At 73.4% G+C, this 54,789-nt stretch carries 58 protein-coding genes, 4 tRNA genes and 1 pseudogene (2 of these 63 cut by a window edge); 36 read left to right on the forward strand and 27 right to left on the reverse strand.

The features are described 5' to 3' along the window. Nucleotides 1-438 carry the start of a Geosmin synthase gene (locus STBA_RS16825; RefSeq protein ID WP_077060040.1) on the reverse strand. The gene continues 1,821 nt to the left of window position 1, outside the view, so the window shows 438 of its 2,259 coding nt (coding positions 1-438); the start codon lies at nt 436-438; the stop codon falls past the left edge of the window. A gap of 295 nt (nt 439-733) precedes the next feature. Here STBA_RS16825 and STBA_RS16830 point away from each other — a divergent pair, with 295 nt between their 5' ends. Beyond that, nucleotides 734-3,301 carry a rhamnogalacturonan lyase gene (locus STBA_RS16830; RefSeq protein WP_253194775.1) on the forward strand — a complete coding sequence of 856 codons (2,568 nt, stop codon included), beginning with the start codon at nt 734-736 and terminating at the stop codon, nt 3,299-3,301. 553 nt (nt 3,302-3,854) lie between these two features. Continuing rightward, entirely contained in the window at nt 3,855-4,355 is a 501-nt protein-coding gene (locus tag STBA_RS16835; RefSeq protein ID WP_077060041.1) for a hypothetical protein, read from the forward strand. On the opposite strand, the gene STBA_RS16840 is transcribed toward STBA_RS16835, so the two are convergent. From STBA_RS16840 to STBA_RS16865, 6 genes are all read right to left on the reverse strand, one after another. Beyond that, complete coding sequence (locus STBA_RS16840; protein ID WP_077060042.1) at nt 4,342-5,028, reverse strand: isochorismatase family cysteine hydrolase; 687 nt, start codon at nt 5,026-5,028, stop codon at nt 4,342-4,344. The genes STBA_RS16835 and STBA_RS16840 overlap by 14 nt on opposite strands. A gap of 9 nt (nt 5,029-5,037) precedes the next feature. After that, nucleotides 5,038-5,958: a hypothetical protein gene (locus STBA_RS16845; protein WP_077060043.1), complete on the reverse strand. Its 921-nt coding sequence runs from the start codon at nt 5,956-5,958 to the stop codon at nt 5,038-5,040. Between the two features lie 26 nt (nt 5,959-5,984). Continuing rightward, nucleotides 5,985-6,218 (reverse strand): hypothetical protein, encoded by a 234-nt coding sequence (locus tag STBA_RS16850; RefSeq protein ID WP_077060044.1) that lies wholly within the window; start codon nt 6,216-6,218, stop codon nt 5,985-5,987. Nucleotides 6,219-6,345: 127 nt separating this feature from the next. Beyond that, nucleotides 6,346-6,837: an FAD-binding domain-containing protein gene (locus STBA_RS16855; RefSeq protein ID WP_077060045.1), complete on the reverse strand. Its 492-nt coding sequence runs from the start codon at nt 6,835-6,837 to the stop codon at nt 6,346-6,348. 5 nt (nt 6,838-6,842) lie between these two features. Continuing rightward, nucleotides 6,843-8,297, reverse strand: a complete 1,455-nt coding sequence (locus STBA_RS16860) for an SDR family oxidoreductase (protein ID WP_077060046.1) — start codon at nt 8,295-8,297, stop codon at nt 6,843-6,845. A gap of 77 nt (nt 8,298-8,374) precedes the next feature. Continuing rightward, entirely contained in the window at nt 8,375-8,959 is a 585-nt protein-coding gene (locus tag STBA_RS16865; RefSeq protein WP_077060047.1) for a maleylpyruvate isomerase family mycothiol-dependent enzyme, read from the reverse strand. Nucleotides 8,960-9,089: 130 nt separating this feature from the next. On the opposite strand from STBA_RS16865, the gene STBA_RS16870 reads away from it, so the two are divergent. After that, a complete protein-coding gene (locus STBA_RS16870) occupies nt 9,090-10,340 on the forward strand; it encodes an aminotransferase class I/II-fold pyridoxal phosphate-dependent enzyme (protein ID WP_077060048.1) in 1,251 nt (416 codons plus the stop codon). Here STBA_RS16870 and STBA_RS16875 read toward each other — a convergent pair. Next, nucleotides 10,303-11,208, reverse strand: a complete 906-nt coding sequence (locus tag STBA_RS16875; RefSeq protein ID WP_077060049.1) for a MurR/RpiR family transcriptional regulator — start codon at nt 11,206-11,208, stop codon at nt 10,303-10,305. The genes STBA_RS16870 and STBA_RS16875 overlap by 38 nt on opposite strands. 108 nt (nt 11,209-11,316) lie before the next feature. Here STBA_RS16875 and STBA_RS16880 point away from each other — a divergent pair, with 108 nt between their 5' ends. The 3 genes from STBA_RS16880 to STBA_RS16890 all read left to right on the forward strand — a co-directional run bounded on the left by STBA_RS16880 (nt 11,317) and on the right by STBA_RS16890 (nt 14,103). Beyond that, nucleotides 11,317-11,949, forward strand: a complete 633-nt coding sequence (locus STBA_RS16880; RefSeq protein WP_077060050.1) for a hypothetical protein — start codon at nt 11,317-11,319, stop codon at nt 11,947-11,949. 11 nt (nt 11,950-11,960) lie between these two features. After that, nucleotides 11,961-13,169: a 4-hydroxybenzoate 3-monooxygenase gene (locus tag STBA_RS16885; protein ID WP_077060051.1), complete on the forward strand. Its 1,209-nt coding sequence runs from the start codon at nt 11,961-11,963 to the stop codon at nt 13,167-13,169. A gap of 73 nt (nt 13,170-13,242) precedes the next feature. Continuing rightward, nucleotides 13,243-14,103: a UbiA family prenyltransferase gene (locus STBA_RS16890; RefSeq protein WP_253194777.1), complete on the forward strand. Its 861-nt coding sequence runs from the start codon at nt 13,243-13,245 to the stop codon at nt 14,101-14,103. Nucleotides 14,104-14,120: 17 nt separating this feature from the next. Here STBA_RS16890 and STBA_RS16895 read toward each other — a convergent pair whose 3' ends face one another. After that, nucleotides 14,121-15,044 carry an AEC family transporter gene (locus STBA_RS16895; protein WP_077060052.1) on the reverse strand — a complete coding sequence of 308 codons (924 nt, stop codon included), beginning with the start codon at nt 15,042-15,044 and terminating at the stop codon, nt 14,121-14,123. A 126-nt stretch (nt 15,045-15,170) separates the two neighbouring features. Here STBA_RS16895 and STBA_RS16900 point away from each other — a divergent pair, with 126 nt between their 5' ends. The 3 genes from STBA_RS16900 to STBA_RS16910 all read left to right on the forward strand — a co-directional run bounded on the left by STBA_RS16900 (nt 15,171) and on the right by STBA_RS16910 (nt 17,732). Beyond that, nucleotides 15,171-16,565, forward strand: coding sequence for a M20/M25/M40 family metallo-hydrolase (locus STBA_RS16900; RefSeq protein ID WP_253194779.1), 1,395 nt, complete (start codon nt 15,171-15,173; stop codon nt 16,563-16,565). 111 nt (nt 16,566-16,676) lie between these two features. Next, on the forward strand, nt 16,677-16,973 hold the full coding sequence (locus STBA_RS16905; RefSeq protein ID WP_077060054.1) for a type II toxin-antitoxin system VapB family antitoxin: 297 nt from the start codon (nt 16,677-16,679) through the stop codon (nt 16,971-16,973). 87 nt (nt 16,974-17,060) lie between these two features. Then, complete coding sequence (locus STBA_RS16910) at nt 17,061-17,732, forward strand: LytR C-terminal domain-containing protein (protein WP_077060055.1); 672 nt, start codon at nt 17,061-17,063, stop codon at nt 17,730-17,732. 30 nt (nt 17,733-17,762) lie between these two features. On the opposite strand, the gene upp is transcribed toward STBA_RS16910, so the two are convergent. Then, nucleotides 17,763-18,398, reverse strand: a complete 636-nt coding sequence (gene upp / locus STBA_RS16915; RefSeq protein WP_077063380.1) for a uracil phosphoribosyltransferase — start codon at nt 18,396-18,398, stop codon at nt 17,763-17,765. 290 nt (nt 18,399-18,688) lie between these two features. On the opposite strand from upp, the gene STBA_RS16920 reads away from it, so the two are divergent. The 6 genes from STBA_RS16920 to STBA_RS16940 all read left to right on the forward strand — a co-directional run bounded on the left by STBA_RS16920 (nt 18,689) and on the right by STBA_RS16940 (nt 22,233). After that, entirely contained in the window at nt 18,689-19,228 is a 540-nt protein-coding gene (locus tag STBA_RS16920) for a hypothetical protein (RefSeq protein WP_077060056.1), read from the forward strand. A 73-nt stretch (nt 19,229-19,301) separates the two neighbouring features. Next, complete coding sequence (gene tadA / locus STBA_RS16925; RefSeq protein ID WP_077060057.1) at nt 19,302-19,802, forward strand: tRNA adenosine(34) deaminase TadA; 501 nt, start codon at nt 19,302-19,304, stop codon at nt 19,800-19,802. 47 nt (nt 19,803-19,849) lie between these two features. Then, a tRNA-Ser gene (locus tag STBA_RS16930) sits at nt 19,850-19,936 on the forward strand. A 164-nt stretch (nt 19,937-20,100) separates the two neighbouring features. Next, nucleotides 20,101-20,265, forward strand: a complete 165-nt coding sequence (locus tag STBA_RS37820; RefSeq protein ID WP_171987605.1) for a hypothetical protein — start codon at nt 20,101-20,103, stop codon at nt 20,263-20,265. A 100-nt stretch (nt 20,266-20,365) separates the two neighbouring features. Continuing rightward, on the forward strand, nt 20,366-21,148 hold the full coding sequence (locus tag STBA_RS16935) for an RNA polymerase sigma factor SigF (RefSeq protein WP_077060058.1): 783 nt from the start codon (nt 20,366-20,368) through the stop codon (nt 21,146-21,148). Between the two features lie 212 nt (nt 21,149-21,360). After that, nucleotides 21,361-22,233: an RNA polymerase sigma factor SigF gene (locus STBA_RS16940; protein WP_077060059.1), complete on the forward strand. Its 873-nt coding sequence runs from the start codon at nt 21,361-21,363 to the stop codon at nt 22,231-22,233. A gap of 85 nt (nt 22,234-22,318) precedes the next feature. Here STBA_RS16940 and STBA_RS16945 read toward each other — a convergent pair whose 3' ends face one another. Beyond that, nucleotides 22,319-22,552 (reverse strand): hypothetical protein, encoded by a 234-nt coding sequence (locus tag STBA_RS16945; RefSeq protein WP_077060060.1) that lies wholly within the window; start codon nt 22,550-22,552, stop codon nt 22,319-22,321. 181 nt (nt 22,553-22,733) lie between these two features. Between STBA_RS16945 and STBA_RS16950 the strand changes: the two genes are divergently transcribed. Next, nucleotides 22,734-23,996, forward strand: a complete 1,263-nt coding sequence (locus STBA_RS16950) for a family 16 glycosylhydrolase (protein WP_079251977.1) — start codon at nt 22,734-22,736, stop codon at nt 23,994-23,996. 65 nt (nt 23,997-24,061) lie between these two features. Here STBA_RS16950 and STBA_RS16955 read toward each other — a convergent pair whose 3' ends face one another. Genes STBA_RS16955 through STBA_RS16965 form a run of 3 tightly spaced genes read right to left on the reverse strand, consistent with a single transcriptional unit; the run spans nt 24,062 to nt 25,625 of the window. Beyond that, nucleotides 24,062-24,700 (reverse strand): zf-HC2 domain-containing protein, encoded by a 639-nt coding sequence (locus STBA_RS16955; protein ID WP_077060061.1) that lies wholly within the window; start codon nt 24,698-24,700, stop codon nt 24,062-24,064. Continuing rightward, nucleotides 24,697-25,209: a sigma-70 family RNA polymerase sigma factor gene (locus STBA_RS16960; RefSeq protein ID WP_077060062.1), complete on the reverse strand. Its 513-nt coding sequence runs from the start codon at nt 25,207-25,209 to the stop codon at nt 24,697-24,699. Before STBA_RS16960 ends, STBA_RS16955 begins: the two co-directional genes overlap by 4 nt. Further along, nucleotides 25,206-25,625 (reverse strand): hypothetical protein, encoded by a 420-nt coding sequence (locus STBA_RS16965; protein WP_077060063.1) that lies wholly within the window; start codon nt 25,623-25,625, stop codon nt 25,206-25,208. Before STBA_RS16965 ends, STBA_RS16960 begins: the two co-directional genes overlap by 4 nt. 115 nt (nt 25,626-25,740) lie before the next feature. Here STBA_RS16965 and STBA_RS16970 point away from each other — a divergent pair, with 115 nt between their 5' ends. The 7 genes from STBA_RS16970 to STBA_RS17000 all read left to right on the forward strand — a co-directional run bounded on the left by STBA_RS16970 (nt 25,741) and on the right by STBA_RS17000 (nt 29,424). After that, nucleotides 25,741-26,232, forward strand: a complete 492-nt coding sequence (locus tag STBA_RS16970; RefSeq protein ID WP_077060064.1) for a Rieske (2Fe-2S) protein — start codon at nt 25,741-25,743, stop codon at nt 26,230-26,232. Nucleotides 26,233-26,263: 31 nt separating this feature from the next. After that, nucleotides 26,264-27,181: a TIGR03620 family F420-dependent LLM class oxidoreductase gene (locus tag STBA_RS16975; protein WP_077063382.1), complete on the forward strand. Its 918-nt coding sequence runs from the start codon at nt 26,264-26,266 to the stop codon at nt 27,179-27,181. Beyond that, entirely contained in the window at nt 27,182-27,766 is a 585-nt protein-coding gene (locus tag STBA_RS16980) for an HhH-GPD-type base excision DNA repair protein (RefSeq protein ID WP_077060065.1), read from the forward strand. A 28-nt stretch (nt 27,767-27,794) separates the two neighbouring features. Next, nucleotides 27,795-28,460 (forward strand): phosphotransferase, encoded by a 666-nt coding sequence (locus STBA_RS16985; protein WP_077060066.1) that lies wholly within the window; start codon nt 27,795-27,797, stop codon nt 28,458-28,460. 84 nt (nt 28,461-28,544) lie between these two features. Then, nucleotides 28,545-28,778: a hypothetical protein gene (locus tag STBA_RS16990; RefSeq protein ID WP_077060067.1), complete on the forward strand. Its 234-nt coding sequence runs from the start codon at nt 28,545-28,547 to the stop codon at nt 28,776-28,778. A 77-nt stretch (nt 28,779-28,855) separates the two neighbouring features. Further along, nucleotides 28,856-29,086, forward strand: a complete 231-nt coding sequence (locus tag STBA_RS16995) for a DUF2945 domain-containing protein (protein WP_077063383.1) — start codon at nt 28,856-28,858, stop codon at nt 29,084-29,086. Next, nucleotides 29,083-29,424 carry a DUF3140 domain-containing protein gene (locus STBA_RS17000; RefSeq protein WP_077060068.1) on the forward strand — a complete coding sequence of 114 codons (342 nt, stop codon included), beginning with the start codon at nt 29,083-29,085 and terminating at the stop codon, nt 29,422-29,424. The genes STBA_RS16995 and STBA_RS17000 overlap by 4 nt, the downstream gene beginning before the upstream one ends. A 27-nt stretch (nt 29,425-29,451) precedes the next feature. On the opposite strand, the gene STBA_RS17005 is transcribed toward STBA_RS17000, so the two are convergent. From STBA_RS17005 to STBA_RS37185, 3 genes are read right to left on the reverse strand one after another with little or no spacing between them, the layout of a single operon-like run. Then, nucleotides 29,452-29,994, reverse strand: a complete 543-nt coding sequence (locus STBA_RS17005; RefSeq protein WP_216355935.1) for a hypothetical protein — start codon at nt 29,992-29,994, stop codon at nt 29,452-29,454. 23 nt (nt 29,995-30,017) lie between these two features. Next, the gene (locus STBA_RS17010; protein ID WP_077060070.1) at nt 30,018-32,267 is read right to left on the reverse strand and encodes a hypothetical protein; all 2,250 of its coding nucleotides are present in this window, start codon (nt 32,265-32,267) and stop codon (nt 30,018-30,020) included. Nucleotides 32,268-32,270: 3 nt separating this feature from the next. Further along, the gene (locus tag STBA_RS37185) at nt 32,271-32,690 is read right to left on the reverse strand and encodes a hypothetical protein (RefSeq protein ID WP_171987606.1); all 420 of its coding nucleotides are present in this window, start codon (nt 32,688-32,690) and stop codon (nt 32,271-32,273) included. Nucleotides 32,691-32,840: 150 nt separating this feature from the next. Between STBA_RS37185 and STBA_RS38340 the strand changes: the two genes are divergently transcribed. From STBA_RS38340 to trxA, 3 genes are all read left to right on the forward strand, one after another. Next, nucleotides 32,841-33,212 carry a hypothetical protein gene (locus STBA_RS38340; RefSeq protein WP_216355936.1) on the forward strand — a complete coding sequence of 124 codons (372 nt, stop codon included), beginning with the start codon at nt 32,841-32,843 and terminating at the stop codon, nt 33,210-33,212. 175 nt (nt 33,213-33,387) lie between these two features. Then, entirely contained in the window at nt 33,388-33,792 is a 405-nt protein-coding gene (locus STBA_RS17025; protein ID WP_077060072.1) for a MerR family transcriptional regulator, read from the forward strand. After that, the gene (trxA, locus tag STBA_RS17030; protein ID WP_077060073.1) at nt 33,789-34,121 is read left to right on the forward strand and encodes a thioredoxin; all 333 of its coding nucleotides are present in this window, start codon (nt 33,789-33,791) and stop codon (nt 34,119-34,121) included. Before STBA_RS17025 ends, trxA begins: the two co-directional genes overlap by 4 nt. Before the next feature lie 350 nt (nt 34,122-34,471). On the opposite strand, the gene STBA_RS17035 is transcribed toward trxA, so the two are convergent. Then, nucleotides 34,472-34,544 (reverse strand) — tRNA-Arg (locus tag STBA_RS17035). Between the two features lie 133 nt (nt 34,545-34,677). Continuing rightward, nucleotides 34,678-34,770: transfer RNA gene (locus STBA_RS17040), tRNA-Ser, on the reverse strand. A 199-nt stretch (nt 34,771-34,969) separates the two neighbouring features. Between STBA_RS17040 and STBA_RS17045 the strand changes: the two genes are divergently transcribed. Together STBA_RS17045 and STBA_RS17050 are read left to right on the forward strand one after the other, a co-directional pair. Further along, a complete protein-coding gene (locus STBA_RS17045) occupies nt 34,970-35,377 on the forward strand; it encodes an SSI family serine proteinase inhibitor (protein WP_077060074.1) in 408 nt (135 codons plus the stop codon). Between the two features lie 114 nt (nt 35,378-35,491). Beyond that, the gene (locus tag STBA_RS17050) at nt 35,492-38,743 is read left to right on the forward strand and encodes a PAS domain-containing protein (protein ID WP_077063384.1); all 3,252 of its coding nucleotides are present in this window, start codon (nt 35,492-35,494) and stop codon (nt 38,741-38,743) included. Between the two features lie 51 nt (nt 38,744-38,794). On the opposite strand, the gene STBA_RS17055 is transcribed toward STBA_RS17050, so the two are convergent. The 5 genes from STBA_RS17055 to STBA_RS17075 all read right to left on the reverse strand — a co-directional run bounded on the left by STBA_RS17055 (nt 38,795) and on the right by STBA_RS17075 (nt 43,798). Beyond that, the gene (locus tag STBA_RS17055) at nt 38,795-40,462 is read right to left on the reverse strand and encodes a long-chain fatty acid--CoA ligase (RefSeq protein WP_107485066.1); all 1,668 of its coding nucleotides are present in this window, start codon (nt 40,460-40,462) and stop codon (nt 38,795-38,797) included. Nucleotides 40,463-40,551: 89 nt separating this feature from the next. After that, complete coding sequence (locus STBA_RS17060; RefSeq protein WP_079251979.1) at nt 40,552-41,160, reverse strand: SigE family RNA polymerase sigma factor; 609 nt, start codon at nt 41,158-41,160, stop codon at nt 40,552-40,554. A gap of 145 nt (nt 41,161-41,305) precedes the next feature. Continuing rightward, entirely contained in the window at nt 41,306-42,358 is a 1,053-nt protein-coding gene (locus STBA_RS17065; RefSeq protein WP_079251980.1) for a DUF1906 domain-containing protein, read from the reverse strand. 143 nt (nt 42,359-42,501) lie between these two features. Beyond that, nucleotides 42,502-43,179 carry a hypothetical protein gene (locus tag STBA_RS17070; protein WP_077060075.1) on the reverse strand — a complete coding sequence of 226 codons (678 nt, stop codon included), beginning with the start codon at nt 43,177-43,179 and terminating at the stop codon, nt 42,502-42,504. After that, complete coding sequence (locus STBA_RS17075; protein WP_253194783.1) at nt 43,163-43,798, reverse strand: sigma-70 family RNA polymerase sigma factor; 636 nt, start codon at nt 43,796-43,798, stop codon at nt 43,163-43,165. Before STBA_RS17075 ends, STBA_RS17070 begins: the two co-directional genes overlap by 17 nt. Before the next feature lie 411 nt (nt 43,799-44,209). Between STBA_RS17075 and STBA_RS17080 the strand changes: the two genes are divergently transcribed. Together STBA_RS17080 and STBA_RS17085 are read left to right on the forward strand one after the other, a co-directional pair. Beyond that, complete coding sequence (locus STBA_RS17080) at nt 44,210-44,641, forward strand: TIGR03668 family PPOX class F420-dependent oxidoreductase (protein ID WP_077060076.1); 432 nt, start codon at nt 44,210-44,212, stop codon at nt 44,639-44,641. Between the two features lie 25 nt (nt 44,642-44,666). Further along, nucleotides 44,667-45,290: a GntR family transcriptional regulator gene (locus STBA_RS17085; RefSeq protein ID WP_077060077.1), complete on the forward strand. Its 624-nt coding sequence runs from the start codon at nt 44,667-44,669 to the stop codon at nt 45,288-45,290. A 203-nt stretch (nt 45,291-45,493) separates the two neighbouring features. On the opposite strand, the gene STBA_RS17090 is transcribed toward STBA_RS17085, so the two are convergent. Together STBA_RS17090 and STBA_RS17095 are read right to left on the reverse strand one after the other, a co-directional pair. Next, a tRNA-Ser gene (locus tag STBA_RS17090) sits at nt 45,494-45,580 on the reverse strand. A 49-nt stretch (nt 45,581-45,629) separates the two neighbouring features. Beyond that, on the reverse strand, nt 45,630-47,189 hold the full coding sequence (locus STBA_RS17095; protein WP_077060078.1) for a trypsin-like peptidase domain-containing protein: 1,560 nt from the start codon (nt 47,187-47,189) through the stop codon (nt 45,630-45,632). 118 nt (nt 47,190-47,307) lie between these two features. On the opposite strand from STBA_RS17095, the gene STBA_RS17100 reads away from it, so the two are divergent. The 3 genes and pseudogenes from STBA_RS17100 to STBA_RS17110 all read left to right on the forward strand — a co-directional run bounded on the left by STBA_RS17100 (nt 47,308) and on the right by STBA_RS17110 (nt 49,853). Then, nucleotides 47,308-48,099: a glycerophosphodiester phosphodiesterase gene (locus tag STBA_RS17100; RefSeq protein ID WP_077060079.1), complete on the forward strand. Its 792-nt coding sequence runs from the start codon at nt 47,308-47,310 to the stop codon at nt 48,097-48,099. 65 nt (nt 48,100-48,164) lie between these two features. Continuing rightward, a pseudogene (locus tag STBA_RS17105) lies at nt 48,165-48,668 on the forward strand (ATP-binding protein); the annotation flags it as partial. 207 nt (nt 48,669-48,875) lie between these two features. After that, entirely contained in the window at nt 48,876-49,853 is a 978-nt protein-coding gene (locus tag STBA_RS17110) for a DUF5926 family protein (RefSeq protein ID WP_077060081.1), read from the forward strand. A gap of 276 nt (nt 49,854-50,129) precedes the next feature. Here the strand turns inward: STBA_RS17110 and STBA_RS17115 are convergent, their stop codons facing one another. After that, on the reverse strand, nt 50,130-50,804 hold the full coding sequence (locus STBA_RS17115) for a bifunctional DNA primase/polymerase (protein ID WP_077060082.1): 675 nt from the start codon (nt 50,802-50,804) through the stop codon (nt 50,130-50,132). A gap of 394 nt (nt 50,805-51,198) precedes the next feature. Between STBA_RS17115 and STBA_RS17120 the strand changes: the two genes are divergently transcribed. The 3 genes from STBA_RS17120 to STBA_RS17130 all read left to right on the forward strand — a co-directional run. Then, nucleotides 51,199-52,581 carry a GAF domain-containing SpoIIE family protein phosphatase gene (locus STBA_RS17120; RefSeq protein WP_077060083.1) on the forward strand — a complete coding sequence of 461 codons (1,383 nt, stop codon included), beginning with the start codon at nt 51,199-51,201 and terminating at the stop codon, nt 52,579-52,581. Between the two features lie 124 nt (nt 52,582-52,705). Continuing rightward, nucleotides 52,706-54,172, forward strand: coding sequence for an aminopeptidase P family protein (locus tag STBA_RS17125; protein ID WP_077060084.1), 1,467 nt, complete (start codon nt 52,706-52,708; stop codon nt 54,170-54,172). Nucleotides 54,173-54,380: 208 nt separating this feature from the next. Further along, on the forward strand, nt 54,381-54,789 hold the 5' end (the start) of the coding sequence (locus STBA_RS17130; RefSeq protein WP_079251983.1) for a hemolysin family protein. Its footprint extends 1,037 nt past the window's final position; the window shows 409 of its 1,446 coding nt (coding positions 1-409); its start codon is at nt 54,381-54,383; its stop codon lies off the right edge, out of view.

A 54,789-nucleotide genomic window follows, 5' to 3' on the forward strand; every position in this document is an offset into this window, starting at 1 on the left:
CCAGTCCTCCGACATGGCGGGCACCGTCCTGGCCCAGAGGTCGGCGAGACCCGCCTCCACCGGGTTGGCCGGCTCGGGCGTGCCCGCGGACAGGTCCATCGGCATGAACGCGGGCAGCCGGTCCAGGTACGCCTTGCCGCCGGCGCGGTCCTGGGAGCGCTTGAACGTTTCGAGGAAGTGGTCGTCGAAGAAGAAGACCCACACGTACCAGTCGGTGACCAGGCACAGGTCCTCGGCGGACGCGTCCGGGTGCGTGTAGGCGCACAGCAACGGGTAGTCGTGGGCGTCCAGATCGGCTCCGGTCCAGATACCGGAGCCCTCCAGCATCCCCATCTCCGCGGCCCAGCGCGGCGAGTGCTCCCGCGCCCGGTCGAGATGGGCATTGAGCCGTGCGGGATACGGCATGTAGAACGCGGGCAGTTCGAAGGGCTGGGTCATGGCTCGTCTCCCGGTGTCGCGTGGCACCCGAACGGCCCAGCCTTACGCGTGGCCACCGCGCCGCGCCGGACAAGTCCCGGAATCCGCCGCCCAATTCGCCGGTTCGAGTGAATCACGGCACGTGTGCCCGGTGGCTCTGCGTGACGACGCGGACTCTTGACGGCGGGGCGGGGCCCTCGTACTGTCGCGCCGACCTGACTTGAAACGTCTCATTGAAACGACTCAATCGGCCTTGCGCAGAAGGGCGTCAACGATGACACCACCGGACAGACGAAGGACCCGGCATCGGCGGTGGGTGGCCGCGCCCCTGGCCGGACTCATGACCGCCGGGCTCCTCGCCGCCGCGGGCGGTGCCCCCGCCCGCGCCGACGCGCCCGCCGAACGGGGCGGCGGCCGGACGGCCGACGGCATCCAGCTCGAACACCTCGACCGGGGCCTCGCCGCCGTCGCCACCGAGGAGGGTGTGTTCCTCAGCTGGCGGCTGCTCGGCTCCGAGGTCACCGGCGCCGCGGAAACCGGCATGACCGGCGCCGACTTCAACGTCTACCGCGACGGCGAACTGCTCGGCACCGTCACCGACTCCACCAACTACCTCGACGCCGGTGCCCCCGGCGACGCCGAGTACCGGGTGGCCGCCGTCGTGGACGGCACGGAGGTCGACCTCAGCGACCCCGTCGCCCCCTGGTCCGAGGGCTATCACGAACTCCCCCTGAACAAGCCCGCCGACGGCGTCACCCCGGCCGGCGAGACGTACACGTACTCGGCCAACGACGTCAGCGTCGGCGACGTGGACGGCGACGGCACCTACGAGTACGTCGTCAAGTGGTACCCGTCGAACGCCAAGGACGTCTCGCAGGTCGGCTACACCGGCAACGTCTACCTCGACACCTACCGCCTCGACGGCACCCTGCTGCACCGCATCGACCTCGGCGTGAACATCCGCGCCGGCGCGCACTACACCCAGTTCCTCGTCTACGACTTCGACGGCGACGGCCGCTCCGAGATCATGCTCAAGACGGCGCCCGGCACGAAGGTCACCCGCTACCGCGCCGACGGCTCCGTCGCGTCCGAGCGGTACATCACCATGCCCCGCGAGGACGTGCGGGACGGCTGGTCCCACGAGGACGACTACCGGCTCAGCGCCGAGGACTACTACGACCACGTGGTCGACATGTTCCGCGGCTGGCACGAGCACCCCGAGGTCGTCGCGGGCAACTGGCCCGCCACCCTGGAGGAAGCCTTCGGCATCGACCCCGCCTACGACTACCCGCTCGGCCGCGAGGACGCCGAGGCGCTGGCCGACCACTTCATGGACGTGTACGCGCCCGCCCGCAGCGAGCGCAACAACCTGCGCGCGTTCGAGGGCTTCATCCTCGACGGGCCCGAGTACCTCAGCGTCTTCGACGGCGGACACGGCCGCGAGCTGGACACCGTCCACTACGAGCCGGGCCGCCACGACGACGGCCTGATGTGGGGCGACTACGCGATGGCCCGCATCGAGCCGGGCAACCGCGTCGACCGCTTCCTGTCCGGCGTCGCCTACCTCGACGGGCAGCACCCCTCCGCCGTCTTCGCCCGCGGCTACTACACCCGTTCCACGCTGGTGTCCTACCGCTGGGACGGGCAGCGGCTGCGCGAGGACTGGAACGTCGACAGCGGCTGGACGCCCATGTCCAACCCGTTCAACGACAGCCCGCACGGAGTCGACGGCACCGACCCGGAGTTCGGCACCCTCACCACGCAGGGCTACCACTCGCTGAGCGCCGCCGACGTCGACGGGGACGGGCGGCACGAGATCGTCTACGGCTCGGCCACCATCGACGACGACGGCAGCCTGCTGTACAGCTCGTTCGCCGAAATGCCGCCAGGCAGCGCCGATCCGGGCGCGCAGGCGCGGCTCGGCCACGGCGACGCGATGCACGTCACCGACATCGACCCGGACCGGCCGGGCCTGGAGATCTACGCCGTCCACGAGGGCGCCACCTCCGCGCCCCTCGGCTACTCGATGCGCGACGCGGCGACCGGCGAGGTGCTGTACGGCGAGTACACCGGCCTCGACACCGGCCGCGGCATGATCGGCGACGTCGTGCCCGAGGAGCCGGGATACGAGACCTGGGCCAACCACCCCGAGGGCGGCACCGACCCGGACGGCGTCGGCCTGTGGACGGCCGACGGCCGCTTCCTCGGCGCCGAGACGCCCGGCACCAACCAGAACATCCGCTGGTCCGGCGACCTGACCACGCAGATCGTCGGCGGCTACGGCTACCTCGGCGAGGACACGGTCATCGAGGACTGGCAGCGCGGCACGCTGCTGACCGCGGAGGGCACCACGACCAACAACCACACCAAGGGCAACCCGTCCCTGGTCGCCGACGTCCTCGGCGACTGGCGCGAGGAGCTGCTCGTCCCCACCGCCGACAGCACCAGCCTGCGCCTGTACCTCAGCACCGAACTGACCGGCCACAAGCTGTACACGCTGATGCACGACCCCCAGTACCGGGCGGAGGTCGCGCGCCAGCAGACGACGTACAACCAGCCCGCCTACCCGGGCTTCTACCTGGCGTCCGACACCGACTTCGCCGACGTTCCCGTGCCCGACCTGTGGACCCCGGGGGGCGTGGGCGCGCTCGCGGACCAGCTGACCGGGTACGTGCGCAGCGACGACGTGAACCGCCTGACGGCGATCCTGCTCACCCCGTCGCTCGCCCTGGCCGAGGCGCGCATGGCCCGCGGCGACCACCGCGGCACGGCCGACGCCCTGGAGCGCTTCGCGGACACCCTGGAACGCGCCCGCGGCATCTCCGAGCCCGCCCGCGCGGCCCTCGCCCACCGCGCGGAGACGCTCATCGCGTCCCTGCGCTGACGCGCGCGGCCGCCGCGTCCCACGAACGGGCCTCTTCCGACCGCCCGTTCGGGGACGTGGCCCCGCGAGGTCACCGCGCGCGGCGGCCACCGGTGGTGCAGTGGAGACCCCGCGGTCCCGGTCTGCTCGGCGTCGACGCGGTCGACGGCCGGCAGCCGGCCCTGCGGGCCGCCCTGGCCCTGATGTTCCTGTTCACCGCGGCCGGCCACTTCCACCCCCGCATCCCTGGTCGGGATGGTCCCGCCGCCCCTCCCGGTCGCGAACGGCTGGTGGACGCCACCGGGCTGCTGCGATTCGCCGACGCGATCGGCCTGCTGATCCCCGGCCTCCGCCGGTGGACCGCGGCCGGGCTCCTCCTGCTGCTGATCGCGATGTTCCCCGCCAACGTCTCCGCCGCCCGGCGGCGGGTCGCCCAGGGCGGCCCTCTCCGCTCCCGCACGGCGATCCAGGTGGTCTTCATCGCGGCGGTGGCCCCGACCCTGGTCCGACACCCCTGCGAGCGGCGAGCATCGGCGGTACCTTCGGGTGTTCGACCGAGGCACAGGGGGAACGCATGCGGGTCGGGATCACCGGGCACCGGGAGCTTTCCGCACCGGCGGAGGCCGCCGTCCGCGCGGCGCTGCGGGCGGAGTTGGGGCGGCTGGCCGCCGACGGCGGCGGCGAAGGGCTGGTGGCGGTGTCCTGCCTGGCGGACGGCCCGGACGCGTGGCTGGCGGAGTCCGTGCTCGCGGGCGGCGGGCGCCTGGAGGCCGTCATCCCGGCCGCGGATTACCGGCAGGCCCTGCCCGAGACGCACCGGGACACGCTGGACGGCCTGCTGGGGCGGGCAACAGCGGTGCACCGTACGGGCCTTGCCACCGCAGGCTCGTCGGCCTACATGGCGGCGGGCGAACTGCTGGTCGGGCTGGTGGACGTGCTGATCGCCGTGTGGGACGGCCGGCCGGCGCGCGGGCTCGGCGGAACGGGCGACGTGGTCGCGTGCGCGCGGCGGCACGGGGTACCGGTGCGGGTGGTGTGGCCGCCCGGGGTACGGCGCGGCGTCACGCCCGGATGAGGCCGAGGACTTCCGCGGTGGGGCGCACGTCGCCGAAGGAGCGGTAGACGGTGTGCAGCGTGGCGTTGTGGTCGCGGTCGCAGCGGGCCGCGTTGGCGTCGGCGACCATGACGACGCGGTAGCCGAGCGTGCTGGCGTCGCGGGCGGAGGACTCGCAGCAGACGTTCGTCACGGTGCCGGTGATGAGGACGGTGTCGGCGCGGCGCTCCCGCAGCAGGTCCGGCAGGGGGCAGCGGCCGGGGAAGAAGGCGCTGGCCGCGGTCTTCTCCGTCAGCAGGTCGCCGTCCTCGACGGTGCATCCGGACCAGAGCCGGCCGGGGAGCGGCCCGGTGCCGCCGGAGGCGCGGTAGCGGGCCGCCACCCGCGGCCCGTAGAACTCCTCCTGCGCCGGGCTCCGTTCGCCCGGCCCCGGCAGCACCCAGGCGACGGTGCCGCCCGCGGCCCGCAGGGCGCGGGCGAGTTGGCCGATGCGGGGCACGATGCCGCGGCAGTACGGATTCTCCTCGACGAAGAACGGCACCATGTCGATCACCACGAGCGCGGTGCGCGCGGGGTCGAGGCGGGTGAACGCGTGGCGCGTGCCGCGCCGTTCCTCCTGCCGGGCGTACTCGCGGCTGTCGATGTGCCAGGCGTGGTGCCGCGCGACGGCCGCCGGCGGTCCGTTCCCCTGCACGGCGCCAGGCTACCCGGCGGGGCGGCGCAGGAGGTCGCGCAGCCCCGGGGGGACGCCGGGCAGGCGGTCGCCGCGCCCCAGGGCCGCGGTCAGCAGGCGCCGTGTGCGCGCCGACGAGGCGCCGCGCGCCACCGCCGGGATCAGCTCCGCCGCGACCTCCTCGGCCTCCCGCCAGGCCCCGGCCGACAGCAGGCAGTCGAGCAGCCGCACGGCGAAGATGCCGCGGTAGCCGGCGTGCCCCCCGCCGGCCGCCCGCCGCAGCAGCGGGATCGCCAGCCGCCACTGCCCCGCCGCCTGGTACGCGCCGCCCTGCTGCCCGTCGATCTCCTGCTCCGTCAGCCACCAGGCCCACGGCGGCTCGGGCCGCCGCCCGCCGTCCCAGGCCAGCAGCGCGCGGGCCCGCGCGAACGCGCGCTCGGCCTCCCACTGCGGCCCGGTGGCCGCCGCGCCCTGAGCGGCGCGGACGCGGAACACCGCCTCGGCGCGCGGCGGCAGCGGCGCGGCGGCCACCAGCACCGCACGGGCCAGCGCGAGCGCGGAACGGTGGCTGCCCAGCCACTCCGCCCTCAGCGCCGCGTTCTGGAGGGTCAGCAGTTCGGTGTCCCGGTCCCCGGCACGGCGGGCGAGCGCGAGCGCCGCACGGTTGAACGGCACGGCGGCGGCGTGCCGTTCGGCGTCGAACAGCGCCCAGCCCGCCACCCCGGCCAGCTCGGCCGCCGCGGCCCGCACCTCCCGGGCGTACCGCGGCGGCAGCGGTGCGCCGCCCGCGGCGCACAGCGCGTGCACCCGGCAGAACGCCCGCGCGGCGGGTCCGGCGACGGACGGCGCACCTGGCACGTTGTCGAGCCGGATCAGGCGCTGCGACACGCCCCTGATCGCCGGCGCGAGACCGCCGGACGGCGGCGGGAACGGGAACGCCGGTTCGTCCATGCACCCAGTCTGGCCGGGTCCGGGGCTCAGATCACGTGGATGGTGGAGCCGGCGGTGACCTGCGCCGTGCCGCCGGTCCTGAGGACGGCGGGCTCCTGACCGCCGGTGGCGGCGGCCGGGGGGTGCAGGCGCAGCTCGCGGTCGGTGTTGTTCTCCACCACCCCGGCGTCCGGCAGCGGGATGCGGTCGCCGTTCGCCGGATCGTCGATGACCGCGGTCCGTCCGTCCGCGGACCTGAAAAGGATCGAACCGGTCGCCATGCCTGCCTCCGTGTGTCCTGGTGCGTACCGAATGAGAGACCGCAGGTATGCCTCGCCGCGGCGCCCGCGAGCCCTTCCGCGGCGCGAGACCACCCGATGGGACCAGCAGGCGTGCCCCCGCGCCGCCTCACCAGGGCTCGACCAGGGGCTCCGGACAGTCCAGGTCCGCGGCCAGGCGCCACGGGCGGTGGACCGCGGAGCCGCCGGCCCCGGCCAGTTCCGGCACCCGGCGGCGCGCGTGGTCCCCGCACGGGTCGTAACGCCTGGTCCGCGCCGGCGGGTTCAGCACCCGGCCGGGGCGGGTGCCGGTGCCCGCGGCCCACTGCCAGTTCAGCTGGTTGTTCGCCAGGTCGCCGTCCACCAGCAGGTCCAGGAAGTGCCGCGCGCCCACGCGCCAGTGCACGTTCAGCGTCTTGGTGAGGAAGCCGGCGGCGAGGAACGCGGCGCGGTTGGGCACGGCGAATCCGGCCGCGCGCACACCCGCGTCGACGACGAACAGCGGCACGGTGTGCTGCGCGCCCCGGGCGGCGGCGTGCAGCACCGGGTTGTCACGGACGCGCAGTTCGCACCTGAACAGCGCGAGGGACACGGGCGGGCGGCGGGCGGAGCCGTTCGTCATGGGGCTCAGCCCTCCGCCTGCGCGGTGCTCGCGATGTTGCGGACCATGCCGCCGAACACCCAGGCGTGGAACGGCGACACCGCCCACCAGTAGACGTGCCCGGCCAGGCCGCGGGGGCGGAACAGGGCGCGCTGGCGGTACACCGTCCGGCCGTGGTCGTCCCGGTCGACGCGCAGTTCGAGCCAGGCCGTCCCCGGCACCCGCATCTCGCCGCGCAGCCGCAGCAGGCGTTCCGGCTCCAGGGCCTCCACCCGCCAGAAGTCGAGGCCGTCGCCGGGCCGCAGGCGGGCCGCGTCGCGCCGCCCGCGGCGCAGCCCGCCGCCGCCGACGAGGCTGTCCAGCCAGCCGCGCACGGCCCAGGCCACGGGTGAGGAGTACCAGCCGTTCTCGCCGCCGATGCCCTCGACAACCCGCCACAGCGCCTCGGGCGTGGCCCCGACGGTGCGTTCGCGGCGGTCGGTGTAGATGCTGCCGCCCGCCCAGGGCGGGTCGGTCGGCAGCGGCCCCGCGGCCGCGCCCGGCCCCTCCTGCTCGCTCTCGCCGACGCGCCGCAGCGCCGCCTTCAGTGCGTCGTCCAGGCCGAGGAACCCGCCGGGCGGCATCGGCACGTACGCCTCGATGTCCCGTTCGCGGCACACCACTTCGTGCCGGAGCGATTCCACGAGGGGGCGGGCGAGCGGGCCGGGCAGCGGGGTGACGAGCCCGACCCACAGGCTGGACAGCCAGGGCGAGAGCACCGGCACCGGAACGATCAGCCGCCGTCGCAGCCGCGCGTGCACGGCGTAACGCCGCATCATCGTGTGGTACGTCACCACATCGGGTCCGCCGATGTCGAACGTGCGGTTGACGTCGGCGGGCAGCCGGGCGCTCCCGGCCAGGACGGCCAGCATGTCGCGGACCGCGACCGGCTGGACGCGGGTGCGGACCCAGCGGGGGGTGACCATGACGGGGAGCCGTTCGCTGAGCTGGCGCAGCATCTCGAACGACGCGGAGCCGGAGCCGATGACGACGGCGGCGCGCAGGACGGCGGCCGGGACGCCGGAGGCCAGGAAGATCCGCCCGACCTCGGCGCGGGAGCGCAGGTGCGGGGACAGGTCACCTTCCGGCACGCCCGCGGGCGTGAGCGCACCGGCGTAGACCAGGCGGCGCACGCCGGCGTCGCGCGCCTGTTCGGCGAAGACGCGGGCCGCCCTGCGGTCGGTCTCCTCGAAGTGCCGCCCCTTGCCCAGCGAGTGGACCAGGTAGTACGCCACGTCGATGTTCTCCAGCGCCGCCCGCACGGACGCGGCGTCCGTCACGTCGCCGCGCACGACCTCGGCCCGCGGGGCCCACGGCCGGCCGGCCAGCTTGCCGGGCGTGCGGGCCAGGCAGCGCACGGTGTGCCCGGCGGCGAGCAGTTCGGGCACGAGCCGGCCGCCGAGGTAGCCGGTCGCGCCGGTGACCAGGCAGCGCAGGCTCATCCGGTTCTCCCGTGGTCCTTGCCCCCTCCCGCCATGCTTGGCCGAGCGGCGCGCTCCCGCAACCGCACGGGCGCCGGCTACCGCCCGGTGGCGCGCAGCAGCCGCTCCCACGGGTCGTCGCCGACGTCGCCCGGCAGGCCGTAGACGGCGCCGTACATCGCGGCCAGCGCGGTCACGACCGGCCGCTCCGGGCGCCGGGACCGCCCGGTGGCGCGGGCGAGGTCGTCGTGGTGGACGGCCAGCTCGTTGAGCCCGAACATGACCTGGAGGCCCACCGGGATGGGGCCGAACTGGTGCGGCATCATCTCCGCCGGGTCCGCGACGGCGCCGAGGAAGCGTTCCGCCTCGTGGCGCAGCGCGCCCGCCGGATCGCCGCCGCCGAAGGCGTCGACCGCCCGCTGGTTCTCCGCGGGCAGGCTCCCGGGGGCGAACGGCGGGGCGAGGTCGCCGGCCCGGCCGCGCGCGAGCAGGTCGGCGTAGCGGCGGAACGTCTCGGCGAGGTGGACGGTCAGGTCGCGCACCGTCCAGGGCGGGCAGCGCGTCGGCAGCGCGCCCAGGCCAGGACCGGCCGCGGCGGCGAGGTAGTGCCGCAGCTCCGCGCGGCTCCACGCCACGGCCTGCGGCCAGGGCGCGGCGTCCGCCGGGTAGGCGTCGAGGTGCATGGCTCTCCCCTTTTTCTTCGCTTGGCGGCAGGAAAACAGGCTGCAAGGAAACAGGACCCGGCGGCCGCGGCGCACCCATCATGCAAAATGGCTTGCCCTCCTCAGTCCCGCTGCATTAGAAATTGCAGACATGGTGAGGCATTCGGCGACCCTGGCCCTCGACGAGGCCCTGCGCGCCAGGCAGGCCGCGGGGCAGCGCGTGCTGCACCTCGGCTTCGGCGAGGCCGGGCTGCCCGTGCCCGCCACCGTCGCGGACGTCCTGGCCGGCGCCGCCGGGCGCAACGGGTACGGGCCCGTGGCCGGCTCGCCGGAGGCGAGGCGGGCCGCCGCCGGCTGGTTCTCGCGGCGCGGGCTGCCCACCGAGGCCGGGCACGTGCTCTTCGCCCCCGGCAGCAAGGCGCTGCTGTTCGCGCTGCTCACCGCGCTCCCCGGCGATGTCGTGCTGCCCACGCCCGCCTGGGTGAGCTACGCCGCGCAGAGCGCGCTCGCCGGCAAGCGCGTCATCGGCGTGCCGGTGCCCGCCGAGGCGGGCGGCGTCCCCGACCCCGAGCGGCTGGCCCGGGTGCTGCGCGAGGAGCGCCCGGGCGTGCTGGTGCTCACCGTGCCCGACAACCCCACCGGCACCGTCGCACGCCCCGAGCACGTGCGCGCGGTCTGCGAGCTGGCCGGGCGGCACGGGCTCGCCGTCATCGCCGACGAGATCTACACCGAGCTGATCCACGACGCCCGCGCCCCCGCCCGCCCGGCCGCGCTGCTGCCGGAGCGCACGGTCGTGACCTGCGGGCTGAGCAAGTCGATGGCGCTCGGCGGCTGGCGCATCGGCTTCGCCCGCCTCCCGGCCGGGCCGTTCGGCGACGCCCTCATGACCGAGCTGACCGGCATCGCCAGCGAGGTGTGGTCCAGCCTCGCCGCGCCGATGCAGGCCGTCGCGGCGCACGTCCTGGACGAGCCGCCCGAGGTCCGCGCCCACATCGCGGCGGCCCGCCGCCTGCACGCAGGCGTCGCGCGCGCCGTGCACGCCGAGTTCACGGCCGCGGGCGCCGACTGCCGGCCGCCCGAGGCCGGTTTCTACCTCTACCCCGACTTCGGGCCGCTGCGCCCCGCGCTCGCCGCCCGCGGCCTGGACGGCGCCGCCGCGCTGGCCGACGCCCTGCTCGCCGAGCACGGCGTGGGCGTGCTGCCGGGCGACGCCTTCGGCGACGACCCGCGCGCCCTGCGGTTCCGCGTGGCCACCAGCCTGCTCTACGGCGAGACCGAGGCGGAACGCCGGGCGGCCCTGCACGGCGGGGACCCGCTCGCCCTGCCGTGGATCGCCGCCGCCCTGACGCGGCTGCGCGCCGCGCTCACCGCCCTGCCGTCGGGTCCGCGTCGTACACCGTGAACCGTTCCAGCAGCTCCTCCTCCGCCAGCAGCGCGGAGCGCACGTCCCGCCCGCGCACCCGCGCCACCTCGGCCGCGAGGGCCTGCACCAGCGAGGTGAACGCGGTCAGCGAGCGCAGCACCGAGGGCCCCGACGCGTCCACGTAGAACACGTGCTCGGCCGACGCGGCCAGCGGCGAGGCCGGGTTGTCCGTCAGGGCCACGCAGCGCGCGCCGCGTTCCCTGGCCCAGGCCGCCGCCCGCACGGTGTCGGCCGCGTAGCGGTGGATCGAGATCGCGACGAAGCAGTCGCCCTCCCGCACCCGCCGCAGCTCGTCGGTGAGCGTCCCGGTCCCCGCGGTCAGCGTCGCCACGTCCTCCCGCATCAGCCCGAGCAGGTAGCCCAGCAGGTACGCCGGGGCGTGGCACTTGCGCAGCCCGAGCACGTGAACCCGCGGCGCCCCGGCCAGCACCCGCACCGCCGCCTGGAACGTTTCCTGGTCGATCCGCCCGAACGTGCGGGCGATGTTGGCGCGGTCGAGCGCGACCGCCCCGTCCAGCAGGTTGCCCTCGCCGTCGCTGCCCAGCTGCTCCAGCGTGCTGTAGCGGCGCAGCAGCTGCGCCTGCTCCCGCAGCCGTTCGCGGCACAGCCGGGTCAGGCCCGGGTAGCCGTCCAGGCCGAGCCCCGAGGCGAACCGCACCACGGTGGCTTCGTTCACTCCGACGGCCGAGGCCAGTTCGGATACGGTCATGAACGCCACGCCCTCCGGGTCCGCCATCACCCGTTCCGCGAGCATCCGCTGGGAGCGGGTCAGCGTGGCGCGGCGCTCATGAAGCAGGGCGAGCAGCTCGTCGAACGTCGTGGGGGACGGCTTGGGTGCGGAGGCCATGAGGGGAATTCTCCCCCGGCGGGCCCGGACCGCGGGCGGCCGGGCCGTGACCTGACGGGGCCGCTACGCGTTGGCACTTAAGGATGCCCGCCGGTGAGGAGAGATCAGATGTCGGTTTTGGCGCCAAACAACCTTTTTCCGCACGCGGTTCCGCGTGCCTTCCCCCTCGACGTTCCGCTCGACGTTCCCCTCGATGCCATCTTCGGTGCCGCCCTCGGCGGCGCCGCCGACCCGCGCAACCGGGTCCGCGGCTTCGCCTCGCCCGTGACCCGCATGCTGCTCAGCAGCGACGGGCTGACCACCACGCTGCTCGAAGCGCTCGCGGGCGAATCGTTGCACCTCCACTGCCTCGCACAATTACGAGCCCCCGCCCAGGCGACCGGTGACGGCGTGCCCGCGCTGCTCCGGACCGACCGGGGCGGGGAAGTCCTGGTGCGCTACTCCGCGACCACCCGGCCGGGCGGGCAGGCGCTGTCGGTCAACCACGTCGTGGCCAGGGTCGGCCTGGCGCCCGGCATCGAGCCCTGCCTCACCAGCCGGTCCATCCCGCTCGGCCCGGCGCTGCACGCCGCGGGCACCGGGCACCGCCGCACCCTGCTCGACGTGGGCCGCCGCCCCTGGCAGGAGGAGGACGGCACCGAGCGCACGGCCTGCTACAAGACGTACCTCGTCTGGCACGGCGACGACCCGCTCGCGCTCATCAACGAGCTGTTCAGCCCGGCCGCCGTGCCGGCCGCATGAGGCGGGCGGCCATGCGGCGGCTGCGTACCCAGGTGGCCATCATCGGCGCGGGGCCCGCGGGCCTCGTCCTGGCCAACCTGCTGACCCGGGCCGGCGTCGAGTGCCTCGTGGTGGAACGGCGCTCCCGCGCGTACGTCGAGTCCCGCGCCCGCGCCGGGCTCATCGAGCACCGCACCGTGGCGGCGCTGCGGCGGCACGGCCTCGCGGACGGCCTGCTGGCCGCGGGCGCCCGGCACACCTGGTGCGACTTCCTGTGCCTGGGGCGCACGTACCGCGTGGACTACGGCGCGCACAGCGGCGGGCGCGCCCACCTGGTGTACCCGCAGCAGCTCCTGGTCCGCGACCTGATCGCCGAGCTGACGGCACGCGGCGGGGCGCCGCTGTTCTCCACCGCCGTCGCGGCCATGCCGGACGTGACCGCGGACCGGCCGCGCCTCGCGGCCACCGGCGCGTCGGGCCCCGTCGAGATCGACTGCGAGCACATCGTCGGCTGCGACGGCCACCGCGGCGTCTCCCGCACCGCGCTGCCCGCCACGGCGCGCGTCACCACGCGCCGCTACCCGTACGACTGGCTGACGGTGCTCGCCGAGGTGGACCGGCCGGCCGAGGGCATCGTGTACGGCATCTCGGCCGACGGCTTCGCCGGGATGATGCCGCGCACCGCGCACCTCAGCCGCTTCTACCTCCAGTGCCCGCCGGGCGAGAAGCCGCAGGCGTGGCCCGCCCGCCGCATCCACGCCGAGCTGCGCGCCCGGCTCGCGCCGGCCGGCCTGCCGCGTATCGGCGGCTTCCCCGAGGTGCGGGTGCTCGGCATGCACAGCAGCGTCACCGAGCCTGTCCGGCACGGGCGGCTGCTGCTGGCCGGGGACGCGGCCCACGTGGTGACGCCCTCGGGCGCCAAGGGGATGAACCTGGCGATCGCCGACGCGGTCGACCTCGCCGACGCGCTGATCCGCCACCACCTCGGGCGCGACCCGGCCCCCCTGGCGGGCCACGGGGCGCGGCGGCTGCCGGAGATCTGGCGTGTCCAGGAGTTCTCCGACCGGCTGCTGCGGCTGCTGCACCTGTCCGCGGACGAGGCCGCCGACCCGCGTTTCGCGCTGAGCCTGCGGCGGGCCGCCCTGGAGCGGCTCTCCGCCCCGGGGCCCGACGCCGCCGCCTTCGCCCACAGCTACGCCGGCTCGGGCGTGGAGGGGAACGCCGGTGGCCGTCCGGATTGAGCCGGCCCGGAGCGTTCGGGAGAACGCCCGGGCACTGTACGGGTTTTCGCGCGGCACGCAGGCGACCCTGAGCGTGGCGCAGCCGCTGCTCGGCACACTGCTCGCCGACAGCACCCCGCCGCCCGGCCGGCTGGCGCTGTGCCTGCTGGCCTGCCTCGCCGGGTACTTCGCGGTGTTCGCCGCCAACGACCTGATCGACGCGCGCCTCGACCGGGAGCGATTCGCCTACCTGCGGGCCTACCAGGGCTTCGACATCGACAGCGCCGGCGGACGGCACCCGCTGGCGCAGGGCCGCCTGAGCCGCGCGGCGGGCGGGGCGTGGATCGCCGCCCTGGGCGCCGTGGCCCTGGCCGTGGGCGCACTGCTCAGCTGGGTGTGCGCGGCGCTGCTCGCGGCCGCCGCGCTGCTGGAGGCCGTGTACTGCGGTCTTGCGCGGGTGACCCCGTTCAAGTTCCTGCTGACCGGGGTGCTGGTGGCCTGCGGCGGCTGCCTCGGCTGGTTCGCCATGACCTCCGCCGTCGACCGGCCGGTGCTGTGGCTGTTCTGCGTGTGGCTGGCCGCGTGGGAGATCGGCGGGCGGAACATCGTGAACGACTGGGCGGACGTCGAGGAGGACGTCCACCTGGGCGTGCGCACCGTGCCCGTCGTCTACGGGCCGCGGATCAGCGGGGTCCTGACGTTCGGCTGCCTCGTCCTGGCGACGGTGGCGGGCGCCGGGATGTTCGCCGCGGCCTGGCCCTCGCACGGGCTGCTCGGCCCGGCCGCGATGCTGCTGCTGAGCGGGTACGCGCTGATCGCGCCGGGACTGCGGCTGCTGCGCGACCCCCGCCCGCGCCACGCGATGGCGCTGTTCAACCGGGCCAGCCTCTACCCGGCCGCGACGCTCGGGCTCCTGCTGTCCGGCGTACTCACCGACGGCCTGCTCGGCGGGTAGCCGCGGGCGGCGCGGCGTCAGCCGAGCAGCGCGGCGATCAGGGTGAGGGCGGGCACGGCGGCCAGGGTGGACAGCAGGATCGATTCGCGGGCCAGCTGCACCGCGACGTCGTAGCGCGCGGCGTAGGTGAAGAGGTTCTGCGCGGCGGGCAGGGCCGCGACGACCACCACGTTCAGCTGGTCGGTGGCGTCCAGGCGGAACAGCCAGGCCGCCACCGCCCACGCGATGGCGGGCTGGACCACCGACTTCAGCGCCACCGAGAGCAGCACAGGGCCGCGCTCCGCGCCGCGGCCGGGCAGCGCGCTGCCGCGCAGCGAGATGCCGAAGGCGAGGAGGACGGCGGGTACCGCCATGTTGCCGATGAGGACGGCGGGTTCGAAGAGCGCGCCCGGCGGGGTCCAGCCGGAGGCGGCGACCGCCACGCCGGTGAGCGAGCCGATGACGACGGGGTTGCGGAACGGGGTGGTCAGCCGCTGCCAGGGGGTGCGCCGCTCGGTCCCCGCGGTGCCGAGGTCGAGGACGGTGAGCGCGACCGGCGTCAGGATCAGCTGCTGGAAGAGCAGGACCGGCGCGACGAGCGAGGCGTCGCCGAGTACATAGACGGCGATCGGGATGCCCAGGTTGCCCGCGTTGACGTAGGAGGAGCACAGGGCGCCGATCGTGGTGCGGCCCACGCCCCAGCGGCGCAGCGCGCCGACCGCGACGAAGATGCCGCAGGTGGCGAACGTGCCGACCGCGGTGACCAGCAGGGAGGGCGAGAAGACCAGCGTGAGGTCGGCCTCGGCGAGGGTGGTGAACAGCAGGGCCGGGGTGGCGACGGAAAAGGCGAGGCGGGTCAGGACCTCGCGGCCGTTCGCGCCGAGCGAGCCGGTCCGGCCCAGGAGGTAGCCGGTGGCGATGACCGCGGCGATGATGGCGAAGCCGGTGATCACCCCACCCACGACGTCCACCTTCGCATATTCGAACTCTCGGACGGAACGCGGGCCCGGTCAATGTGATCTCGGATGGCGAGACATGCCGCGCCGGGCACCCGAGGCGCGGACAATAAGCATATAAAGTCTCATTTCGTGACGTTCCCCGTGACCGTTTTCTCCACTCTCGTCCCGATCACCCTCCTCGCCACGGCCGGTCTCGCCCCGGCCGGACCCGCCCCCGCGGACACCCCCGCGCCGCGCGCCCTGGTGGCGGCGGCCACAGGGGAGGGCGCCTTCCGCCATCTGACCGCGTTCCAGGACATCGCCGAACGACACGGCGGCAACCGCGCCGCGGGTACCCCCGGCCACGAGCGGTCGGCCCGCTACGCGGGCGCCCTCCTCGCCGAGGCCGGATACCGAGTCACGTACCAGCGCTTCGCGTTCCCCTACCGCGAGCCGGTCACCGAACGCCTGACCCGCCTCGGCGGCGAGCCGCGCGACATCCCGGTACGCGCGCTGTCCTTCACCGGCAACACCCCGGATGGCGGCCTGACCACCACCCTGGCCGACGCGGGCGACGGCTGCGCACCGGACGACTTCGACCCGGCGGCCCTGCACGGCCGGATCGCGCTGATCGAACGCGGCGGCTGCACGTTCGCCGAGAAACAGGCGGGCGCCGCGGCGGCCGGCGCGGCCGCCGTGCTCATCCGCAACAACGTGCCAGGACCCCTGACCGGCACCCTCGGCGGCCCGGACCCGGCGGCGCTGCCCACCGGCGGCCTCGGCCGCGAGGACGGCGCGGCGCTCGCCGGCGCACTCGCCGACGCGCTCGCCGCGGGACAGGAGGTGACCCTGCACCTGGAACTGACCGAGCTCGCCGAGGAACGGACCACGGTCAACGTCATCGCCGAGAGCCGCGGCGGCGACCAGGACCGGGTGGTGATGGCCGGTGCCCACCTGGACTCGGTGCTCGAAGGACCCGGCATCAACGACAACGGCTCCGGCTCGGCCGGGGTGCTGGAGACGGCGCTGCGGCTGGCCGAGACCTCAGGGGGCCGCCACCCGAACCGGGTGCGCTTCGCCCTGTGGTCGGCGGAGGAGTCCGGGCTGCTGGGCTCGGAGCACTACGTGGAGCACCTCCCGCCCGCCGAGCGGGAGGACATCGCGGTGTACCTGAACTTCGACATGATCGGCTCGCCGAACCACGGACAGTTCGTGTACGAGGGCAACCCCGCCGTCACCGAGGACATCACCGCGTTCCTCCGCGGGCGGGGGCAGCGGACCGCCCCGACGCCGTTCAACGGGCGCAGCGACTACGCCCCGTTCGTCGCCGCGGGCATCCCGTCGGGCGGCACGTTCACCGGCGCCGAGGGCATCAAGTCCGAGGCGGAGGCCGGTTACTGGGGCGGCACCGCGGGCGCCGCCTACGACCCCTGCTACCACGCCGCCTGCGACACACTCGACAACATCGGACGGGCGGCGCTCGACACCCACGTGAAGGTCATCGCGCACACCGTCGGCACCTACGCCTGGCGCGCGCCCCACTGAGCCGAGCGGGACCCGGGCCGGACCTGGCCCGGACCCGGTCGCGGTGAATGCCTGATTCGTCACCACAACATGAGGCTGCGACGGAGACGTCCCGCCCGGTAGGCTTCCCGTGTGATCTTCAAGCGCATCGGAAACGGACGACCGTACCCTGACCACGGCCGGGACAACACCCGGCAGTGGGCAGACGTCGCCCCGCGCCCGGTCCGCCTCGACCAGCTGATCACCACCAAACAGCAGCTCGACCTCGAAACGCTGCTGGCCGAGGACTCCACCTTCTACGGTGACCTCTTCGCACACGTCGTCAAGTGGCAGGGCGACCTCTACCTGGAGGACGGCCTGCACCGCGCCGTCCGCGCGGCCCTCCAGCAGCGACAGGTACTCCACGCCCGGGTGCTGGAGCTGGACTGAGCCGCGATTGCTGCGATCGGGTAAGGCCCTGGCATTTCAGCTGATCATTTAGTAGGCGGCCGACGCTCACCTGACTACGCTGCGGACATGAGCATGTTGACGCCCCCGGGCATGGGCGGCAAGAAGTTCCGCGTCACGGGCGACCGGTACCCGCGGATGCGCCCCCGGCGACGGCGCGGCAGGTTCGCGTTCCTCACGGTCGCCGCCCTCGCCACGGCCGGGCTGCTCGGCTACGGAACGCTTCAGCTCATCGACGTGTTCTCGGCGGACGACGACGGCGGACGCGCCCCGCGCGCCCAGGCCGGCCCGCGCCCCGATCAGGACTGCGCGCCGCCCGCCAACGACGAACGCGCCCCCGAGGCGGCGGACGTACCCGAGCCGTCCGCCATCACCGTCAACGTTTACAACGCGACCGGCCGCACCGGCCTCGCCCAGGACACCGCCGACGCGCTGGCGGAACGCGGATTCACCATCGGCGACGTGGCCAACGCCCCGCAGGACCTCGACGGCCAGGTCCAGGCCCCGGGACTGCTGCTCGGCGAGACGGCGGCCGAGGAGTCGGGCGCGCTCACCGTGCTCGGCGCCCAGCTGGAGGGCGCCGAAACCGGCGCCCCCAGGCCCGCCGCCGAGGCCGCCGACCCCGCGAGCGTCGTCGACCTCGTAATCGGCGAGGGCTTCACCGAACTGACCGCGGCCGACGAAGCCGACCGCCGCCTCGCCGCGGCCACCGTCCCCACCGGGAACACCCCCGCCTGCTAGGCCGGGTCATCCGGAGGCGGGCGGCCCGGGTCAGCCGACCGTGCCGTACATCCGGTCGCCCGCGTCGCCCAGGCCCGGCACGATGAACCCCTGCTCGTTCAGGCCCTCGTCGAGCGCCCCGGTGACCACCGTCACCGGCGCCCCGGCCAGCGCCGCCTCCAGCCGCTCCACGCCCTCGGGCGCCGCCAGCAGGCAGATGACCGTCACGTCGTCCGCGCCGCGCCGCATCAGCTCGCCCACCGCGGCCACCAGCGTGCCGCCGGTCGCCAGCATCGGGTCGAGCACGTAGACCTGACGCCCCGACAGGTCCTCGGGCATCCGGTTCGCATAGGTGGACGCCTCCAGCGTCGCCTCGTCCCGGATCATCCCGAGGAAGCCGACTTCGGCCGTCGGCAGCAGCCTGACCATGCCGTCGAGCATGCCCAGACCTGCCCGTATGATCGGCACGACCAGCGGACGCGGATGGGAGAGACGTACACCCGTGGTCGCCGTCACCGGGGTCGCGATGTCGACCAGCTCGGTGCGGACGTCACGGGTCGCTTCGTAGGCCAGCAGCGTGACGAGTTCATCGGCCAGCCGCCGGAACGTCGGAGAGTCGGTACGCGCGTCGCGCAGCGTGGTCAGCTTGTGCGCCACCAACGGGTGGTCGACGACATGGGTCCGCATGGGTTCGACAGTATCGAACACCACCGGCACTCCAGGACTGACCGGCGGGTTTCCCGTTGTGGACCGCCGGTGGACAAAGAACGGCGGCGGCGTGGAGAGTGGTGCATGGCAGGAGGAGGGCATATGCCGCCCCGGCGCCCGAGCCCGGCCGACCGCGCCCGTACCCGTCCGTTCGCGCGAGGAACAACGCGCGCGAACATTCCGTTGGTGAACTGCCGAGTTACCCGACAGCGCACCCCTTTTCTGCCACGATGCAGGTGGCACTGCCGAACCGAGTGGGGAGAGTCACGGTGTACTTCACCGCACTGCTCGCGCGGACCGATAATGGTTGGGAAGCGAGTGATACAGAGCTCGATGACGTGGAGAGTCTCGACGAGCTGGCCGAGTTGGCCCGCGCGGCGACTCCCGACGACGAGACGGTTCTCGTCTGCATCGAGCAGGAAGGTGCCTGGTTCGGTCTCGTCCGTGTGGACGGCGAGGACGACCCGAGGATCTTCGTCTCCGACGCCGCACGGGCGATGCGCAGCGCCTACGGCGAAATCCTGCTGACCGATGAGCTGCTGGGCCGCGAGCCGGAGGGCCCCGACGTTCTGGACCAGCTGGCCGGCCTGGACGGCTCCCAGGACGGCGAAGGGGCCGAGGCCGAAGAAGAGGACGACCACGAGCCCGGTTCCCCCGACGCGGTGCCGCGCGGCCCGCTCGGCGACTCCGGCCTGCTGGCGGACCTGGGGATCGACGCCGGCACCGTTCTGAAGCTCACCCCCGACGACGCGCTCGGCGAGATCGCCGACGCGCTGGGCTGCGCCGAGGTCCTCGAGGCGGTCAGGTGACGCCCGCCCCATGAGCGACTGACCGACCGCCCGAATGACCCGATGACCGATGACCCGATGACCCGATGACCCGATGACCGAAGAGACCCCCCGCGTGACCGCGCGGGACCCGCTGCGCGACCCGTGGCGGCCGGCGATGCGCGAAGCGCTGACGCGGGCCGCCGCCGCGACGAAGGCGGGAGACGTACCCGTCGGCGCCGTGGTCCTCGGCCCCGGCGGCCCGGACGGCCCCGTCCTCGGCACGGGGCACAACGAACGGGAGGCCACCGGCGATCCGACCGCGCACGCCGAGGTACTGGCGCTGCGGGAGGCGGCCGGACGGCTCGGCGCCTGGCGGCTCACCGGCTGCACGCTGGTCGTCACGCTGGAGCCGTGCACGATGTGCGCGGGCGCCGGCGTGCTCGCACGCGTCGACCGCGTGGTGTACGGCGCCACCGACCCCAAGGCCGGCGCCGCCGGCTCCCTGTGGGACGTCCTGCGCGACCGACGCCTCAACCACCGCCCCGAGGTGATCGGCTCGGTCCTCGCGGAAGAGTGCGGCCGGCTGCTGACGGACTTCTTCCGTTCCCCCTGACCCTTCCGGTTTTCTGCCGGGCCCCGGCGTGGGATAGGCTTCCTCCCGGTAGCGTGTCCGAGCGGCCTAAGGAGCTCGCCTCGAAAGCGAGTGTGGGGGCAACTCCACCGAGGGTTCAAATCCCTCCGCTACCGCTCTGAGCAGTACCGACGAGAGGGCGGGCCCCACGGGGTCCGCCCTCTCGCCGTGCGTCCGTCTCAGTTCGGGGAGCGGCGCCAGGGGGCGCGGGTTGCCTTGTCTGGTTCAATGGCCGCTCGTCCGGCCGACCGCCCGGAGTCGTTCGTCTCGGAGGCATCCCATGACGCTGGCGCAGGCGAGGAAGATCGCCCTGTACGTCCTGACCGTTGCCGCGTTCTACGCCGTGATGACTTCCCCCGCCAGGTCCGCCGAGTTCGTTCACCTCCTCTTCGAGGCGCTCTCCGGCGCGGCGGACGCGGTCGGCGACCTGCTGACCGGCCGCTGATCAACACGTAGTTAACCGGTGCTTGCACACAGTGGACCTGTCTTGTGATGCTATGAATGGTTTTGCCCGGTGGTGATAGCCGTGAAGGAGTGGTCGGGAGGTGGCGGCGACGCAGAGCCGGGGTGCGGCAGCGCGGGCGCTCACACAGGCCCTGTTCGAGCGGCTGGCGGACTGTCCCGCGGGGAGTACCGAGCGCGCCCGGGTGCGTGCCGCGCTGGTCGAGGCGAACCTGCCGCTGGTCCGCTACGTCGCGCTGCGCTTCCGCAGCAGGAACGAGCCGATGGAGGACATCGTCCAAGTCGGCACGATCGGCCTGATCCACGCGATCGACCGGTTCGACAGCGAGCGCGGCGTGCAGTTCCCCACCTTCGCCATGCCGACGATCGTCGGCGAGATCCGCCGCTACTTCCGCGACAGCGTGCGCAGCGTGCACGTGCCGCGGCGGCTGCACGAGCTGTGGGCGCAGGTCCGCGGGGCGGCAGAGGAGTTGACGGTCGCGCTGGGGCGGACCCCGACGGCCGCCGAGATCGCGGAACGGCTGCGCATCCCCGAGGAGGACGTGCTGGCGAGCTTCGACGCCGGCCGGGCCTACCGGGTGACCTCGCTCGAGGCCGCGGGCGAGCGGGACGACGGGATGCCGGGGCTCATCGACCGGCTGGGCTATGAAGATCCGGGACTGGTCGGCGTCGAGCACCGCGCGCTGGTCCGGCATCTGCTGGTGCAACTGCCCGAGCGCGAACGGCGCATCCTGCTGATGCGGTATTACCGCAATCTGACGCAGTCCCAGATCAGCGCGGAGCTCGGCGTTTCGCAGATGCACATTTCCCGGCTGCTCTCGCGGAGCTTCACCCGGCTGCGTGCCGCAAATCCGCTCGACGCCTAAGTCTCACGAGCTACTCAACTTCGGGAACTCAGCCCTCAGCTGTGCCGTTTTATCGACATGAAGCTACGTCGCGTTGATGACATGTGACATTCTGTGGGAACCGCGTTTGCCGTGGCGGCAGAGCCGGTATCCACGAGAGGGCGCCTTCTCTCGTCTGAAGTCACATCCGGAAGCGCGCCGCCGCGACCCGTCCACGACCTCAAGGGGGTGGCATGTCCGTAGAACTGGGCAGCTCCAAGGTGCTCACCACGACCGGCACGCCGCATGTACCCGCGCCGCACGTACCCTCGTTGCCGCAGGAAGCTCCCGCGGAGACCGGCAACCTCGACACCCGCACGCTGTCGCGTTCCCTGTTCCAGCGGCTGTCAGCGCTCGACGCGGACAGCCCCGAGCGCGGATACGTGCGGGACACCCTGATCGAGCTCAACCTTCCGCTGGTGCGCTACGCGGCGGCCCGGTTCCGCAGCAGGAACGAGCCGATGGAGGACATCGTCCAAGTCGGCACCATCGGGCTGATCAAGGCCATCGACCGGTTCGACTGCGAACGGGGCGTGGAGTTCCCGACGTTCGCGATGCCGACGGTGGTCGGTGAGATCAAGCGGTTCTTCCGCGACACCTCGTGGTCGGTGCGCGTCCCGCGCCGGCTCCAGGAGCTGCGGCTCGCCCTCACCAAGGCGAGCGACGAGCTGTCCCAGCGGCTCGACCGCTCCCCGACCGTGCCCGAGCTGGCCGCGTGCCTCGGCGTCTCGGAGGACGAGGTCGTCGACGGCCTCGCCGTGGGCAATGCCTACACCGCCAGCTCTCTGGACTCACCCTCGCCCGAGGAGGACGGCGGCGAGGGCTCGCTGGCCGACCGGCTCGGCTACGAGGACACCGCCCTGGAGGGTGTCGAGTACCGCGAGTCGCTGAAGCCGCTGCTGGCCAGGCTGCCCGCCCGCGAGCGCCGCATCATCATGCTGCGCTTCTTCGGGAACATGACGCAGTCCCAGATCGGCGAGGAGGTCGGCATCTCGCAGATGCACGTCTCCCGACTGCTGACGCGCACCCTGGCACAGCTGCGCGAGGGGCTGACCGCGGAGGAGTGAGGAGACCCGGGCCGGCGGACCCGCCGCCGGTCCGGGGGAGTTCGATGCGCCACGCGGGCGCGCCACGTGGGCGCGTCGCGCGCCGTCAGCCGAGGGCCAGCCAGGCCACCGCGGCCAGCACGACGACCGCCACGACGACGCCCACGATCAGGCCGACGCGCGGCCCGGCCGACGGCGGCGCCGCTGGTGTGACCTGCCGCGACGCGGTAGTGCTGTCGTTGACGAACGCCTGGAACATCTGCGTGCTGCCCGCCGGGTCGTGGTCCTGCGGACCCTGCGGGCCCTGGGGCGGCTGAGGGGCGTGCGGATTGTGGGCCATGCCTGCCGACCCTAGCGAACGCGCCGCGGACACCGACAACCGGTCCGCCGCGTTCCGGAACCAATCAGGCCGGTATCCGCCCTTGAGTTGGTCTGCGCCACGCTCGAAGCTGTGTCATGGGCATGGGAGGCGCCCCACAACTCCCCACCTTGGAGTGGTGCCCGTGAAACGCGTCAGACGCATGATCGCCGCAGTGTCCGTGCTGGCCGTGGCCTGGACGCTCCCGCACGCCTACGCCGCGGCCGACCCCGCCCAACCGGCCGCGTCCGAGGCCGCGTCCGAGGAAACCCCGGCCGAGGCCGCACCCGCACCCGCCGCCGTCGTCTTCGAAGAGAATTTCGACGGTCCGGCCAGCTCCGCGGTGAACGGCGACCGGTGGCAGCTGGAAGTCGGCGACAACGTCAACAACCATGAGTTGCAGTACTACACGCCCGGCAACGCCAACGCCGCCCTCGACGGCCAGGGCAACCTGGTGATCACCGCCCGCCGGGAGAATCCGGGCAACTACGCCTGCTGGTACGGCCGGTGCGAGTACACCTCCGCCCGCATGAACACGGCGGGCCGCTTCACCGCCCAGTACGGCCACGTCGAGGCCCGCATGAAGCTGCCGCGCGGGCAGGGCATGTGGCCCGCGTTCTGGATGCTGGGCAACGACATCGGCAGCATCGGCTGGCCCGCCAGCGGAGAGATCGACGTCATGGAGAACGTCGGCTTCGAGCCGGGCACCGTGCACGGCACCCTGCACGGCCCCGGATACTCCGGTGGCGAGTCCATCGGCGGCGCGTACACCCTCCCCGGCGGGCAGGCGTTCGCCGACGGGTTCCACACGTTCGCCGTCGACTGGTCGCCGAACGCCATCACCTGGTCGGTCGACGGGCAGGTGTACCAGACCAGGACGCCCGCCGATCTGGGCGGCGACCCCTGGGTGTTCGACAAGCCGTACTTCCTCATCCTCAACCTCGCCGTCGGCGGCTACTGGCCGGGCAACCCCGACGGCTCCACCGTCTTCCCGCAGCAGCTCGTCGTCGACTACGTACGCGTCACCACCGGCGACAGCGGCGGCGGCCGAACCGGCCCGATCCGCGGCCTGGGCGGCAAATGCGTCGATGTCGCGGGGGCCGGCACCGCCAACGGCACGCCCGTGCAGCTCTACGACTGCAACGGGTCGGCCGCGCAGAACTGGACCATCGGCACGGACGGCACCATCCGCGCCCTCGGCAAGTGCCTCGACATCGACGGCGGCACCGCGGACGGGTCCCCCGCGCAGATCTGGGACTGCCACGGCGGGCCCAACCAGCAGTGGGTCGCCAACGCCGCACACGACATCGTCAACCCGGCCGCCGACAAGTGCCTGGACGCCACGGGCAACTCCTCGGCGAACGGCACCCGTCTGCAACTGTGGACCTGCACCGGCGCGGCCAACCAGAAGTGGACGGCGCCATAGACCCCAGAGCCCCACGGCCCGAGGGCCCCAGAGCCCCACGGCCCGAGGGCCTCTGAGCGCCTGCTCTAGGAACCGAGCGTGAGCCGCAGCACCGTCAGCCCGCTCGGCGTGCGGACTTCCAGCGAAGCGATGTCCGCACGCCGCAGCGGGGTGCCCACCGTGAGGTAAGCCGTGTCCTGCGGCAGCGCATGCCAGCTCGCCAGCTCCGCCACGGTGCCGTCGGGGGCCACCGCGACCAGCAGGTAGTCGCCGCCGCGGTCGCCGCCGTACTGGCACTCCATCTCCACGCGCATGCCGCCCTCGGCGTCCACGAGGCCGACCGTCGCCGACACCGGGTAGCGGCCGACCGGCGTCATCGCCGACTCCGGTTCCTCCGCCGCGCCGCCCCCGCCGAGCAGCGTGAACACCAGGGCCACGCACGCCGCGAGCGCCACCGCCGCGGCCGAGATGCCGGTGAGCAGGCGCCGCCTGCGCCGGGCCGCGGCGACCCGGGCGAGCAGCCCCGGCAGCAGTTCGGGAGGCGGCGGCCGGCCCGCGGCCGACTCGGTCTGCGCGAGCAGCCCGGGCAGCCCGGCCAGCTCCCGCACCGCACGCGCACAGGACTCGCACGTGCGCATGTGCTCCTCGAACGCGGCCCGTTCCTGCGGTGCGAGCGCGCCGAGCACGTAGGCCCCGTCGAACGTCCGGAACGAATCCCCGCTCATCGGGTCACGCCCTTCTCCTCGAGCGCCAGGCGCAGCGCGCGAAGGGCGTAGTGAGTCCGTGACTTGACCGTACCTTCGGCGATCCCGAGCCGCGCGGCCGCCTCGGCCACCGACAGGCCCTGGAAATAGCACAGGACCAGCACCTCCCGGTGGCGGGCGGACAGTTCGTCCAGCGCGTCCGCGACCAGCCAGCCCTGCACGGCGCGTTCGGTGTCGTCGGGCACGGTCGGCTCGGGCAGCGCGTCGGTGGTGATCTCCGAACGCGCCGCCGCCGACCGCCAGCCGTCGATCACGATGCGCCTCGCCACGGTGAACAGCCAGGCGCGGGCCGAGCGCGCCGACTGGTCCAGCACGCCGGGGTGCCGCCAGGCGCGCAGCAGCGTCTCCTGCGTGACGTCCTCGGCCCGCGCGCGGTCGCCACCCGTGAGGTGGAGCGCGAACGACCACAGCGCCGCGGCGTGCTCGTCGTGCAGGGCGCGCATCAGCTGGTCCTCCGCGCTTTCGTTCATGCCCGCGCGCCCCGCTGCGCGCCCCGACGCGCGCCCAGGTGGGGGTGGCGGCCGAGGCGGAGGCGGAGCGCGAGCAGGGCGGTGCCGCCCACGATGCAGGCCGCCTCGGTCACCACGCCCCAGACCTCCTCGTCGGTGCGGAACTGCTCCTCCACGCCGAAGAATCCGACGGTCAGCGACAGCACGTACGCCAGCAGCGTCGCCGCGCCGAACCCGACGGCCGCCAGCTCCGGCAGCCAGTGCCCGCGCCAGATGGCCACGGCGACGGCGAGCACCGCGCCGGCGCCTACGTTCACCAGGAACAGCGGCCCGACGACGTCGTCGTAGCGCGCCCAGTCCTGCCACACGACCAGATGCACCCACGCCGACCCCAGCAGGCCGAGCACCACCAGTATCCGCAGCCCCCAGCCGACCATGGTTCGCTCCCTTGTGTCATGCCCGCGTTCCGTCTCGACCCCACACACGAGACGGGGGCACCGGAGGTTCAAAAATGAACTGAACCGGGACCGGGGTGGTTTCGTGTGCACGGGTATGACTGCGACCCCACACACCCACACCCGCCGCCGCACCCTCCTCGCCGCGACCGCCGCCTCCGCCGGCACCCTGGCCCTCGCGGCGTGCGGCGACGACAGCGACGACGAGAACGGCGAGAACGGCGAGAACGGCAACGACGCCGAGAACGGCAACGACGGCAACGACGACGCCGCGCCGCAGAACCCCGAAGGCCCGGGCGGCGCCCTCGCCGCGCTGGCCGACGTGCCGGTGGGCGAGGCGACGGCCGCCACGACCCCGGACGGCGACGACGCCCTGCTGTTCCGCGCCGACGAGACGACGGTCGCCGCGTTCAGCGCGGTCTGCACCCACCAGGGCTGCGGCGTCCAGCCGGCCGGCACCGAACTGCACTGCCCCTGCCACAATTCGGTTTTCGACGCCGCCACCGGCGAAGTGCTCAGCGGGCCCGCCGACGAACCGCTTCCGGCCATCCGGGTGAAAATCGAAGGACAGCAGATCGTGCCGGAATAACCGCGCACCGCGCCGGGTTCTGCCGCGCATGATGAACTCGGAAAGCGCGGAACGGCCGGCCAGGGCGCCGCTCGCCGCGGACCTCGGCCGCATCGGCATCTGGAGCGGCGCACTCAACTCGTCCGATCAGGCACGCGGCGGCGAAACCGCCGAGGCCGCCGCGGAGCTTGAGCGCCTGGGCTACGGCACCCTGTGGCTGGGCGCCAGCCCCGGCGTCGCCCAGGCCCGTCCCGCGCTCGACAGCACGTCACGGCTCACGGTCGCCACCGGCATCATCAGCATCTGGGACTACGAACCGGCCGCCGTAGCCGCCGAGTTCGCCGAGGTGAACGAGGCGCACGGCGGTCGGTTCGTGCTCGGGCTCGGGGTGAGCCACGGCGCCGCGACTCCGCGTTACCGGCGGCCGTACTCCGCGATGACCGACTACCTCGACGCCCTCGACGCCGCGGAACGCCCCGTTCCGCCCGCCCGCCGCGTGCTCGCCGCGCTCGGCCCGCGGATGCTGAAGCTGTCCGCCGACCGGGCCGGCGGCGCCCACCCCTACCTCGTCACCCCGGGCCACACCGCGCAGGCCCGTGCCGAGCTCGGCGACGGCGCGGTGCTGGCGCCCGAGCTGAAGGTCGTCCTCGACGAGGACCTGCCGCGGGCCCGCGCCACCGCCCGCGCGTACCTGTCGTTCTACCTGGCCCTGCCCAACTACACCAACAACCTGCGCCGCCTCGGCTTCGAGGACGACGACTTCCGCGACGGCGGCAGCGACCGGCTGCTCGACGCGGTGTTCGCCCTCGGGGGCGCGGACGCCGTGCACGCCCGCGCACAGGAGTACCTGGCCGCGGGCGCCGACCACCTCGCGCTCCAGGTCGTCACGGAGGACCCGCTCCACGACATTCCGCTGCCCGCCTACGGCACCCTCGCCGCCGCCTTCGGGCTCGGCGGCCATGATGGGTGAATGAACCACACCCTCCGGCTCGCCCAGCGCCAGGACGCCGACGAGCTGCTCGGCCGCAGCCCGCTGGCCGCGCTCGTCGGCATGCTCCTCGACCAGCAGGTGCCGATGGAGTGGGCCTTCACAGGCCCGCGCACCATCGCCACCCGCCTCGGCCGCGACGACCTCGACGCCCGCGAGATCGCGGCCCTGCCACCCGAGGACTTCGCCGCCGTCCTGGCCGCCAAACCCGCGGTGCACCGTTACCCGGCGGCCATGGCCAAGCGCATCCAGCAGCTGTGCCAGCACCTCACCGACTACCACGACGGCGACGCCGAGGCCCTGTGGCGCGACGCCGGAACGGGCGCCGAGCTGCTGAAACGGCTGAACGGACTGCCCGGCTTCGGCAAGCAGAAGGCGCAGATCTTCCTGGCGCTGCTCGGCAAGCAGCTCGGCGTCACCCCTGAGGGCTGGCGCGAGGCCGCGGGGCCCTACGGCGAGGAGGGCTCCTACCGTTCCGTCGCGGACATCACGGGCCCCGAGTCCCTGACCCGGGTGCGCGCGGCCAAGCAGGAAGCCAAGCAGCAGGCCAAGCGCGCCGCGGGCTGACCCGTTCCCGCGCCGTAGGGTGGGGAGCATGCAAACGGGTGAGCGCATCGGCTCCGGGCGAAGCGCCGACGTGTACGCGCTCGTCGGCGACCCGGGCCGCGTGCTGCGCCGCTACCGCGACGGCACCGATGCCACCGGCGAGGCCGCCCTCATGGCGCGCCTCGCCGCCCTCGGCTACCCGGTGCCCGCCGTTCACCCCGAGGACGCGCCGGGACCCACCGATCTCGTGATGGAACGGCTCACCGGCCCCACCATGCTGCAAACCCTCCTCACCGAGACCGCCGCCGCCGATGTCGGCGCCCGCGCCGGCGCCACCCTCGCCGGCCTGCTGCACCGGCTGCACGCGCTCCCCGGCCGGATCGTCCACCTCGACCTGCACCCGGACAACGTGATCCTCGGCCCGCGCGGCCCCGTGGTGATCGACTGGTGCAACGCGGACACCGGCCCGCCCGGCCTGGACTGCGCCATGTCGGCCCTCATCCTCGCCCAGGCCGCGGTCGGCGCGTTCCCGCAGGCCCGGCCGGTCCTCGCCACGCTGCTCCCCCGCCTCGACGGCACCCTGGAAACCCACCTCCCGGCAGCCACGGCCCGCCGCGCCGCCGACCGCGGCGCGGCCCAGGAGGCCGCGCTCCTCGACGAGGCGGTCGCCCTCATACACGCTCTGCGCGGAGCCCAACCTCAAATTTCGCTCTGAGTATCGGTCCGGGCCATTTGCCCGGCCCCCGGCCGGGCATGGGAACGAGGTAAGGACGTCCCTTCCGGACCCCGGAGTGCGGCCATGACAGTCAACCCGCCAGCCACCACCCCGGAAGTCGGCACGATGGCCCGCGACGTCTCGCGCGGCCGAGTCGGCCGCGTAATGGCCCACCTCTACGGCGCGGTCTGGCTGCGCCCCCCGGGCGGCGGCCAGGAGTGGACCGCCCGCCCCGAAGACCTCGCCCCGGTGACCGCCTCCGAATCCCTGAGCCCCCGCGTCGCCGAGCTGAACCGCCGAGCCCGGCACAGCCGCTGAGCATCGGCACGCGCCCGGTGGGAACCCGGGACGCGAACGGCCGTGAAGGCGACCTCGACGCGACAAAGGGCGAAGACATGACCAGGGAAAAGGAGCCCCGCCCCGGCGACCGCGTGGCATGGAGCAGCCACGGGAGCGAGGCCGTGGGCGAGGTGACACGCAAAATCACCGAACGCACACGGGCCGCAGGCCGAACGGTCAACGCCTCCCCGGAACACCCGCAGTACGAGGTGCGGAGCGAAAAATCGGGCGGCACCGCCGTGCACAAACCGGAAGCGCTCCGCAGAAAGGAGGACGACGCACAGTGAACGCCACCACACAGGACCGCGAGGAGACGATCACCGCATTCCAGCACGCCGTCAACCTCCCGGCCCACCGCCTCGAACAATGGCTGACGACGGAGGAATCCCACGCCGCGGGCCAGCACAAGGGAAAGAACCAGGAAAGCACCGGCCACGCGTCGGGCCGCCGCATCGTGCAGCTGATGCACACCAAGAAGCCCGACCTGACGGACGACGACCTGGCCCACATGCGGAAGGTCACCGGCTACATCCACCGCCACCTGAAACAGCGCCCGAAAGGCGACGTGACACACTCCCGCTGGCGCCACTCCCTGATGAACTGGGGCCACGACCCCTGCCGCTGACCCCCCACTCCCGGAGAACGCCGACGCTCAACGCACGGCGTTCTCCTCACAGGGAGTCATCTCCAACGCCCCGGCAAACAACGGCTGAATGACATCGGCCAGCACCCGCCGCGACTCGTCCTCATCCCCCGGGTGCTCGGTCTCGAGAACGAGCGTCAGCTGGTCAATGTAGTTGTGCCCCCCGGGCCCCGGCACGGCACAAGCCGCAGTCGCCATAGCCACCCCCGGCCACACCACAGCCTCGAACTCCCCGGACACACTCTCGGCATCCGCCATGTCGAGGCCGCGGGACTCCGTTCCGGCATCCTCGAAGCCGTCGCCCCCCGCGGCATCGGCATTGAGCACAATCTCCTCGTCCACCAACACCCGGCACCAGCGGGTCGGCTGGCTGTCGAACCGCTCGAACGACTGGGCAACGTCCAACTCGGAACCGGGCGGGAAAAGCGGCTCGTAAAGCTCCTCGGCCATGTCGACACCGCACAGGGTCTCCGGCAAGGCGTACTCACGCTCGCCGGACCCGCCGCACCCGGTCACCATTGACGACACCGCCAGCAGAGCCGTCGTTGCCATGACCTTCGCACGGACATTACTCATCACTGCTGGGACCCCTCGGGCGGCTGCCAATCAATCATTCTTCCGAAGTTGTCCCGCGTCGCCATCTCGACCGTATTGCGGAACAATCGCGGCATCTGGCTGTCCTCGCCGTATCTCTCCCCAGCGGCAACCGTGACCGCATTGCTCGCCGACGCCATCGCCGAATCGTAGTCGGCCATGTACCCGTCCCGGGCATCCTCGGCCGCCTGATCACTGTTATCGCGCTCCAGCGTCGAGAAGATGGCGTCCGACAGCTCGCCGACACCCCATTCGACGACCGCCCCCGCCACCTCGTATCTCGCTGACACGGCCCCCACGGCCTGGTCCAGGACGACGCCGGTCCAGTCCTGAATCATGCCCACCCTGTCGTTGTGCTCCTGATCGCCCGCGATCCCCTGCTCGAAGACCGCGTTGGCCCTCGCCTCACTCATGACGCCCGCCATCTGCGCACCGGGAGCGACAGCTTGCGAAACGGCCTCCTCCCTTCCCACATCAGACGGCAGCTCGATCGTCATGGCACTATCCACGGCCAGCGTGGTGTACGCCTGCTGGGCACCGGTGATGATCCCGTGTGCCTCCTGGTCCCTGCCGAGCTGGCCAAGGAAAGCGGCAACCGCGTCCCGGTCCCCCAGCTCGACGCGGCCTTCGGCCTCGGGCAGGATCTCCAGGCCACTCAACTGCGCCTGAAAATCCCCCATGTACGCGGCCGTCATCCTGGCCAGCTCCGGGCGCAGGGACTGGAACTGCCCGCCGTCCGCGATCAGTGCCGCCTCGTTCGCCGAGAACTTGTCGAACACCATCTCCGTGATCGCCCCGCCGCCCGAGGTCAGGCGCAGCTCGACGGGGCGCTCGCCCGCCGGGACGCCCGTCGTCGCGGCCTGGAGGGCCGCGCCGAAGCCGTCCTGGCCGGTCGGCACGTCAACGGCCTGCGTCGGCGTGACAAACATGTTCATGTGTGACCAGTCGCGCTCGTCGATCAGGTATTCCAGTCGACCGTTGCCGCCGCTCGGATCGAGGTAGGACGTGGCGATGGGCGGCTGGTCGCCCATGATCCCGAGCATGGTGTCCATCGGATCGACCGTGAACCACTCGAGGTCCGTGTCGTCCAGCCCGTCGACCCCGGCCTCGTCGGAGCCCTGGAGCCAGAAGTCCGGGTCTCCGCCCATCGACGGGTCCTCGGCCGCACGGATGTTGTCGGCGAGGTCGTGCAGCAGCCGCTGCGAGTAGTCCGCCTCCCCGGAACTCATCAGGCTCGTCAGCAGCTGGTAGCCGCGCACGTCCTGCCCGGTCAGCCCGTCCACCCGGTACTCGGCACGGCCCGCCTCGTCCAGCTCCGCCATGAACCGCCCGTAGAGCAGGCCCTGTTCCGTTCGCGCCCACTGACCGTGCTCCATGCTGCCCGGCTCCAGGGACGGCACGTCCGTGCCCGTGGCGAGCAGCGTTCGCATGTGGTCCTGGAGCGCGACGAAATCCCGCCGCGTGTCTCCTTCTCCGCCGACGACCTGGCCGCCGACCTGGGCGGCCAGGTCGACGAAACCAGCGCCGCCCAGCCCGTCCAGCAGCTCCCGTGCGAACTCCGGGTCGTCCGCTTCCAGTTCGAGCAGCCGCACCAGCTCCGCCCGTTCGTCCGCCGACAGCTCCTCCCCGGCCGCGAGCCGGCCGCCCAGCTCGTGGGCCCGGGCTGCAAGCACCTCGTCGGCCGTGTCCTCGGCCGCGCCGTTGAAGATGCCCGCCCGGCGGCCGTCGTTCGCCTCCATGAACTGTGTGAGCGCCAGGTGCAGGCTGTCATCCGCCTGCCCCACCGCCTCCACGGCCCGGTCCACTTCCCCCTGCCGGACACCGCGGTCCCGCGTCAGCCGCTCGTACTCCGTGTCGTTGGCCCACTCGGGGTCCAGCAGGACCCGGCCCTCGCCGTTGACCTCGAACCCCTCGGCCCTGATGTCGGCGACGACCGCCTCCAGCGCACCGCGCAGCCGCACCAGCTCCGCCTTGCCGTCCCTGATCACGGCCGCCAGCGCCCGCGCCTCCGCCTTGGCCGCGTCCAGCTCCTGTTCGGTCGCGGAGAACTGGAAACTGGCCGCCCCCGCGCTCTCTCCGACCCACAGCTCCTCGTGGCCGGGCAACGAGGCCACCTCGCTGCGGTAGTTGGCCGCGACGTCCTCGAACCCGTCCGAGGCGGCGTCCAGCTCGCTCGCCGCGGTCTCCAGGATCTCGAAGTCCTGCTCGATGATCTCGGCGTAGGTCGGCACGGCTCACCAAGTGCCGTCGGCGAGGCTGCCCAACTGCCCGAACTGGTACGTCGTCTCCAGCTCGCCGCCCGCGAATCCCGTGGAGACGCCGCGCAGCGCCTCCGCCTCGGCCCGCAACTGCGCGGTCAGCAGCTCGACTTTGCCCGCCCAACCGTCGGAAACGGTCCGGAGGCCCGTGGCACACGCCCACCCGCTCATCCGGGCCGACGCCCGGCTCAGCTCGTCCACCGGCAGGTTGCCCTCCCGGCGCGCGTCCGGCAGCAGCTCGGTCTCCAGGTAGTCCGCCGCCGCGCGCTGAGCGTCGGAACTGGCCGCCAGCCGATCGTTCGCACCGCCCGCCCCCGAAACGTGACGCGACGCACTGATCTGCTCCTCGCGGGCGGCAGCCTGCAACTGCGCCCACTCCTCGTCGAACGCTCCCACCGAGGCTCCCCCCACGAGAACTGCACGGAACGTGCCGTCCATACTACGCTGCGGCCTCGCGCGATCCCCGGCGCCTGCGGGCCCGAGTTCGTCAGGAACGATCCTGCGGGCAACGCCTGCTTCGGCCGGACCGCCGAGGAGTTCCCCGCGTTGACGCGCGCGGCGCTCGACGAACACGGTGAGGTAGTGGCGCGCGGGAACAGCGTTCCCTCCGCCCCCCGCCCTCCGCGTGCCCGGCCGCGGCGCGTTGCCGGCGACGGCTGGGACGAGGTGCTGCGGTGGGCGCTCACCGACCGGGACCACGGCGCGCGGCCCGACACGGTGAGCGCCATCGATGTCACCATCCGGTCCGACTGCCTCGGCCGGGACGCGCTGCGGCGCAATGCCGCGTTCCTCGGCTTCACCGAGCTGATCGCCCCGGTCCGCCCCCCGGCCGAGCACCACGAGCCGGACACGCCGATGGCCGAGCACGGCTTCCCGCCGACCCGTGGCCGCGCACCCACGTCCGGGCGGGCGGAGTGATCGACCACCGGCTCCCTGGCCCAGTGGTCCCCGGCGGCCTCTCCCCGGTCCAGTGCATGCCGAACGAGGGCTACGCCGTCTGCGTCGAACCCAACGTGTGGGTCCGCCACCGACTCGCTGGCCTTGACACCGGCGTCAAGGTCTAACGTCGCGGGTGAACAGGGAGGAGCCGCACATGCGGATCGGAGAGCTGGCCGAACGGGCCGGCGTCAGCTCGCGGTCGCTGCGCTACTACGAGGCGCAGGGGCTGCTGCCGGCCCGCCGCACCGCGAACGGCTACCGCGAGTACGGCGAGGAGGACCTGCGGATGGTGCGCGAGATCCGCACCCTGCTCGACCTCGGCTTCGCGCTGGAGGAGACCCGGCCGTTCGTCGAGTGCCTGCGCGACGGGCACGAGGCGGGCGACCGCTGCCCGGACTCGCTCGCCGTCTACCGGCACAAGCTCGCCGAACTGGACGCGTGCATCGCACGCCTCGGCGAGGTGCGTGAACGGATCGCCGGCCAGTTGGCGCGAGCCGCCGAGCCGCGCTGCGCATTCTCCCCCGAAGCGGCCCGCCGAACGCAAAGGACCCCACCGTGACCCGCGACCCCGCTCCCGCCGTCGTCACCGTCACCGACGACACCTTCGACCAGCTGGTCCTGCGCAGCGCGCGACCGGTCCTCCTCGAATTCTGGGCCCCCTGGTGCGGCCCGTGCCGGCAACTGGCCCCGGTCCTCGAAGAGATCGCCCGCGAGCAGGCCGACCGCCTGACCGTGGCCAAACTCAACATCGACGAGAACCCCGTCACCACGACCACCCAGCACGTCCTGGCCGCCCCCACCCTGCACCTGTACGCCAACGGCGCCCTGACCAAATCCCTGGTCGGCACCCGCCCGAAACACCACCTGCTCCAACTCCTGCCCACCTGACCACCCCGCCCCCAAGCCCTTTGTGCTACGGCGCGCTCGGCAGGACTCCAGCCTTTCCGCGGCGCTGCCGTCAACCCCGCGTTCCCCGTCCCGGCAGGAGCCGGGACCGTCATGTCGGAACCGTTGACACTCGTGGGAGTGGCCGGTCCCACCGCTGTGATCGCATCTGGTCGGCGGTCGGCATGCCCGTCTCCGCCGTGCGGGCTGACCGTTCCGCCGTCGCGTCTGCGGGCCCTGGCGGGGGGTGCCGCGCTCGCCGGCAGATCGCCATAGTGACGATCAGGTGAAAGATGCGTTGCTGTGCCGCACGCGAAAGCCCCGTTCCGTGATCGGAACGGGGCTTTGACCTGCGCGCTCGGCAGGATTCGAACCTGCAACCTTCTGATCCGTAGTCAGATGCTCTATCCGTTAAGCTACGAGCGCCTGGCCCCTTGGGGCCGGTGCGGGGACAACATTACATGACCTGCGGCCGCTGGTGAAATCCGTATCCCGTGGGGGTGCTGACCTGCGGGAACAGCGGAATGCCCTGGTCGTTTGGGGTGGACCAGGGCACAGATGGCGGAGGCTCCGGGATTTGAACCCGGGATGGGGGGTTACCCCAAACCGCATTAGCAGTGCGGCGCCATAGACCAGACTAGGCGAAGCCTCCTCGCACGACAGCGCGGGCTACGCCGCGTGCGTGCGAGCAAATAATGCCACAGCCCGAACGGCCGCAGCCAATCGGATTCCACCCTACGGGGGTGTCGCCGCCGAGTCGAGTTGCGCAACGTGTCGGGCGGAGGAGCGTTAGCAGTGGAAGCGGAGGTGCGTCCGGTGCCTCCGACCGCACTGAACCATGGAGCCCCCGCATGCTGCACAAGAGCCTCGTCGCCGCCCTCGCCCTCGTCGCCTCCGCCGCCGTGCCGGCCGCCGCCGTCGCGGGCCATGCGCCCGAGGAGGCGGCGAACCGTCTGGTCATCACCGTTGCGGACAGCGGAACGGCGGCGGACGGCACCCACGAGCTGATCTGCGGGCCGGCCGGCGGGGACCACCCCGATCCGGCGGGGGCCTGCGAGGCGGTGGAGCGGGCGGACCGGCCGTTCGACGCGGTGGCGGAGGACGCGCTGTGCACCTACGTGCACGGCGGTCCCGCGACCGCCGAGATCGAGGGGGTCTGGAACGGCGAGCGGGTGCGCGCCACGTTCAGCCGCGTCGACGGCTGCGAGATCGCCCGCTGGGACGCGCTGGTGCCCGCGCTGCCGGAAATCGGCGCCTGAGCTGCGTCTTCACATCGAACCGCCGCGCCCGTTGCGCCTGCCCGTAGACTCCCCCTAATGACAGGCACGGGGTACGTGCACCTGAACACGTGGGTCAAGGGAGGAACCGACGTCGTGAGCAGCAGGCCAGCGAGGGGCGCTGCTCGCCTCGCCGCCATACTCGACGCGCTGCCCGACGCGCTGTTGCTCGTCAACGGCAACGGCACCGTCGTCAACGCCAACGCCATCGCCGTGGAGACGCTGGAGGCTCCGGGTGCTCCTCTCGTCGGCCGCGGGCTGCTCGATATCGTGCCGGAGTTCGACCCGCGCCGTATCCCCGGCTCGATGCGCCGCCCGGAGGAGGACCCGAGCGTCCGGACGCGGCCGACACGCATGGTCGCCCGGCGTACGGACGGCATCGAGTTGCCGGTCGAGGTGACAAGCGCCGGACTCAACGCCGGTCATACGCCGTACAGATCCGCGATCGAAGCCGCGTTCGCCGACGACTACTCCGGTGAGGAGCTGCTGGTCCTGGTGGTGCGCGATCTGTCGGACGCACTGGATACGGAGTCCGAGCTGGTGCGCCAGCAGCGGCAGACGGAGATGATCCTGCGGGCCGCGTCCGAGGGCGTGGTGGGCGTCGACACGGCGGGCCGGATCGTGCTGGTGAACCCGGCCGCCGCGCAGATCCTCGGGCACCGGGCCAGCCAGCTCGGTGGCCAGGAGCTGCATCCGCTGGCGCAGCACTCGCGGGCCGACGGAACGCCGTTGGCGTTCGAGGAGACGCCGCTGCACGACACGCTGACCTCGGGCCGCAAGCACCGGGTGCGCGGGCAGGTGTTGTGGACGAAGGATGGGCGTGCGGTGCCGGTGGATCTGACCACGGCGCCGGTGCGGGACGGCGACCAGCTGGTCGGCGCGGTCCTCGCGTTCACCGACCGCCGTGCCTTCGATGCGATGGCGGCGCGCAACGAGCAGTTGACGTCCGTACTGCGCGAGGGTCTGCGCGGGCCGCTCGAGCAGTTGCGGGCCGAGCTGTCCGCGCTGGCGGCCGATCCGGCGGGGCAGTTGTGGCCGGAGGCCAATCAGGTGCTGCACCATCTCGCGGCCGGGTACGCGCGGATGACGACGTTGGTGGACAACGTGCTGAGCTACCAGCGGCTGGACGAGGGCCAGGAGAAACTGGCGCTCGAACGGGCGTCGCTCGACGCGGTGGTGGCCGCGGGCGTCGAGGGGGCGACGGAGCTGATCGGCCCGGGGCGTGCGCAGTTCGCGGTGCACGCGCCGCCGATCGAGGCCGAGGTGGACCCGGAACGGATGGCGCAGGCGCTCGCCCACCTGGTGGCGGACGTGGCGGGGGTCGACGCGACCGGCCAGTCGGCGGCGGGCGCGGCCGGCGGGGACTCGACGATCGTGGTGGCCGCCGCGCAGCGCGGTGACGTGGTGCGGATCGAGGTGCGGGGTCCGCACTCGGGCGGCGATCCGGTGCACGAGCCGATCGTGCGCGGCATCGTTCGCCAGCACGGCGGGGTGTTGCAGACGCACGAGGTGGGCGGCTCGGCGGCGTATGTGCTGGAGGTTCCGGTGGCGGCGGGCGGCGGCAAGGCCCCGCCGGCGAAGCCGCGGGACGCGAGCGGTGACACGACGGTGATGCCCGTTCCCGCGCAGCCGGTGCGGGGCACGGGCGGCAAGGCGCCCATGGCGATCGAGCCGGTTCCTGACACGCCGACCGGTCGGCGACGGAGGGCCGCGCCGTCGGCCTCCGCCGAGGTGGCCGTCGCGGAAGCGGCCCCCGCGCCACCGGCCTCCACGGAGATGGCGGTGCAGGAGCCCGCGGGACCGCAGGCGTTCGGGCCCGAGCCGGACCCGGGCAACGGGCGCCGGCGGCGCGCGCTTGCGCCGGTCGGCGAGGCGGCGCCCGCCCCGCACGCCCCCGCGGCGGAGGAGCCGACGGGGCGGCGCAGGCGGGCCAAGCCCGCGCAGGAACAGGAACAGCCGCAGGAGCAACCGCACGAGCAGCCGCAGGAGCAACCGCAGGAGCAACCGCAGGACGCACCGGGCGCGCCGGGCGCGGGCGGCGTCGCGGTGCAGGGCACCGGGGCGGCGGCGCTTGAGCCGGTGGGTCCGCAGCCGCCGCAGCCGTCGGCCGTTCCGCAGCCGGAGGAGTCGGACGAGCCGCCGGTGGTGGAGCACTCCGTGGTGGCGGCCAGCCCGATTCTGGACGGCACCGCGCCGGTGGCGCAGACGATGCGGCAGCCGCGCGCGCTGCCGATGCCCGGCAGCGACCGTGCGAAGGCCGGTCCGCGGCCGCCGGGGGTCAGCGTGCAGACGCTGGGGCAGGGCGTTCCGGTGGGGCCGCAGCTGCCCGCCCCGATCGCACCGGCGCGTCGGCGGAAGCTAGCGACGCCGCCCGCCGACGATGCGCGGCTGGCTCCGGCGCAGCAGCCGGGCGCGCCGGAGCGCGACGGGCGCGAGGAACGCGAGGAACGCGAGGAACGCGAGGAGCGGGGGGAAACGCAGGGCCGCGGACGGCAGTTCGCGATCGGCGCCCCCGCGGAGGGCGCGGCCGAGGGCCCGGAGCCGCTGGACGGGCCGAACGGGGCGGTCGAGGTGACCGAGCGGCACATGCCCGCCGGGCCGCCGGCGCCCGCGGACGACGAGTTGCCGCCGGAGCCGCTGGACAACCCGCGGCGGCTGCTGGTGTGGCCGGAGCCGGACGTCTCGACGCAACAGGCGCTGACTGACCGCGGGTACCGGCCGGTGATCGTCCATTCGCGCGAGGAGGTCGACGCGCAGATCGCGGCCTATCCCGCGGCGCTGTTCGTCGACCCGCTGACGGGCCCGATCACGCGGACGGCGTTGCAGTCCCTGCGTTCGGCGGCGGTGGCCGCGGAGGTGCCGGTGCTGGTGACGGCGGGGCTCGGCCAGGCCAGCCGGGAGGCGGCGTACGGCGCGGACCCGGCCGTGCTGCTGAAGGCGCTCGCGCCGCGCGACAGCGAGCAGCACCCGCCGCGGGTACTGCTGGTGGAGGAGCAGGAGGCCATCGCGAACGCGTTGACCGTCTCGCTCGAACGGCGCGGGATGCAGGCCGCGCACGCCACCTCCGACGCGGAGGCGATGGAGGTGGCGTCGCAGATCCGTCCGAATTTGGTGGTGATGGATCTCAACCAGGTGCGGCGGCGCCGTGCCGGGATCATCGACTGGCTGCGGGTCAACGGCCTGCTGAACCGGACGCCGTTCGTCGTCTACACGGCGGCGGAGCTGGACCCGGGACAGCTGCCTTCGCTGGCCTCGGGCGAGACGGTGCTGTTCCTCGCGGAGCGCTCGACGAATCCCGAGGTGCAGGCGCGGATCGTGGACCTGCTGACCAAGATCGGCGCGCACTAGCGGCCGTGGCCGTGGCCGTGGCAGCGGCCGCCGCCACGGCCCGGCGCCCGGTCAGTCCTCCAGGGTGACGACGGTGAGTTCGCCCTGGGCGTAACGGGCGCGGAGCACCTTCTTGTCGAACTTGCCGACGCTCGTCTTCGGCACGGCGTCGACGCGGGTCCAGTGTTCCGGCAGCTGCCAGCGCGGGATGCGTTCGCCCAGATGGCCGCGCAGCTCGCGGTAGGTCGCGGCGGTCGCCTCGGCCGGGTCGGACAGGACGACGGCGGCGAGCGGGCGTTCCCCCCAGGTGTCGTCCGGAACGGCGACGACGGCGGCCTCGCTGACGAGCGGATGGGACATCAGGTGGTTCTCCAGGGCCACGGAGGAGATCCACTCGCCGCCCGACTTGATGACGTCCTTGGCGCGGTCGGTGAGGGTGAGGTAGCCCTCGGGCGAGATGACGCCGACGTCGCCCGTGCGCAGCCAGCCGTCCGGGCTGAACCGGTCGGCGGGGCGCTCCGGCTCGCCGCCGGGGCCGCCGTGGTAGGCGGCGGCTATCCACGGGCCGCGGACCTCCAACTCGCCGGCCGAGGTGCCGTCCCACGGCAGAAACGTGCCGTCGGGCCCGGCGAGGCGCGCCTCGACGCCTACGCTGAACCGGCCCTGCGACTCCCGGTAGGGCCGCTCCTCCTCGGGGGTGAGGCCGGGCGGCGGGTCCGCGGTGGTGCCGACGGGGGACGTCTCCGTCATGCCCCAGCAGTGCCGGACGTTGATGCCGTACTTCTCCTCGAACGCCCGCATCAGCGCCGGCGGGCAGGCCGAACCGCCGATGGCGACGCGGCTGAGGCTGGAGACGTCGCGGGGCCGTTCGGCCAGCTCGGCGAGGAGCCCCTGCCAGAGGGTGGGCACCGCGGCGGCGTGGGTGGGACGTTCCGCGGCGATCATGTCGGCGAGCGGCCCCGGCTGGAGGAACCGGTCGGGCATGAGGAGACCGGTGCCGGACATGAAGACGGCGTGCGGGATGCCCCAGGCGTTGACGTGGAACATCGGCACGACGGGCAGGGTCAGGTCGGCGAGCGTCAGGCCCATGGCCTCGGCCGCCGTGACGTGCATCGAGTGCAGGAAGATCGAACGGTGCGAGTAGGCCGTGCCCTTGGGGTCGCCCGTGGTGCCCGAGGTGTAGCAGAGGGCGGCGGCGGTGCGTTCGTCCAGCTCGGGCCAGTCGTAGGTGGTGGGGCGGCCCGCGATGAGGTCCTCGTAGTCGTGAACGGCGGCGCGCGCGCCGGTCAGCGCGCCGGTGTCGCCGGGACCCACGACGACGATGTGCTCGACGCGGGGCAGACCGGGCAGCAGCGGGGCGAGGAGCGGCAGGACGCTGCCGTTGACGAGGATCACGCGGTCGTCGGCGTGGGCGATGATGAAGGCCAGCTGCTCGGACGGCAGCCGCAGGTTGAGCGTGTGCAGCACGGCGCCCATCGACGGGACGGCGAAGTACGCCTCAAGGTGCTCCGCGTTGTTCCACATGCAGGTGCCGACGACGTCGCCGCCGCGCACCCCCAACTCGTCGTGCAGGGCGTGCGCGAGCTGGGCGGAACGGGCGCCCGCCGCCGCGAACGTGCGGCGCCGCGGCTCCCGGCCCTCACCCGCCCAGGTCGTGATGGGAGAGCGCGCGTGGATCGTGGCGCCGTGCCGCAGGATGCGGCTGATCAGTAGGGGGACGTCCTGCATCGTGCCGAGCACCGGGGGCCTCCTGGCTCCTCGCCTGACGGTCGGTCTCCGGTGATTGTGGTGGCTGCGGCGGCCTTATGGCACTGTCGGGGGCCGACGAATTACGCGGCCATCGCCTGGTTGTCGCGGTGACTGCCGTGCTGCCCGTTGTACTGGCCGCTGTGCTGACCGCCATGCTGACTGTCGCGGGCGACCTCGGCCAGCTCCTCGTCCTCCCGGAGCTTGGCGAGCGCGCGCGAGACGGCGCTCTTGACGGTGCCGACGGACACCCCGAGCACCTCGGCGGTCGACGCCTCGCTCAGATCTTCGTAATACCTCAGGACGACCATGGCCCGCTGCCGCGCGGGGAGCCTGACGACGGCGCGCCACATCGCGTCGCGCATCGCCTGCTGCTCGGCCGGGTCGGGCGCGGGCAGCGGGTCGGGCTCGGGCAGCTCGTCCGTCGCGTACTCGTCGACGCGGCGCTTGCGCCACTGCGAGGTGCGGGTGTTGAGCAGGGCGCGGCGGACGTAGCCGTCCAGGGCCCGGTGGTCCTCTATCCGCTCCCAGGCCAGGTAGGTCTTGGTGAGAGCGGTCTGGAGGAGGTCTTCGGCGTCACTGGGATTGGCGGTGAGCGAGCGGGCAGCGCGCAGCAGAACCGGGCCGCGTGCCTGCACGTACGAGGTGAAGGTCAGCGGGGCTGCTGTCCGGGCCGTCCTGGGCGTGGTCATGCCTTACAAATTAGGAGACATCACCCCGCTCGGGGATCGGCCACAGGTCGCGATGAGGCATCCGCCCCAGGGTGTAGAAGTGGTGCTGGCTGCACCTCCCAGAGGTGGAGGGGCCGCCTCCTTTTCGTCAGGGGGGATCAGGGATTCACCTGATGCCCGGTGCGGGAACGCCCTCGGGGGTACCGGCGAGAACGGCCACCGGGGCGTGCACGAGATTGCGGTCGATGAGCAGGCGCCGCCCGCCGTGGGTCTCGGTGACGTCGCCCGCGTACTGGTGGATGCGGCGGTGCGGCTGCCAGGACGCGGGGTCGAGGGACGGCTCGGCGTCCAGGGTGGGCGGCGTGCCCCAGCGGGCGTACCACAGGGCGTCGGGGAGGTCGGGGGCGCCGACGCGGCGGGCGTTCTCCAGGTGGGCGATGCCGGAGGTGGCGCTGGAGTAGTAGCCGGCGATCCAGCCCTCGTCGGCGAGGTGACGGGTGAAGCCCTGGACGAACGCGAGGGTGTCCGCGGCGCAGTCGGGGTCGTGGTGGTCGTAGTCCTCGACGTCGAGGTAGATGGGGCTGCCGGGTGCGAGGCCGAGGGCGCGCGCCGAGAACACGGCGTCCTTCGCCTCGGCGGCGCCCTGGGCGCGCGGGCCTTCCGGGCCGATGGTGGCGGCGCTGTGGCCCGGCGGGCTGATGCAGGGGGACTGCGAGCCCGCGTAGATGGGCAGGAGCCGCCAGCCGAGGGCGCTGACTTCGCGCACCCAGTCGGGCGTGAGGTGCGGCTGGGCCGCGCAGGCGCGGCTCTTGCCGCCGACGTAGATGCCGAGTGCGCGGTAGGGGGAGGCCAGCCAGTCGCGCATGGTGGGCAGAGCGGGGGCCTCGCAGGTGTCGAACCCACGGCCGTGGAAGATGCGGGCCCCGCGGGCGGTGAGGTCGCCGCTCATCAGGGCGTCGCCGTTCGCCGGGGTGTCGCCGTTCGCCGGGGTGTCGCCGTTCGGCAGGGCCGCGCCGTTCGGGAGGGCCGCGTCGTTCGGGAGGGCCGCGTCGTTCGGGAGGGCCGCGTCGTTGGGAAGGGCGGGGCGCATGGGCGGGGGCGCGGGTCCGGCGAGGGCGGCTGCGGGGGCGGCGGTCAGGGCGAGCGCGAGAGCGCCGAGAACGAGGGCGCCGAGGACGGGGGCGGCCGGCCGGGGGCCGGTGTGATGGGCGTACCGCATGGGACCGAGTCAAGGCGGATGGCGCGGCGGGAACGGCGCTGACACCCGGGGACCGCTCACCTGGTCCGGCCCGTTCACCCGAACGGACCACACGGAACGGTTGCGGCCCACCCCACCCCGACCCCGCCCGGCCCCGCACGTGCTCAGGCCGTTGCGGTCAGCTCCTCGATGCGCTGGGCGAAGTCGGCGGCAGGCAGGGGCAATTCGATCTCGTCGACGAACTGCACGGCGTCCGGCACGTAGTGCACGACCGCCGCCGCGGCAGCGGTGAGGCAGGCCCGGTCCCCGCACAGCCGGGCCAGCACGCGCAGGACCAGGGCGGGACAGCTGCCGTCCTCCCGCTCCTCGTCGGCGGTCTCCGGGTCACGGTCCGGGTCGGCCTGCCGGTGCCACAGGGCGGCCTCCCAGGTCTCGCCGAGGATCAGGTGGTGCAGGTACAGGCAGTAGGCGGCGGCACCGTCCCCCGCGCCGGCGGCGAACTGCCACCAGAAGCGCGCGCTGTCCTCGCAGCCGGCGAGCTGGAGCACGCAGCCCAGCACGCGCGCGCCCTCGGGCTCCGGCACGCGCCCCCCGAGGAGGGCGGCCATGTGCTGGAGTGCGCCGTCCTGCCCGACCACCGTGCGGCACAGGGTCGCCAGGTAGTGGAACGCGTCGGCCTCACGTCCGCCGGACCGCGGCGGGCCGCTGACGGCCGGGGGCAGCCGGTCGGCGACGCGGGCGGCGATGCGCGACTCGGCCGCCTCGATCTCCTGGTCGGTGTAGGTGTGGGGCCGGTGCACCAGGATCGCCCGGGCCAGAACCTGGTCAATGGACCGGGGCATGACCGGACCTCCCGTCCGCGCCGCCGGCCTCGGCGTCCGCATCGTTCTCGGCGTCGGCATCCGCGTCGAGGCCGGTCTCCCGCAGGCCGAGCGCCTCCTTGAGCCGGTGCCTGGCGTAGCGCGCGGTGGAGCGGACGCCGGGCACGCTGATGCCCAGGATGTCCGCGGTCTCCTCGGGGCTGTAGCCGATGCAGTACCGCAGCACGATGACGTCGTGCTGCCGCTCGGGCAGCTCCCGGATCGCCTGATAGATGCTCAGGCTCTCCTCCAGCTCGCCTATGGGATCGACGGCCGAGTGCAGGGCGTGGGTCTCGAAGGGCGCCGTGTCCGCCATGACCGGCCTGCGGCCCCTGGCGCGGGCCGCGTCGACGGTGCGTTCCTTGAGCAGGGTCCAGGCGTGGCCGGCCGGGCTGTCGAGGCGGAGGACGCGCGGCCAGTCGGCGGCGAGCTGCTCGAAGGCACGGTCGACCGTCTCCTCCGCGTCGGCCCGGTTGCCGAGGTGCAGCTCGGCCCAGCGCACGTAGGCGGGCCGGTACAGCTGGTGGAATGCGCGGAAGTCGGCGGGCAGCGCCGGAAGCGGCGCCACACCGGTACGCGGGGCGGGCAAGGAGTCGGTCACCGGATCTCCGGGTCCTTCCTTCGTCTCTGCGTCGTGGGAGTTCCGCCCCCGACAGCGATCGGCAGCGGTCGATCGTGCTTGACCGAGTCAGAAATCTTACGCAACGAAGCTCTTCAGTTACGAAATCGATCAACGAACGCCTTGATGCCGAACGTTGAAAGGGGCGCCCGAGTACCCGGGCGCCCCTTCGTCACCACGGCATCGCCGCCGGCGGAGGCTGTGGGATCTGAACCCACGGTGACGTTGCCGCCACGACGGTTTTCACGACCGCACCGCCCGTCTGCTGCGCTCAGGCTTTGACCTGCCCAGCAGGCTAGCGGGCATGCACGAGGGGGGCCACCTTGGGCACAGGATGGCCGGAGGTGCCGTCGGTCACGCCTGGGCGCCGGTCGGATCAGGTACTCCAGAAGCATGCAGCTCTCCCCCGAGGAAGCCCGCGCACGGTTCGCCGCCTCCCGCGTTCTGCGGCTGGCGACAGCCGGTGGCACCGGTTCTCCCCACCTCGTTCCGGCGACCTTCGCTGTGCGGAACGACACAATCGTCATTGCCGTCGATCACAAACCGAAGCAACACCAGAACCTTAAGCGCCTGCGGAACATCACGGCGAACCCACAGGTCTGCGTCCTGGTGGACGTCTACGACGACGACTGGGCCCAGCTCTGGTGGGTCCGTGGTGACGGCACGGCGCGCATTCTCGACGACGCGCAACGTTGTGCGCCGGTTGAATGGCTGCGGGAGAAGTACGCCCAGTATCGTGACGCCCCGCCGGGCGGCCCGGTCATCGAGATCACGGTCACGCGCTGGTCCGGCTGGGCATCCACCGGTCCTGCCCCGCCGGAATAGCGCGCACATGCCACGGAAGGGGTCCATGACTGATCGCGCCGCGAAGCTCCGGGTGATCGCCGAAGATCTCCGGAAGGAGATCCGGGCGGGGGCGTTCCCGCCCGGCGAGAAGCTGCCGTCCGAGCGCCAGCTCGCCGAGCGATTCGACACCACGCGCGCTACCGTCCGGAAGGCCGTCGCCCTGCTCCGTGCCGAAGGGCTGGTCGTCTCACGCCAGGGCGCCGGCGTCATCGTCCGCCCGCACCCGCAGGTGCGCATGCTCGGCGCGGGCGCCAACTACCGAGCACGCCGGGCAACCGGCGTCTCCCACTACAACGCCGAGGCCGCGGCGCAGGGCAAGCGGGCCGCCCAGCACATCCGCGACGTGACCGACGAAGCACCGGCGCCGCCGGAGATGGCCGATCGGCTCGGCGTCAAGGCCGGTGCGGCCGTGGTCGCCCGCCGCCTCTTCTTCACCGTCGAAGAGGAGCCGACGCAGCTCGTTGACGGATACTGCGCCCGCGACCTCGCGGCCGGCACGCCGATCAGCGCCCGATCCGCCGGCGGATCGCCCAGTCCGTCGAGGACCTCGGCATCCGCATGCCGACCGGAGGAGAGCGACACCCTGGCGGTCCCGGCCCGGGGTCCCCGTGGGCGCTTGCCCTCTTGATCCATAGATGCCCTGATCTCTTCCGAGGTGGGGACCTCCCGCCCTGGCAGGGGAGCGCGCAGCATCCGGCTGCCTGGCCACAGCTTGGCCGTAGGCGCTGGTCAGCGGTGAGACACGGCGGGACAGGCGAGCACTCGGAGTGAGAAGCAGAGCGGCCCCCGGGTGTCCGGGGGCCGCTCTGACCTGTGTCTTTACCGTCTGGGCGGAGGCTGTGGGATTTGAACCCACGGTGACGTTGCCGCCACGACGGTTTTCAAGACCGTTCCCTTCGGCCGCTCGGGCAAGCCTCCCGGTGCGCGGGAATCCCGCACGCACCCGGACAGCCTAGCGGCTCGGTCCTCAGTCGCCCACGCGCTCGCCCAGGACGACGGTCGTGGTCTGCTCCTGCCCGTCGCGGACGAACGTCACCTCCACCGAGTCCCCCGGCTCGTACGTCCAGATCTGGCTGATCAGGGTGGGGCTGCTGTCGATCAGCGTGTCGCCGAACTGCGTGATCACGTCGCCGGGCCGGAGCCCCGCCTGGGCGGCCGGGCCGTCGGGGGAGATCGGCTCGGGGACGTCGGCGCCCTCTTCGATGATCGCCGCGCCCTCGGTATCGCCGGTGGCCGGCTGCACGTGGGCACCGATGATCGGGTAGACCGGCTCGCCGGTCTCTATCAGGTCGGCGGCGACGCGCTGCGCCTGGTTGATCGGGATGGCGAACCCGAGGCCGATGCTGCCGACCTCGCCCATGCCGTTGGAGGAGCCGCGGATCGCCGAGTTGATCCCGATGACGGCGCCGTCCGCGTTCAGCAGGGGGCCGCCCGAGTTCCCCGGGTTGATCGAGGCGTCGGTCTGGAGGGCATTCATGTAGGAGGCGGCGCTGCCCTGCGCGTCGCTGGACGCCACGGGGCGGTCCTTGGCGCTGATGATGCCGGTGGTGACCGTACCGGAGAGGCCGAACGGCGCGCCGATCGCGATGGTGGCGTCGCCGACCACGACCTCGTCCGAGTTGCCGATGGGCAGCGGCTCCAGGTCCCGGCCGTCGAGGTCGGTCAGGCGCATGACGGCGACGTCGTAGCCCTCGGCACGGCCGACGACCTCCGCCTCGTAGGTCTGCCCGTCCGAGAAGGTCGCGGTCAGCTCGCCGCCGTCGGCGGCGCTGGCCACCACGTGGTTGTTGGTGAGGATGTGGCCCTCTTCGTCGTAGACGAAGCCGGTGCCGCCGGCCGCCTCCGCGCCGTTGCCCGCCTCGATGGTCACGACGCTGGGCAGGGCCTCGTCCGCTATACCGGCGACCGACTCCGGCGGGCGGGCCACCGCGTCCCCGTCCGACTCCCGGCCGATGACGGACGAGCCGCCGTCGTCCCCGCTGTCCGCCACGACGTAGCCGACGCCGCCGCCGATGCCGCCCGCGACGAGCGTGGCCACCACGACGCCGGTCAGCAGCCCGTTCCGCCGCTTCTTCGGCGGGGGCGGCGGCGGGAACGCGCCCCACGCCCCGGCGGGCGGGGGGGCGGAGCCGTCGGCCGTCGGCGGCGCGGCGGGATCAGCGGCGTACGGAACGCCCGCACCCGAGGTCGGGTGCGCGGCGGGCGGCGCAGGCGCGGGGACGTGCCCGTGCGCCGGGTAGGGCTGTGACTGGTGTGGCTGCTGCGGCTGGTGCGGCTGCGGATACGGCGTCGGGGACTGCTGGGGCGGCTGGGGCGGCTGATGGCTCTGCGCGTGCGCCGCGGGGGGCACGGGCGGTGGCGGTGCGGCCGGTACGGCCGGGTCCGGTGCCGGGGGTGGAGGAGACGCGGCCGGCGGCGGGACCGGCGACGCGGCCCGGGGTGGCGTGGACGACTGGTCCGCCCGGGTCTCCGGCGCACCGGCGGCTGGCTCGTCCGGCTTGCCGGCGCCTTCGTTCTCGGTGCTCACAGCTCTCTCCTCAGGGGCACGACAGGATGTGCGAGCAGTCTTTCCCATGGTCTGTCAGACGGACATAAACCCCGCCGGACTTTCTTTCCCACGGCCGGGGCCGTGGCACCATGTCGCGATGACCGCCGACCGCCGCACCATCAAGGTCATCGCGCACCGGGGGGCGTCCGAGGACGCTCCCGAACACAGCCTGGCCGCTTACCGCCAGGCCATCACGGATGGCGCGGATGCGCTGGAGTGCGATGTCCGGCTCACGGCGGACGGGCACCTGGTCTGTGTACACGACCGCCGCGTCAACCGTACCTCCAACGGCCGCGGAGCCGTTTCCACTCTGGAACTGGCCCAGTTGGCCGAGCTGGACTTCGGCTCCTGGAAGGCCCCGGCCGGCCCGGGGGCGGAGGCGCCCGACACGGCAGATCCCGAACGCACGACCGTGCTGACGCTGGAGCGGCTGCTGCGGCTGGTCGCCGCCGCGGAACGGCCGGTGGACCTGGCCATCGAGACCAAGCACCCGACCCGCTGGGCCGGGCAGGTGGAGAGCAGGCTGCTCGATCTGCTCGCCCGCCATCCGCTGCCGGGCCAGGTGCGGGTGATGAGCTTTTCCGCGCGTTCGCTGCGGCGCGTCCACCTGGCCGCGCCGGGGCTGCCGACGGTGTACCTCATGCAGTTCCTGCTGCCGCGGCACCGGGCCGGGCGGCTGCCCGAGGGGAACCGGATCGCCGGGCCCGGCATCCGGATTCTGCGCCGTGATCCCGAGTACGTGGCGCGCGCGCACCGGGCGGGGCAGGAGGTGCACGTGTGGACCGTGGACGATCCGGCGGACGTGGAACTGTGCGCGCGGCTCGGCGTGGACGCGGTCATCACCAATCGCCCGCGTACGGTGCGTGAGCAGCTCGCAAGCCTCAGCTGACCCACTGATCACTCTTTTTCACCGGGCGTGCCCCGGCGCATTCGCTTCGTATCCGATCATTACGACTGCGTCAACATATCTTGCATGGCCGGTTTCCGTCGTACGCCCAGAGGGCACGAATCCCATGGCGTGGGGCAAAGGAGGTCTCGGGGGTGGCGTTGGTGGTCACACAGCAAGTACCGACGTCGTCGTCCATGTCGGTGTCCCACGGTCCTTCGGGCGTGGGAACGGCACGGCGGCGATTGAGCGCGGAATTGCGCGAAAGCGGAGCGCCGGAATCGATCATTGATGATGCTGTATTGATCCTTTCCGAACTACTCAGTAATTCTTGCCGACATGCACGGCCACTCGACGACGATCAGCAGATCCGGGCTTCCTGGAGCCAGGACCGCGACGGCGCCGTCACCATTTCGGTCACGGACGGCGGCGGGCCCACCCGGCCCCGGCCGGCGTCACCCTCCGTCACCGCGAGGGGCGGGCGCGGGCTGACGATCATCACCTCGCTCGCGCGGGCCTGGGGCGTGCGGGAGGCGCCCGCCACGGGCGCGGTCACGGTGTGGGCGGTCCTGCCCGCCCTCGGCGGCCAGGCCGCGAACGGGCACGGCTGACGCCCGTTTCCCGCGCCTGGCACGCCCGCGGCCGGGCCCCCGCCCGGCGCCGCGGGCTCGTAGGATGCACGGCATCCGCCGCGCGGCCCGGTCCGGCAGGATCGAGGGGAACCGCCCCTGGGCGCGCGGCACAGCCGTACGCCCCATGCAGCAGGAGACCCGCACACTATGGCCAAAAAGCGCCGCCTTCGTACCCAGCCAAGCGCCTCGGCCACCCCCCGGCCGGCCGACGGCCAGATCCCGGCCGTCGGGGCGCGGGAGCCCTGCCCGTGCGGATCGGGCCGCCGCTACAAGGCGTGCCACGGGCGCGCCGCCGCCCAGGCGGCCACCGAGCTGGTCCGCCGGCCGTTCGAGGGGCTGCCGGGCGAGTGCGACTGGGTCGCGCTGCGCGAGCTGGTTCCCGCCGCCACCGTGCCGCTGGCCCTGCGCGAAGGGCTGCCCGAGGACGTGCCGTCCGTCACGCTCGCGACCGTGCTGCCGATGGCCTGGCCCGCGCTGCGCCGCGACAACGGCGAGGTGCTGCTCGGCCTCCAGAACGACACCGCCACCGGCGACCTCAGCCGCGATCTCGCCGACGTGCTCGCCCGGGCGCTCACGACCACCCCGGGCAACCCGGTCGCCGCCGGGCGCCCCGCGCCGGACGGACCGCGGCTCCAGGACGTGCTGGACCTCGGCGCGCCGTTCGCGCCGACCGTGCACGAGGGCTTCGAGTTCTGGCTGGACGACGCGGAGAAGGCCACCGGCGAGGTGGCGGCCTCGCTGGAACGCGCCAACGCCGCCGCGACGCCGACCGTCCGCCTGGCCGGTGTGGAGTCCGCCTACTGGTGCAGGACGCCGGAGAAGAACCACCTGCGCTGGGTCATGCCGCAGCCGGAGGAGGTGCTGATCGACGCGCTCGCCAGGCTCCAGGCCGCGGGGGCCTCGTCGCTGGGCGAGGACACCCGCCTGGTGGGCTCCTTCCGCGCGCACGGGCTGACCGTTCCGGTGTGGGACCTGCCGAGCGGGCTCGGCGCGGAGGAGTGCGAGAAGCCGGCCGCCGCCTTCCACGAACGGCTGACCGAAGCGCTTGAGGTGACGGCGCCGCTCACCGCGGACGAGCGGCGGGCCAGGAACAGCCTCACCAACCGGCAGATCACGCTGAATTGACGGTCCGCCAACTGCCGGGCGGCGCCGCCGCGCCGCCCCCAAGGTAGTGATTCCGGTCACAACTCACCCCGTGCCGCGGGAGTTCGGGCGTTTCGGGGGCGTCGCGGGATTTGCGAATCCCCGATGAGTTGTTACCTTCTGATGAGGGCCCGGTCGCTGGTGCATCCCCCGTCGCCAGCGATCGGGTCCGCCCATGTCCGCACCCCCGCGCGCCGTGCGTGCGGGAGCGCGATGCCGAGGCGGTTCCGGCAAGGGCTCCGGGGGACTTCGGAAGATTCAGTGCGCGAGCCAGCCGCCCGGGTCGGGCGCGCTGAGGCCGGCCTCCACGAGCACGTCCAGCAGGTCCGCGGCCCGCGGCAGCGGCACCCGGCCCTCACGCGGCTCCGGCTGCCGCGCCCAGCCCACGCTGCCCGCGCCGGTGCGGGACGGCGGCAGCGGAACGTATCCGCCCGCCCCGTGGAACCGCAGGGAGCTGGGCACCCGTTCGAGGCCGCTGAGCAACTCCCCGAGCTCCGGGAGCCCGTAGGGCTCCACCAGCAGCATCCACCGCGTCGGCGCCGCCACCACCGGGCCCGTCGGCACGCCGCGCCGCTCCAGCTCGGCCAGCGCCCTGGCGCCGGCCACCGCGGGCAGGCTGAGCGCGCAGGGTGCCCGCCCGCCCGTCGCGAGAACGATCGGCGCGCGCGGCCGGACCGTCCACCACCACTGCACCATCCGGGCGTCCGTCGTCGCGGCCAGCAGCTCCGGGTCGAGGGGGTGGGCCCCGGGAACGACGCAGCCGGCCCTCGGGCAGCAGCACCCCCCGTCGGTCCCGGCCTCGGCCCCCGGCAGCACGGGCCACTGCCACTGCCTGGCGTAGACCAGCGCGGCTCCGCGCAGCGCAAGGCCATGGGCTTTGCCGTTGCTGTTCCCGTTACCGTTCTTGCGTCGCTCTCCGAGGATCTCGCGCATCGGCGCTCGTCCCTTCCCGTCGCGGGTCAATTGCACCAGGTGGAACACTGATCACCGTACGTAGCGGGTCGCGCTGGGGAGCAGCGGCGGGCTCCGAGGGCCTGGCCGCCTACCGATAGGACGTCAAAACTCGCCGGTCCGTTCCGATATGTACCCAGCCCGCCCGGCTCGATCCGCCGCCGGGTTCGTCCAGTCGACCGCGCACCGGCCCACCAGGCGCTTCTTTTCCGCCAATTCCGCCAAAGTCGCTCCGGTCCGGCCTGTCGAACCGGAAACCGACCCGCTACCTGGGCATCATCCATCACGGAAGGACAGTACTTGACACGCGTCCGCCCCGATCGCCCTCACCGCCGATCCCTTAGTGACGCACACCACCTGGGGGTTCCCCTCACCCATGAGCATCTCGCCCCCGCCGAAAGTGGCCGGAATCCACCAGGCCCTGTCCACCGTGCCACAGACTTCCGCGCCCGCCGACGCCCTGCCCCGCACCCGCCCCGGCGGCTTCCAGGACCGCCTCGCGTCCTGGATCTCCGACCTCACCACGCTGCACGCCCTGACCGAACGCCTCGGGCGCACCCGCACCCTCGGCGAGGCGCTGGACGAGACGCTGCGCGCCGGCGCGGGACTCGTCGGCGCGCGCCGCGGGCTCATCGCCCTGCGCCCCGCCGACGGCCTCGGCCCGGAACGGCTCGCCGGGTTCGGCCTCGGCCACGCCGACCTCGGCCACCTCGAAACGGTCCCCCGCGGCTTCGACCTGCCGCGGGACGCCTGCGGCGAGCCCGCGGAGGCCGTGCACCGCGACATCGCCCGCGAGGACGCCGTCCACCCACGCCACCGCGAGGTCGCCGCCCGGCTCGGGATCGCCGCGAGCTACGCCGTTCCGCTCGCCGCCGAGGCGCCCGGCCGCCTCGGCTCCGCGCTGTGGCTGTACGACGAGCCGGGCGCGCCCGACCCGCGCCAGCGCCGGCTGCTGGCGCACTACGTGCGGCAGGCCGCCCAGCACATCGCCAACCGGCTCGAACTGGGCCGCGCCCGCGCCGACGTGCGCGCCGTTCACGAGGGGCTGCTGCCCGCCCGCCTGCCGCGGCTGCCCGGCGTCTCCCTCGCCGTCCGGCACCGCACCGGGCCGCGGGGCGGCGGCGACTTCTACGAGGCGCTCGCCCTGCCCGACAGCGCGCTCGGGCTCGCCGTCGGCGGCACCGCGGGCGGCGGGCCCGCCGCGCTCGCCGCGATGGGCCGGCTGCGCGCCGGCCTGCGTGCGTACGCCGTGATGGAGGGCGAGGACCCGGTCGCGGTGCTCTCCGACCTGGAGCTGCTGCTGCGCCTCACCGAGCCGGGGCGTTCGGCCACCGCCCTGTTCGGCTACGCGGAACCGGCCACGCGCCGCCTCGTTCTCGCCTCCGCAGGCCATCCGCCGCCGCTGGTCGTCGGCCCGGCCGGCGCCGTCTTCGCGGAGACCGCCCTGTCCGCGCCGCTCAACATGCTGGCCTGCTGGGAGGCGCCGAGCGTCGAACTCCGCGTCGCCGACGGAGAAACGGTCCTCCTCTACAGCGACGGCCTGCTGCACCGCACCGGCGAGCCACTGGACCGCGCGTTCGCCCGCCTCCAGGCCGCTGCCGCCAGCGCCGGACCCGGCGCGCGCGCCGACCCGGGGGCGCTCGCCGACCACGTGCTGCACACCGTGCTGCCCGGCCTCGACGCCCGCGGCGGTGCGGGGAACGACCGGGACGCGGGGGACGCCGACGACATCGTCCTGCTCGCCGCCCGCTTCGCCTGAACCCCCTTCCCCCGCTTCCCCGGCCGGCTCCGTCGCCCGTCGCGCGGCGGCCGGCCGCCGAGGCTGTCCCCGCGCCCGCCGCCCCGCCTACCATGGGAGGAGTACCGACGCGAGGAGGCGGGACGTGGCCGACGAGCAGCAGGCCGGGCAGCAGCAGGCGGACGAGCCGGGGCGGAAGCCGGTCAAGCCGCGAAAGAACGGGGTCGCCCCACAGGTGTCGGACGAGCTGGCCGAAAACATGAAGCGGGGCTGGGCGGACACCGAGCGCCGGGACCTCACGCCCGTCCCCCAGGCCGGGCACACCGCCCGCCGCCGCGCCGCGCTGTCCGCGCGCTTTCCCGGCGAGCGGCTCGTCGTTCCCGCCGGGCGCCTGAAGACCAGGTCGAACGACACGGAGTACCCGTTCCGCGCGGGCGTCGAGTACGCCTACCTCACCGGCGACCAGACGGAGAACGGCGTGCTGGTCCTCGAGCCCGCCGCCGAGGGGCACGACGCCACGCTGTACCTGCTGCCGCGCTCCGACCGGGAGAACGGCGAGTTCTGGCTGAGCGGCCAGGGCGAGCTGTGGGTCGGGCGGCGCAACAGCCTCACCGAGGCCGCCCGCCTCTACGGCCTGCCGGTGGCGGACATCCGCACCGTTCCCGAGCTGCTGCGGGAGGCCACCGGGCCGGTCCGGGTGGTCAGGGGGCACGACGCGACGGTCGAGGAGGCCCTCACCGACAAGGTGACGGCGGAGCGGGACGAGGAGTTCCGCGTGTTCCTCTCCGAAATGCGGCTGATCAAGGACGACTTCGAGATCGCCGAGCTGACGCGCGCCTGCGACTCGACGGTCCGCGGCTTCGAGGACGTCGTGCGCGTTCTGGACCGGGCGCAGGCCACCTCCGAGCGGTACATCGAGGGCACGTTCTTCCTGCGCGCCCGCGTCGAGGGGAACGACGTCGGGTACGGCTCGATCTGCGCCGCGGGCCCGCACGCCACCACGCTGCACTGGGTGCGCAACGACGGGCAGGTGCGGCCGGGCGAGCTGCTGCTGCTCGACGCGGGAGTGGAGACCACCGAGCTGTACACGGCGGACGTCACCCGCACGCTGCCGATCAACGGCCGCTTCACCGGCCTTCAGCGCCGCATCTACGACGCGGTGTACCAGGCGCAGGAGGCCGGCATCGCCGCGGTGCGCCCGGGCGCGAAGTACCGCGACTTCCACGAGGCGGCGCAGCGCGTGCTGACCGAGAAGCTGGTCGAGTGGGGCCTGGTCGAGGGCCCGGTGGAGCGGGTCCTGGAGCTGGGGCTCCAGCGGCGCTGGACGCTGCACGGCACCGGCCACATGCTCGGCATGGACGTGCACGACTGCGCCGCGGCGCGACGCGAGACGTACGCGGACGGGACACTGGAGCCGGGCATGTGCCTGACGGTGGAGCCCGGCCTCTACTTCCAGCCGGACGACCTGACGGTCCCCGAGGACTACCGCGGCATCGGCGTGCGGATCGAGGACGACATCCTGGTCACCGAGGACGGCAACGTCAACCTGTCGGCCGCGCTGCCGCGCAGCGCCGACGAGGTCGAGCTGTGGATGGCGAAGCTGCGCGGGTGACGCGCGCGGAGCAGAGCTGACGGGCAGGTGTCAAGGGGGCGATTTCGGGTACAGCCTGGGAACACGGACGCGCCGAAGACGCGTTGTGTGAGTCAACTTCCGTGGAAGGAGACCACGTGTCCGCCCAGTCGACGGACCCTGACGGGCATAGTCCCGGACCACCTCGCCGGCGACAGGCGTGCCGCGGCACACGGCGAGGTGGTGTTCGTTGAGTGCCGTGCTCGGTCTGCTCGCCGTCCTCGTCCTGACGGCGGGCACCGGCTATTTCGTCGCCCAGGAGTTCGCGTTCGTCGCGGCCGACCGCCTCGCGCTCGGCCGCGAGGCCGCGGCGGGCGACCGGCGGGCCGCCCGCGCCATGAAGGTGCAGGAGCGGCTGTCGTTCATGCTGTCCGGCGCGCAGCTGGGCATCACCGTCACCGGGCTGATCGTCGGCTTCCTCGCCGAGCCGGCGCTGGCCGCCCTGCTCGACCCGGCGTTCCGCGGGCTCGGCGTGCCCGGCGCCGCGGCCACCGGCATCGCGCTGGTGCTGGCGTTCTCGCTGGCCATCGGCATTCAGATGGTGCTGGGCGAGCTGGGCCCGAAGAATCTCGCGCTCGCCGTGCCCGAACGGCTGGCCA

Origin of the sequence: Streptomyces sp. MP131-18 (assembly GCF_001984575.1) — a bacterium.
Taxonomy (GTDB): domain Bacteria; phylum Actinomycetota; class Actinomycetes; order Streptomycetales; family Streptomycetaceae; genus Streptomyces; species Streptomyces johnsoniae.

Coding starts and splice junctions, on each gene's coding strand:
- STBA_RS17120 (WP_077060083.1), top strand. CDS start 51,199: ATGAGCATCTCGCCCCCGCCGAAAGTGGCCGGAATCCACCAGGCCCTG.
- STBA_RS37820 (WP_171987605.1), top strand. CDS start 20,101: ATGACGCTGGCGCAGGCGAGGAAGATCGCCCTGTACGTCCTGACCGTT.
- STBA_RS16885 (WP_077060051.1), top strand. CDS start 11,961: ATGCGGCGGCTGCGTACCCAGGTGGCCATCATCGGCGCGGGGCCCGCG.
- STBA_RS16865 (WP_077060047.1), bottom strand. CDS start 8,959: ATGCACCTCGACGCCTACCCGGCGGACGCCGCGCCCTGGCCGCAGGCC.
- STBA_RS16985 (WP_077060066.1), top strand. CDS start 27,795: ATGCAAACGGGTGAGCGCATCGGCTCCGGGCGAAGCGCCGACGTGTAC.
- STBA_RS16960 (WP_077060062.1), bottom strand. CDS start 25,209: ATGAACGAAAGCGCGGAGGACCAGCTGATGCGCGCCCTGCACGACGAG.
- STBA_RS17065 (WP_079251980.1), bottom strand. CDS start 42,358: ATGCGGTACGCCCATCACACCGGCCCCCGGCCGGCCGCCCCCGTCCTC.
- STBA_RS17085 (WP_077060077.1), top strand. CDS start 44,667: ATGACTGATCGCGCCGCGAAGCTCCGGGTGATCGCCGAAGATCTCCGG.
- STBA_RS16965 (WP_077060063.1), bottom strand. CDS start 25,625: ATGGTCGGCTGGGGGCTGCGGATACTGGTGGTGCTCGGCCTGCTGGGG.
- STBA_RS17115 (WP_077060082.1), bottom strand. CDS start 50,804: ATGCGCGAGATCCTCGGAGAGCGACGCAAGAACGGTAACGGGAACAGC.
- STBA_RS17060 (WP_079251979.1), bottom strand. CDS start 41,160: ATGACCACGCCCAGGACGGCCCGGACAGCAGCCCCGCTGACCTTCACC.
- STBA_RS16855 (WP_077060045.1), bottom strand. CDS start 6,837: ATGACGAACGGCTCCGCCCGCCGCCCGCCCGTGTCCCTCGCGCTGTTC.
- STBA_RS16995 (WP_077063383.1), top strand. CDS start 28,856: ATGACCAGGGAAAAGGAGCCCCGCCCCGGCGACCGCGTGGCATGGAGC.
- STBA_RS17080 (WP_077060076.1), top strand. CDS start 44,210: ATGCAGCTCTCCCCCGAGGAAGCCCGCGCACGGTTCGCCGCCTCCCGC.
- STBA_RS16955 (WP_077060061.1), bottom strand. CDS start 24,700: ATGAGCGGGGATTCGTTCCGGACGTTCGACGGGGCCTACGTGCTCGGC.
- STBA_RS16980 (WP_077060065.1), top strand. CDS start 27,182: ATGAACCACACCCTCCGGCTCGCCCAGCGCCAGGACGCCGACGAGCTG.
- STBA_RS16870 (WP_077060048.1), top strand. CDS start 9,090: ATGGTGAGGCATTCGGCGACCCTGGCCCTCGACGAGGCCCTGCGCGCC.
- upp (WP_077063380.1), bottom strand. CDS start 18,398: ATGCGGACCCATGTCGTCGACCACCCGTTGGTGGCGCACAAGCTGACC.
- STBA_RS16835 (WP_077060041.1), top strand. CDS start 3,855: ATGCGGGTCGGGATCACCGGGCACCGGGAGCTTTCCGCACCGGCGGAG.
- STBA_RS16970 (WP_077060064.1), top strand. CDS start 25,741: ATGACTGCGACCCCACACACCCACACCCGCCGCCGCACCCTCCTCGCC.
- STBA_RS17100 (WP_077060079.1), top strand. CDS start 47,308: ATGACCGCCGACCGCCGCACCATCAAGGTCATCGCGCACCGGGGGGCG.
- STBA_RS17070 (WP_077060075.1), bottom strand. CDS start 43,179: ATGCCCCGGTCCATTGACCAGGTTCTGGCCCGGGCGATCCTGGTGCAC.
- tadA (WP_077060057.1), top strand. CDS start 19,302: ATGACCGAAGAGACCCCCCGCGTGACCGCGCGGGACCCGCTGCGCGAC.
- STBA_RS17025 (WP_077060072.1), top strand. CDS start 33,388: ATGCGGATCGGAGAGCTGGCCGAACGGGCCGGCGTCAGCTCGCGGTCG.
- STBA_RS16850 (WP_077060044.1), bottom strand. CDS start 6,218: ATGGCGACCGGTTCGATCCTTTTCAGGTCCGCGGACGGACGGACCGCG.
- STBA_RS16910 (WP_077060055.1), top strand. CDS start 17,061: ATGAGCATGTTGACGCCCCCGGGCATGGGCGGCAAGAAGTTCCGCGTC.
- STBA_RS16945 (WP_077060060.1), bottom strand. CDS start 22,552: ATGGCCCACAATCCGCACGCCCCTCAGCCGCCCCAGGGCCCGCAGGGT.
- STBA_RS16880 (WP_077060050.1), top strand. CDS start 11,317: ATGTCGGTTTTGGCGCCAAACAACCTTTTTCCGCACGCGGTTCCGCGT.
- STBA_RS16975 (WP_077063382.1), top strand. CDS start 26,264: ATGAACTCGGAAAGCGCGGAACGGCCGGCCAGGGCGCCGCTCGCCGCG.
- STBA_RS16940 (WP_077060059.1), top strand. CDS start 21,361: ATGTCCGTAGAACTGGGCAGCTCCAAGGTGCTCACCACGACCGGCACG.
- STBA_RS17045 (WP_077060074.1), top strand. CDS start 34,970: ATGCTGCACAAGAGCCTCGTCGCCGCCCTCGCCCTCGTCGCCTCCGCC.
- STBA_RS16860 (WP_077060046.1), bottom strand. CDS start 8,297: ATGAGCCTGCGCTGCCTGGTCACCGGCGCGACCGGCTACCTCGGCGGC.
- STBA_RS16845 (WP_077060043.1), bottom strand. CDS start 5,958: ATGGACGAACCGGCGTTCCCGTTCCCGCCGCCGTCCGGCGGTCTCGCG.
- STBA_RS16950 (WP_079251977.1), top strand. CDS start 22,734: ATGATCGCCGCAGTGTCCGTGCTGGCCGTGGCCTGGACGCTCCCGCAC.
- STBA_RS17005 (WP_216355935.1), bottom strand. CDS start 29,994: ATGGCAACGACGGCTCTGCTGGCGGTGTCGTCAATGGTGACCGGGTGC.
- STBA_RS16990 (WP_077060067.1), top strand. CDS start 28,545: ATGACAGTCAACCCGCCAGCCACCACCCCGGAAGTCGGCACGATGGCC.
- STBA_RS16875 (WP_077060049.1), bottom strand. CDS start 11,208: ATGGCCTCCGCACCCAAGCCGTCCCCCACGACGTTCGACGAGCTGCTC.
- STBA_RS17110 (WP_077060081.1), top strand. CDS start 48,876: ATGGCCAAAAAGCGCCGCCTTCGTACCCAGCCAAGCGCCTCGGCCACC.